We start from the raw sequence: 57671 nt of genomic DNA on the forward strand, positions 1-57671 counted from the left end.
ATGCGCCGCCCAGGGCTGCAAAGCCGCCCGAGCCGCGGCGTCCTCGCCCAGCTGGGCCAGCGCAAGCCCGGCGGCTAGCGGCTGCGTCCGCAGCGGGGCAGCAAGCGCTGCCGCATGGCGCAGCAGCCACTCCGGCCGATGCGCAGCCAACGCAACCGGGATCAGCGCTTGCCATGCCGCAGGTGGCAAGCTTACCCGAGCGGCTGCGCTGGCGATGGCTTGCGGCCGCCCGGTGGCTGCGACCAGCAACAACAGCCGCTGCCATGCAGGCAAGCTGCTTGGTTGCAGGCTCAGTGCCGCCGTGTACGCGGCTTCCGCCTCTGTCCAGTGGCCTGCCCGCTCATGTGCCATGCCTTCCAGCGTCAGGCTGCGATAGGTCCCAGCACCAGAGACTGATGTATATCTACTGGCTGTAGAAGCAGCCGATTTGGCCTGTTTTAACCAGTTCAGGGCCACATCCTCTCTCCCTTGATCCAGTTCAAGTACAGCACCAAGTTCCAACAAATCCGGAAAATCCTCATACACGGGCGCCCATGCTTCCACCACAGCAAGCGCCCTCTCCGGGCTACCACTCTCTCGCCATGCGTAAGCCGTTTTCAGCACCAGATCCGAGTGATATCCGCACTCCGGTGTAAGCTGTGCCAATAATGGCTGCAACAATCGGAGTGCTTCATCATACTTCGCTTGCTGAAACCATTCGGCAGCCAGAGCATATAACAACTCCGGTTGATCACCCTCCTGATTTAACGCGGAACGAATCAATTGCATATTCCGTGCACCTTTATTTTTGGTAGTAATCACCTGCTCCAGGTATCCGTAATGAATGATCTCAAGCCCAGAATGAAGTACACCTTGCGGAGCCAGTGCCATGATGGATGAAGCGATCTCTTCATGAATTCTGCCTTGAAAAGCAATTCGGGGATCATTTCGGAACAAACGACACACCGCATCTGTCACACGCTCTTCACCGGACACACCCAACAGACTCGTGACCTGTATCCAGTACCCCCATACATCATCTCTACTCGCGGCTAACAACTGCATGAGTTCTGCCTTCATCTGCGAGGTCTGTATCCATACTTCATCCGCATCAAGCACCAGAATCCACGGTTTCGTAGCAGCAGCCAGTGACAGATTACGGGCTTCACTGAAATCTCCGTTCCATTCTGTACGAATTACAATAGCACCATGGAGGCGGGCAATTTCAGTTGTATCGTCTACCGACCCAGTATCCACGACGATGATCTCATCCACAACATCTCTAACTGCATTCAGACACCGCTGGAGTGGGCCAGCTTCATCCTTCACGATTATGCACAAGCTAATCCCTGTGTCCACATTCATCACCACCCCTCACCAACGGAGTTTTGCCCCATCCAATAGCCCTCTGAATTAACTATACTCCCGCACCTGCTTAATATCGCTCAACTCTCGAACCCATCCGACCCTGGCAGTTCAAGCCGAATATGCTGAACAACAGGCCAACAACGGTGCCGTTGTCCATTCGTACGTTGGGCGAATACCTCCAGATGATGATCCACAGCACTAACCAATCCCTTCACCAACCAATCGGTTCCCGCGAGGGTATCCGAAGCCCCAGGGAATGACTCCATTCCATTCTCATTCAAGTTCTCTTTCTCTTCCACTCGAACGTTCTCCCCAACAGATAAATCATCTCCCACCAATTGCTGCCGACACATCTGAATCAGACTATGCAGTTCCTTCCATCTTCCTGACTGTATACATCCTTCCATCATCAGTCCGAGCGCCTGCCAGCCATCATACTCTGCTCCTGCAACCGTTCCGTCCATACCTGAGTCCGTGTCCTTCTTCTTTGTCGCTCTCAGACCAGCAATTCGCCCTGTCTGCACAGCAGGTTCCTCATTCGTTATTGCCCCAACCTGAGAACTACGCTTCAACCACAACGTCAATGGATCATCTCCGTTAATTTCCTTCCCCTCGATCCACTCCAAACGTTCGAGCCATCGGGCAGACGGCAGTGCGAGCAGCCCTTTTTTCCGCTTCACGGGTTCCAGCTTCAGACGCGCCTTGTTCCATCTTCCCTGCTGGATGTGGAGCATGGCTTCAGCCACGGACAAACGCTCTCTCATCTCTCCGGAAGGTTGTGAAAATACACCCGATAACAATTCCAGAGCCGCTTCATAACAACGACTTTGCTCCAGAATGCCCAATACTTTGTGTGTAGCCTCTTCCGATCCGAGCGCAAAACGCTCCGTCACCAACTCTGGAATCTGATGCTCCTGCCCGGAGACTCGCATAATTCGGAATATCCGATAGAGCGGCGGTAACAGACTGGATTTGGCACGTACCGCTTCCACGTAAGCATCCACCGCGCCTTCAAGATCAGCCTTTCCTTCCAGTAATCGGCCTAACGTATACCACGTCTGATAGGTGCCGATGCCTTCTTCCGTATGGTATATGGGTGGAGGTGGCCCCATGCGGACCGCTTCACGCAGCGATAATTCTGCCCGATCAGCATCCCCCAATGCGTCTGCACAGACTCCGCGATGATGCATCAGATCCGTGTACTCTGGAAAGAGTTCAAGCGCAGCATCGATTCGATCCAATGCCTCCTGCCAGCGATTCAGATGCTGTAGACAACGAACTTCATATTTGAACAGCAAATGTGCGTAACTGGTTACCGCTGGATCGATCCCCATCCGAGCCACAGCAAACGTCTCCAATGCCCGCTCCGCTTCCCCCACACGCAGATACTCAACGCCCAGATTATAGTGATGGAATGGCTGATCCGGCTCTTCCTCCACTGCCTGTTGCAGCAGGCGGACATTGCGGTTCACCTTATCTTTGCTCTCCACAATCGCCGTCTGATATCCGTAATGATGGATGACCATGTCCGTCACATGAAAAGCAGCCTCTGGATTCCCACGGCAGATCGCCACCGCAATCTGCTCATGAATTCGACCTTCGAACCGATGCTCCGGGGCATTACGGAAGAGACGCAAAACCGGATTCACGGTAACCCCCTGCTGACCCGTACCTGTATAGTTATGAATGTTTAAAAACAATCCGTCACATCCGCTGACCGTCGTCCAGCTTCTGATCTGCTCCCGCGCAGCCCTATCGAGCGCCTCGTCCGCATCAAGAAAGAGAATCCAGTCGCCGGAAGCCCGCTCCAGGCCAGCATTCCGTGCTGCGGCAAAATCATCGCACCACTCAAATGCCACAACCATCGCGCCATATTGCTGCGCAATCTTCGCGCTGCGGTCCGACGAACCGGTGTCCACCACAATCACTTCGTCTACCGCACCCTGGACACTGGCAAGGCAATGAGGCAGTAACTCTTCCTCATCCTTCACGATCATGCATAGGGAAATGCGTTCCGCTTGCAAGCTGATTCCTCCTTTCCTTCGCATGAAAAATCGTACGCCATGGAATGCCTTCGGCCGTGCGCAATCTTAGTTCCAGTGCAGCATGTTGTGCCGCGAGGGCCCCTGCCGACGGGGAGCGAACCACCTCCTGTCGAAGTACCTCAATTGCTATCCGCAAGTAACATACACCTGCTCCAGCTCTGGCCTGTTGCAGATCAGGTTCCCGCTCCAGAGCCTGCTCAAACAGAGACAGCGCCTGATCATAATATCCTTTGGCATACAGCGTTTCACCCAGCCAGAATAACCCTTCGGCATCAAGCTCACTCTCGGTCATGAACTGAATCAGGATGTTCGCGGCTATCAAGGTATACCCGTGACGATACAGCAGACTTGCAAACTCTCGCCGAACCGTGACTGCCTTTCCCCGATGCTCACGCATCATGATTGCCCGCAGTTCATGCAGTTGCTCAGCAAGCGTAAGCTGTCCAGTCTTCACGGCCTGCTGTACAACCTTTTCTGCAACCATCTGTGCCTGCGGACCCCACTCCATAAGCTTCTGTTCTTCTGACGCAGGTTCCATGCTTCGCGGCTCTTTGGTCAACTGGTCCAGCAGACGATCCATGACCTTCCAAATCGTCTTTTCCTGTGGATGGGTAGTTGCGAGGAATGTATCGGTTAATCGTAATCCATTAGCCCAATAAGCCAGTGCCCAATCCATTCTGTGCTCAGTCGGAAGACTGACTTCATGTCCACGCCCAACGTTCCAGTGTTCTTCTGCCAGTTGTAATGCCTCCGAAACCTTATTCGCACACAACATCCAATGTATTCGATCCGCTACATGGATACGAGCAATACGAGCATCTGTATCCAGCATTTTCAATGCCTGCCCATATGCTGCACAGCCTGCGAGAACATGAATGACTTGTGCAAAATGATCCTCATTCTGCACATCGTATGGATGGAACATTTCACCGTGGATCGACTCAACGTGACCCGATTCTTCGATCCGTTTGCACCTGGCGAGCAATGCTCCTGCCATGTTCTCATCCGTTTCTCCGGATTGTTGCAGTACATCTGCCAACCCCACCCATGCCGGAGCATATGCAAACATGCTGTCCAATGCCAGACCGTACAGATGTGCTGATTCATTCAGGAATCCCCGTTTCTGTGCAAGTCTTGCCATCGCGGTATAAGCTCTGTAACTGTCAGAACCTGCCTCCGTTACATATGGCGAGTCTAACGTGCTACCACCATCACTTTGCCCATCACTATCCGGCACCTCTAGGCACTCAGTCGCTCGGGCATAGGATTGATATGCACGTTCCTCCAAACCTTGCTGCTCTAACGTCTCCCCGTACAACAGGTGCAGATCCGCATAAGACGGATAACGCTGTCGTTCCACAGCCAGAACTGCATGCGCCTCGTCGTAACGTTCCAATCCCACAAGGGCCTTCGCATAATCCCTAACCAGTGTAGGGCGATATGGCGTGAGCAACTCTGTCAGGCGCAATGATTCATTGAACGCTTCAATTGCCTGTTCGATCTGACCAAGTTGGCAATACGTTACTGCCAGATTGTACAGGTGAAAAGGCTGTGCAGAATCATCCTGGAGTTCACGCTCAATCAACTTCAAATTACGTCTTGGTTTATGTTCATTCGCAATCGTGGAGGCCAGATATCCATCATGAATGAGACATAGTGGAGCTAGCGGTTCAGTCTCGATCAATACGTTTTCTTCGTCTATATAGTTCTCGTTCTTATCACTATCAGCAGCCTCATTCAGGACAAGCTTGCTCGGGCCGCTACGAACCAACTGCTCATGGATGCGTCCCACATATCGATATCCCTGATGTGCACGGAACAGTCTCACTGGCTGAGAGATAACGCTCTCCTCTACCCTATTACCGAAACGATTCTCTATAGTAATGCGTAATCTTGAAATGCTTTTATGGACTTTAGGCAAATAGTTCAGTAGTTCTTCCAACCCCTGTGTGACGTACTCATCCGCATCCAGACATAGGACCCATTCGGTGCCAGCCAAAGGCAAACTGATATTCCGCGCATGGGCAAAGTCATCCTCCCAGCGAGCGTGCAACACCGTTGCTCCGTATGTTCTGGCGATCTCGGTTGTGCGGTCAGACGAACCCGTATCGGTAATAAAGCATTCTGTGCCGATATGCTTCAAGCTGTCGAGACAGCGGGGCAGGTGATGCTCTTCATTTTGCACAATCATATGGATTCCAAGTAAACGGTTCTGCAAACATAACCACCTCCAATACAAAAAAAGTACATGAAGTCCACCAAAGGAACTCCATGTACCTATATGACAAATGAATGGGTTATGTGCCTTGTCCATTGAAGAACACATCAATCGTGCTTGGTGCGCCGAGTAGGCTGGAGCGGTAGGAAAGACGCGTATATTTGAGAAAACGCTGCGGAACCAATACATCCACTGATCCGGACAAAATACCCGTCACAGTAGCTACATCTGTGTACCAGTTCGTACCGTTGGCGCTGATCTCAACATGAGCATCTACCCGGTTTACACCCGGCCCCCGGTTGTATACAAAGAAAGAATACGTACCAAATACACTGGTTGTCACTGCTGGAAGCGGTGTAAAGGTGTTAGCAGTCGGGGTGCTAATGAGCTGTGACTCCTGAAAACTCTTCTGTGAAATGGACGTCACGCTGCTAAGCGTTCCCGCGGTAATTGTAGCGCCGAGCACGCTGGTGATCGTTCCGTTTAACAGGTTCGTCAAGGTTCCTGCGGTAATTGTTGCCCCGAGTACACTCGTGATCGTACCATTCAGCAGATTCGTCAAGGTTCCCGCTGTTACCGTTGCGCCAAGGACGCTTGTAATGGTTCCGTTCAACAAGTTCGTCAGCGTTCCTGCGGTGATTGTTGCTCCGAGTACACTCGTAATTGTACCATTCAGCAAGTTCGTCAACGTTCCCGCTGTTACCGTTGCGCCGAGTACACTGGTGATCGTTCCGTTTAATAAGTTCGTCAGCGTTCCTGCGGTGATGGTGGCTCCAAGTACACTGGTGATCGTACCTGCGGTAATTGTTGCTCCAAGCACGCTGGTGATCGTTCCAGCCGTAATCGTCGCTCCCAATACACTTGTGATTGTACCATTCAGCAAATTCGTGAGTGTTCCCGCTGTCACTGTAGCTCCGAGCACACTGGTGATGGTTCCGGCTGTGATCGTTGCTCCCAATACACTCGTAATCGTACCATTCAGCAAGTTGGTCAGCGTTCCCGCCGTTACCGTTGCTCCGAGCACACTGGTAATCGTTCCGGCTGTAATCGTCGCCCCAAGTACACTTGTGATCGTACCATTCAGTAAGTTCGTCAATGTTCCTGCAGTCACCGTGGCTCCAAGCACACTCGTGATGGTACCATTCAGCAAGTTCGTGAGTGTTCCTGCTGTTACCGTTGCCCCGAGTACACTTGTAATCGTTCCGGCCGTGATCGTCGCACCCAATACACTTGTGATCGTACCATTCAGCAAGTTCGTCAAGGTACCTGCGGTAACGGTGGCTCCAAGCACACTGTTGATTGTACCTGCCGTGATGGTCGCTCCAAGTACACTTGTGATCGTTCCGTTTAGAATGTTCGTAATGGTTCCGGCATTAATCGTAACGGTGGTCAGACCGGAGATGTTACTGATGGTTCCGTCCAAAATGATGCCAACCACGTTCCCGCTCGTATCGGTTCTGACAGGCTGGGCTGTGCCTGTACTATCCTGGCCGAAGATCAATGTCCTCAGATTATCCGGATTCGTATTAAACGTTGTAAAGTTAGGCATGTGCCTCGTCCTCCTCCCTGGTCAAATCTATGAGATCTTACTCCCTTACGGCATACGCTGTGCCTGAAAGTAAACATCGAGCCGGGTCGGTTGATCCGGTTCAACGGATCGAATTGCAAGCCGGGTATAATGCAAAAATCGCAAAGGTACCAGCGCTTTGGTCTGTCCTCCCGCGACCACCTCCTGGCTGTCCACAGCATAGTCTACGGCATTGGGGCTGATCTGAATCTGTACAAGAGCCGGATGTTTGCCCCGATTCACAACGCCATAGGTATACATGCTGAGTGATGAGGTGTCTTGTGCCGGGAGTGAGTGTATGCTGCTACTGGTCTCGGCTCCGACATACGTATGCTCTGTAAAACAATGAATAGCACCAGGGAGTTTCGTACGTGAGGAAGCACCCTGCTTGAACCGGGGACGAGTGATCCGGGAACAAGGGGGTTTCAGCAATTTAGCGCGGCAGGAATGACGGGAGCGACGACGGCTAACATATTTAGTTGGTTGCTTCGTTCTCTTCTTGCTTCGCTTCGCTGTTCGACTCATCTCGATTTCCCCTTAAAAAATGTGCTTACGCATCGTATGCCCGGTTTGGAAATACGGGCACGGCACATGCCGTTATTTCCAGATATACGGCTCAGTCCCCAATCCATTTTTCTTCTTTTCACATACACTGCAAGTACAATGACATGCGGATCTAACGGAGTTCCCTATAAGTGCGTGTTCAAAAAGGTCGGTTTTCAGTACCGAGAAGATGGGATAAAGCTAGAAATGGAGTAGCGGAGCGTAGATAAAGCTACGTGAGCAACCGCAATGTTTCCGAAGGAAACAACCTTCGTAAGCCCCTACTTATTTCGGCTGAATTCCATATTCGATGTTGATGATGCCGCTAGGTATCCTTCGTAATCAAAAGCGGACTTTTTGAACAACCTCTATAAGTTAATCTGGTCTATGGGAGGTGGATGAGATGACCAACTACAATATATTCAACCAATCGAATGGTCCCCTGTTTACTCAACTGACCAATACCTTCTCGGCCCCCGGCATTGAAGCGTCACCAGACAGTGGTGCAGCTGCTGCAGGCAGTTTTTTTGCCTTAACGACCAACAATACCGCAATTCCTGCCAGCCAAAACCTTCTTCTACAGATCCTGAATGGAGCCGGTAGTGGCAGAACATTACGCATATCCAGCCTCACAGGAGGCACAACAGCAGCAGCCACACTTGTGATCTATTCGGGAGGAACGGTGACTGCCGGGAGCACACCTGTGCCCGTCAATACGCTACTTGGAAACACCAACGCCAGTGTAGTCACAACGAGGCAAAACACCGGTACTCTTGGGGGAACTTTCACGAGCATCGCAAGTATTCCGCTTACCGCAGGTATGTATTCACTGGATTTGAACGGCTCGATTATTGTTCCACCGGGACAAACTTTATCCATTAGTGTAGGCACAGGAAGTCAGACGGGAGCCATTAACCTGTTCTGGTGGGAATTCTGAGTTGGATCATAGTAGAAGGTGGTGTATACAGTGCCAAATAATAATGTATTCAACCCGTTAAGCCAGCCCGTCTATACGTCGAATACCAACACATATACCTCTCCCGGCATTGTTGCCCCACCGGAGAACGATGCCGGCAACACAGGCAATCTGTACAATGCAGGTTCCACCAACTCCACAACACTGGGATTGCTGGGAGGAACGGTAATCGCCACCGTACAATTGGCCAATCCAGCGGGAAGCGGGAAAACGCTATACGTATCACGGCTCTCAGGCGGAATCACGGTTGCGCTCAACCTGTTGTCTTCCTTCAGCGGTTCCATGAGTCTGACTGCCAATGGAACGCTCACCTCTCCCAGTACACTTACACCGGTGAATAGCAACCTTTCCAGCAGCAATACCAGTGTAGCCACGGTTCGATTCTCTGCTGCTGCGCCTTCAAGTGCGACCCCATTGATGGCAATGCCCCTTCAAGCAGGACCGTTTCTATCCAATGAGTTCGGTCGTTATGTGATTCCTGCAGGTCAGGCCATTAACCTGTCTGTCAGCGGATCGCTTTCGGTTGGTGGACTGATGGCCTCAACTGCCTATTTCGCCTGGTGGGAAGTGTGATTCGCTTAATCATGCATAACAATGCAACATGCAAACAGCCGCCTTCGGATGAATACTGAAAGCGGCTGTTCGTTTTATTGTAGATGCAATGTTGATTAAAAATGTTGTCCGGGCAAAGGGCGTCAGGCCGATTCCTGCGGAAAGATCTCTTTTGCTTCAGTCACGAGAGGTTGCTTTCCCTGCCCAAACAAGTGATATTTACGAAGTAATCCGTGAATGGCCTCCTGCATTTCTGGGTCCTGAGCGGAGGGGCTAGCGGGTAGAACGGACTTGTTCTCGTGCACAGCAAGCCGATAACCGTAGCCGTGTTACCGTATATGTCCCTTCATCCAGTTGCAAAGACATGCCTGGTTCCTCCTACTATGTATAATTCACTAATCCGAAATCGTATAGATTCATTCCATTTTCTCTTCATCGTGTTCAACATACCACAAAAACCCTTTGCGAGAACGCAAAAGGTTTTTATGGTATATCTATTCTTTGAACAAGTATTACCTTGCCTTTTAACCCAGAACGACGCGATCGTCCGCCATTTTTTTGCCACTGATACGCTCGAATTCACCAAGCAACTCAGGTACAGTCAACGTACGCTTGCGCTCTTCGCTCACATCCAGAATAATTCGGCCTTTGTCCATCATGATCAAACGGTTACCCAGACGAATCGCCTGTTCCATATTATGCGTCACCATCAGTGTAGTAAGTCTCATCTCACGTACAAGTGTCTCCGTCAGTTCCGTGATCAGTTCGGCACGTGAAGGGTCAAGGGCTGCCGTATGCTCATCCAATAACAAAATCTGCGGCTGGGTAAAGGTCGCCATCAACAGACTGAGTGCCTGCCGCTCCCCGCCGGATAGGAGGCCAACCTTCGCATTCGGCCGCTTTTCCAATCCAATTCCCAGCTTCTCCAATTGTGTGTTGAAAATCTCACGTCTGGCACGGGTTACTCCAAAGCCTAGTCCGCGTCCTTTGCCACGTTTGTATGCCATCGCCATATTTTCTTCAATGGACATATGTGGCGCTGTTCCTGCCATTGGGTCCTGAAACACCCGACCAATCCAGCTGCTACGCTTATGCTCTGGCAGGTTTTTAATGGAACGGTCATTGATTAACACATCGCCCATATCCGGCTTCATCACACCCGAGATGATGTTCATCAGCGTGGATTTCCCGGCTCCGTTACTGCCAATCACCGTCACAAAATCTCCCGGATTCATCGTCAGATTCACACCAACCAGCGCAGTCTTCTCATCCGTTGTGCCTGGGTTGAACAGCTTGGTTACTTGCGTAATCTCCAGCATGATTACATACCTCCCTTCATCTGCTGACCCCCGGATCGCATCAACTCTTCCGTTCGTTTGCGAGCCAAACTACGCTGCTTCATGGAGCGTTGCATCGTTGGGAATACAAGGGCGATAATGACGATCACTGCGGTAATCAGCTTGAGATCCGACGTGTCGAACCACTCCACCTGAAGGGCAAGTGCGACTACAATCCGGTATATGATCGAACCAACAATCGCTGCGAGTGTAGCCCAGAATACCGTTCTTGCCCCAAGGATAGCTTCTCCGATAATGACCGAAGCCAAACCAATGACGATCATTCCAATGCCCATCGTGATGTCTGCAAAGCCTGATTGCTGGGCAATAAATGCACCAGATAGTGCAACCAATCCATTGGATAAGCTGACACCTACAATGGTAGTCACATCCGTATTCGCACCAAAGCTGCGAATCATGCGTTTGTTATCACCTGTGGCGCGAAGAGCCAGTCCAATATCTGTTTTCATGAACAGATCGAGCATAATTTTAAACACCAGCACCACGATAATAATAAGCACCATGACATGCTCACCCGAGAATGGATTATCCATGCCCATAATGGATTTATTCGGTGCGCCAAGAATACGCATATTAATGGAGTAGAGCGCAATCATCATCAAAATCCCGGATAACAATCCGTTGATTTTGCCTTTGGTATGAAGCAGACCTGTACAAGCCCCAGCCACCATGCCGCCAGCCATTGCCGCCAAACAGGCGAGCCAAGGAGAGAAGTCATTGGAGATCATCACCGCCGCGATTGCGCCTCCTGTTGTAAAACTTCCGTCTACGGTAAGGTCAGGGAAATCGAGTATGCGGAACGTAATATACACACCAAGTGCCATCAGTGCGTATAAAAGCCCCAGCTCGATCGCTCCTTCAATTGAATTCCAGCTTATACTCACGCTACTTCCTCCCTGTCTATCGAAAAGAATGAGGCGAACCCGTTGCATGTCCGCCTCGCATCCATCCTGCCGGATTATTCTCCGGTCAGATTATTCAATAATGTTGTTGTCCTGATCTTGCACTGCCGCCTTCATCTCATCCGTAACCGTGATACCTTGGGCTTCAGCCGCTTTCAGGTTCAGGATCAGATCCAGCTTGTCCGGAACGGTGACTTTCATATCACCAGGTTTCGTACCGTTTTTCAGAATGTCCGCAGCCATCTCCCCAACCTGATATCCATGGTCATAATATTTGAAGCCAACGGTTGCGAAAGCCCCTTTTTCAACGGTATCCCGATCACTGGAGAAGAACGGAATTTTGTTGTTGTTCGCCGTTTGAATAATCGTATCGACCGCACTCACGACAGAGTTATCGAGCGTAATGTACAAGGCGTCTACTTTGCCAACGAGGGAATCTGTTGCCTGTTTTACTTCCGATGTATTCGTAACTGGTGCTTTCACCAGCTTGATATTATGTGTCGCCAGCGCCTTTTCAGCATTATCTGCCATAACCACAGCATTCGGTTCGCCTTCGTTAATCACCAGACCTACCGTTTTCACATCCGGCAGATTTTTGGCGATAAAGTCAGCCAATTGTACGATCGCCTCCGGGTTCGTGTCCGATGCACCTGTAACGTTGCCGCCCGGCTTGTCCATATCAGTCACCAGTTTGGCACCCAGTGGGTCTGTCACTGCTGCGAACAACAATGGCTTGTCCTTCACTTGTTGAGCCAGAGCCAGCGCAGATGGGGTCGCAATTCCGAGTACAAGATCGTTTTTGGAATCACCCGAGATTTTCTGTGCAATGGACAGGTTGTTCGTCGAATCACCTTGCGCATTATTGTAATCAATTTTGAGGTTCTTGTTCTCTTCAATACCTGCGTCCTTCAGAGCTGCGATAAATCCTTCGCGTGTAGCATCCAGGGATGGATGTTCAACAATCTGGGAGATGGCAATCTGGTATGATTTTTCCTCGCTGCCTCCACCTGTTGTACTTCCCGATCCTTCGGATTCCGAGCCTGTACCGCTGTTATTTCCGCAACCTGCCGCAACGATCATTGAAGCAACCATCATCAGTGACATCCAAAATTTCTTTTTCATGTGTGAGAACCCCTCTCCATCTAATAAAATGTGGTTACCCTTATCAATCGAAATTCCATTGACACGATAGGGCGGGACAAAACAAACGCTTCAACGCATTGTTGCTTTGATCGACAAAAGCAGACAAATATAGACTTTTCTCATGCGACTGAAGTCCATGACCCGTGTTGTGTTTTTGTGTTTCCCTAATATTAAGGGCCGTCCCGATATACGTCAATGGTTGAACCGCTTCCAATTTACTTTCATCGGTTGGTTGTGATAGAAAACATTACATAAAACATAAAAACCACCCACAATGTTTCGTAGATGGTAGCCATTAGTACAGCTATAACGTAAGGTTCTACTTATAAATAAGGAGTATGGAGTCTTCTTCTAATCTCGTCCATAAGCATTTTTTTCTCCACATCGGATATGGCATCTGCAATCAGTTTGCGTGCTGCAACAGGCGCAATCCAGGGTTCGACATCTGCATAACGGATACCGGACAACTTCTCATACTCCTCCATAAAGATGCGAATGCTGGCCTCTCTGGTAGCATCAAGAACAACCGTCGCTTCATGTGGCAGATGCGAAGGCAGTATGGCGTATCGAATCATAATGATGTATTCGGCCAAGTCGGCCTCCGGATTTCCGGTAGAGGCATTGTTCCAGTCAATAATAATGGCATCATTGTCCCTGATCAGTATGTTACCGGGATTCGGATCACCGTGACATAGTTGCTGCTTCATCGGTAATCGATCCAATTGGGCAATCACAGCAGCTTTCTCCGCTTCTGCCAAGTATTGAGCTGCAACAATATTATGCTTGATATTTTCCCGCTGACTCGGCATATGGGCCACTGAATGCGAATGAATCTGGTGAATAAGCTGTGCTGTAATCCGGGCATTCACGAAATCTTCGCTGATATCCAACGGTTGCTGCATTCTGGACTGCTCTACCGCTCTGTCTACAAAACGCTTCATGATCGTCTCGCCATCAATCCGTTCGAATACAATCCCTGATCGCCCCTCGACAGTCACCAGATCATACGGCTTGGGAACCGGCAGCCCACACGCCGAAGCAATGTGGCAATGATGAAGTTCGGCCTCCAAAGCAGACGTAATGGTGTTCGGTTTAGCCAGTTTAACGATCTTGCTCCCATCTTCCCATTCAAATACTTCCGCACATCCACCTTCTCCAATTTTGTTGCCAAGCCTATGGACCATGATGCTCACTCCTTCAATGGATTTAATAAGTGAGACCTTCCTTGTGTAACAACATCTCGTACATTTCCCGGATCATTTCAATCGCTTCATTCATGTCCAGTTCCAGGGTATGAGAGTTCAGAAGTGTTCCAATGCCAATCAAATATATCGTCAGTTTAAGAAAAATGCGTTTGAGTTGCTCCACCGATACATCCTGCAACCGCTTGCTATACCGCATATAAGACGTAGTTAATTCTTCACCCAGAAACTGATCGGTGTAGGGATTATATTGTCGGTAACCCGAGAGATACAACGTTCGATATAGATGCTTCTCGTTCTGTGCAAAGTACAGGAATCCAATCGTCAGGTTCAAAGCAGGGGAATTGTCATCGTCCTTATACTCCAACATGCTGTAACGGGCGAATTCAGCTGCCTTGTCATACACGTTTGATTTCAGCTCTTCAATGTTGTTATAGAGACTATAGATCGGTTGGGTGGAGCAATGGAGCGTCTGAGCAACATTTCGCGCAGTTAGCGCCTCCAAGCCTTGAGCCCGTACAAGCTCAAAGGCAGCGGATAACACCTTTTCTTGCGTAATCTCGGATTTGGGTGGCATATGATTCTCCTTCCTTTGTTAATAACATATGTTATATAACGTATGTTATTATTAGTGTATTTATGTGTCAAGTGTATTTATGGGAAGAGATTTTTCATATTTAAAATTTCCAAAAAAAAGAGGCATCCCTCCCAATGTACTTTGGGTATGGTCGCCTTATATCAATCAAAGGATAGCTCCAGAGTGCTTATTCCTTTTCTTTTTGCAGTTCCTCTAATTCAGATGGTGTTAGCCCGGTAGCTTTAATAATAGTAGCCTGATCAAGACCTAAATTGAGCATATTCATTGCGATTTTCCGCTTGCTCTCAGCTTCACCTTCTTTGATTCCTTCTTCGATTCCTTTTTGAATTCCTTCCTGCATGCCTTTCTTGAGACCCTCTTCTCGTGCGCCCTCAATCATGGAAGCTTCGTCCCATAGAAATTTCTGACGGTCGATATATCGTTGACGTGCTTGCTCATCCTGGCTCAGAAACTCCAATACACTCATGGCTTTTTTCAAAGCCGGTTCCGGTTCGTGCATCATTAACGCCTCCCAGCTTGATCTAGTCATTCCTTTCAGAAATAACAGCCAACGCACCAATCCATCCTTTATTTGAATATTTTCATCATTCAGCTTTGGTATTTCCATAAAATGAATCTCTATAACATCCGTCAACGGAATATCAGTATGGTCTTCTCTTAAATGAAATACGTTGTGATACTGGTCATTAGCGAGCATTTTGAAATTAACAATGTTGATCGCAACGCATTTTTTGAGTTGACTATATCTCTGTCCTTCAAGTAATTGTCCAGAGTATTGTTTACCCCAATAGAACAAAGTCCTCTTCTCTAAATCATACTGATTAAACAACTGCATTTCAACATTAATTAGCTCACCTTGATCTGTTTTGGCCCGTATGTCCAGAATGGACTGTTTATCTCTCGGTGTATCTTTGTCCAGATAAGGGTTGATTAACACAATCTCGGTCAGTAAGGATTCACCTGCATTTTTGAAGGTGTGATTCAGAAAAGCCAGAAGAACATCCTTATTCTCTTCACTTCCAAAGATTCGTTTGAACACATAGTCGTTCTTGGGATCAAGCAACTCTGTCATCATTATTCACTCCTACGCACAAAATGAACAGAATATATCTGCTGAAATTTCAGCAAACATAAGGATGCGAACATGCACTCGATGTTAGCTCTATTATATCACGCATCGCCATACGAAAATAGCGTTTATACGTAATACATTATCAAAAAAAGAGACTATCTCGACGAATCGAAACAATCTCTTCTGTATAAACCAGTTAATTTCCCGACGCCTCGCGAATCTCATACTTGCACCTTTTGCCGCCATCGGCGTAACATTCGGTACGCTCCACTTCAGCTTGAAGAAGCGAGCGGAACAGATCCAGTTCACAGCGGCAAGCCTGCTTGTAGACACTCGCGACTTGTACAATCGGGCAGTTCATTTCCGTAATGACGTAAGTTCCATCGTCTTCTCTGGACGCATCCGCCATATATCCGTTGGCATTCTGGATTCGCGCGAGTTCCTCCACCCGTCCGGCCAGATCCTGGCCCTCCATCTGTGGCAATCCGCTGCGAAGCAGTTTGTCCCGGCGACTCTCGAACAATGCATCTACCACACCGCTCCCGGCTGAGTCAGACAATTCTTCAAGCAGTTCCAGCGTAAGGGACGAATATGATTTTGGAAAAAAGCTGTCCCCGCGTACCGTCAATTGGTACACCGAGGACGGACGTCCGGCCGTAGCCCGGGCCTCCCGAACCTCAATCCATCCGTCCTGCTCCAGTGCCGTCAGATGACGACGAATGGCCATGCCGGTCAGACCCAGATCAGCTGTCATTTCCCTCGCGGTCAATGTACCTTGCTGCTTCAGCATGAACAAAATCCGTTCACGCGTCGTTCGTTCCTCTTCGCGCTTCACGATCAGCACCTGCTCTCCTGCTTATGCGTGTACCGGTGCTGCCTCCCGGCAGGCATCCGAGCAAAAGCGGTTATGCGTCTCTTCGCAATCCTCACAGCTTACGTGCTGCAGGTTGCAGGTTGGACAATTAATATATCGGTCATGTGTCGTTCCACAGTGATAACAGCTGGCAATGACGATATCCTCTTCTGTCCGGTTGATCGGTACAGAGATTCGCTCGTCAAACACGTAACATTTACCATCGAACAGATGACCCTGTACTTCCGGATCTTTACCGTACGTGACAATACCACCGTCCAATTGAGCTACGTCCTGGAATCCTTCATTGATCATGAACCCCGTCAGCTTCTCGCAGCGAATGCCGCCAGTGCAATAGGTTATAATCGTTTTGTCCTTCATGTCACCCAGGTTCTCCCGAATCCACTCCGGAAACTCACGGAACGACTCGACATCTGGACGAATGGCCCCGCGGAAGTGACCAATTTCGTATTCATAATCATTGCGACCATCGATAACGATGACGTCATCACGTTGCAAATGCTCATGGAACTCCTTCGGTGAAAGGCGTTTGCCGCTAGTCACATTCGGATCAAGATCTTCGTCCACGCGGAACGTAACCAGTTCTGCTTTGTGACGAACAAAGATTTTTTTGAACGCATGCTCTTCCACGTCATCAATCTTGAACACCATATCGCTAAAGAGCGGATTAGCCAGCATATCTTTCATGTACTGTTCCGTCTGTTCGGGCGTTCCGGATACCGTACCGTTAATGCCTTCAGATGCGATCAGAATACGGCCTTTCACACCAAGGTCCTTACAGTATTGCAGATGCTCTTGTGTAAACGTCTCAGGGTCTTCAATCTTCACGAACTTATAATATAAAAGCACGCGATACGCGCTGTTACACATGTATATCACCTGTTCCTATTCCATGTTGTTATTAGCCGGATCATCCGGCAAGACGACTACGTTGCACCCTTACTGTTAAAAAGAAAATAAACAGCCGCCCGAAACATCGTCTCGAACTGCTGCCTGACATTCGACTTTTATTCCTGCATTCTAGTTTATCGGAAGCGGAACAGCTTAGTCAATATAAATGTATAGAAAGGGATGAAAGATATGGAACATATCTATCTGCACCATTCACCCTATTCGGAGATCGTAATGACCGAAGTTACAAAGTGATAGGATTCATTCTCCAATATCGCCTGTGATAACAGAATCTTATTGCCTGCCGGGCTCCAAGCGAGTGGGTCAGAAGCGTTGTCCATGTCCGCCGAAATCTGGAACTGTTCTGCCGACTCCGTGTTGGAGACGAACAGTCCTTTCTCATTGTCATTCTCGGAATTGATCGTATACGCAATCTTGGAATCATCACCCGACCAGCTGGTGCCGAAGATTTGCGTGCCTCTGGCGAGCGTGGCCTTCTCATTGCCTTCCAGATCGGTGAGCACCAGCGCCCGTTTGGTATCCGCTGTTCTTTTCACAATCGCGAGCCTTGTTCCATCATTAGAAGGAATGACCCACTCCACACTTTTCAGCACCTGTTTCTCTTCACCGGTCTTCGTGTCGTATGCGTTCAGCTGGCCGTCTTCACCCGTAATATAATAGAGCATTCCGTTCGAAACCTCGATGCTCCGTACATTGAAATTACCTGTCTCTACCAGCACTTTCGTTGTACCATCCACACTTGCCGAGATCAGATCACCCTTCATATTGGGAAAAACGACATGTTCATTATCCAGCCATGCGCCCTCTTGGATAAATCCATCCTCCTTGCCAGCAGGGGTTGTCTCCCCATTATGCAGGTTCAGGAAGTAGCCTTTACCCGTATTTTCCTCCGGCTCCCGATAGAATAAGTACTGACCATCCGGTGACACTAGCGGTGCACCCAGACTCGCTTCACCTTCTTTGAGCGGCGTATCTGTGCCTTTGGTCAGATCATACATATATAAGTTATGCGGGTATCTTTCCTGACCTTCAACGGTGACGGGTTTCAAGGACTTGTTCTCCTTGTCAGATACAATCCAATCATCACTAAGCCATGCAATCCCGCGCATATTTGGCAATTTATCAATCTTCTCCAGCTTGAAGCTCTGGTACACAGACGTATTGGTATTATCTTTCACCGTAATATCGGTGCCCGTTTTCCCACCTTGTGCGTTGCCCCCCGGCTCCGTTGTTCCCCCGCATGCTGCTGTCGTTAACAGGGCAATGGCCCCGAACGTGCCCAAAGCTGCTTGTTTCCAATTCATGATGGTCCCCCCTGGTTTCTCTTGCTATAGACCAAGCATACACATCGCATACTTCCAAAGTTATTCAGACTTGTTTCGAACTTGTAAACTTGCATCTGCCAAAGGGAAAATAAGCTGGAAAGTCACACCTTCCCCATCCTCTAGATCGCCTGTCAGCAGGGTGATTGTACCGCCCTGTTTTTCAACGAACTGCTTCACGAGAGATAGTCCCAGTCCGGTTCCGCCGGTTTTTCTGGCTCTGTCTTTGTTCACGGTGTAAAAGGGTTCAAAAATCTTCTCCCGCGCCTCTGCCGGAATCGGCGTACCCGAGTTATAGATGCGAATGACCGCTTGACGCTCCTGCGTCCGCAGTTCGTTCTTCACCCGGATCACACCATCCGGAACGTTATATTTAATCGCATTATCCAGCAAGTTGATGAAAATATGCATAAGACTTTCTCGATCGCTACGGATCACCGCCGGTTCAAGATCCAGTTCCATGTTCAGCGCGAACTTCTCCGCTTTTCCACGCATCCGGCCACAGGCATCATCAAGCAGAGCACTGACCTCTACATCTTCGGCCTGATTCTCGAAGTCGTACTTCTCCAAGGCAGATAAATGTAGTACTTTCTCGACCATCTCGTACAGCCGCTCCGTTTCTTTGCCAATATTATTCGTGGCATCATCAAGCAGTTGCGGATCATCCTTATACATGTCGAGCAGCTCCACATAAGCTTTGATCGACGTTAGTGGCGTCTTGAACTCATGGCTGATGTTACCGATATATTGTTTCTGCTGCTGTTCCAGCGCCTGCAGCTTCTCTATCGCCAGTTGCAGCTTCTGCTGCTCCGCATGCATAGCTGTGATGTTCTGCTGAATTGACGTGCTCATATAATAGATGCCTTGCCCCAGCTCGCCCAATTCATCCTTGCGCCTTACAGGAGACTCCGTAATATAGTCGCCTTCGCGAATGGAATCTGCGGACTTCTTCAGCCGGGTAATGGCGACAGCAAATCGATTGTAGAACAGGTACCCCAGAATGAAGCTCAGCGCCACAACGGCAATGCCCGCCCATATGAACAGTTGAAGGATGCGAGCATAGAATTCATGATAGCTCTGGACTGGATACTGCATCCATACGGCACCCATCTGTCCATCCGGACCATCCAACGGTGCCGCATAGAGCAAGGTATCCCCTTGCTCATGGTAGGCTATTTTATTTTGTAGCGCATAGTTCAGCGTATCCTGAACAATCGCACTCTCCCCAGAGCTGATCGATGAACCGACTTGTTGGCCCTTCATATCATAGAGAGCTATCGGCAATCCGGTAGAGTTGGCCAGTTCCTGTGCCAGTCTGCGACCGTTTCGCTGTAAAAAAACGTCCTGTTCGAGATGAACGGACTCGGTGTAGTAGGCCTGTCTCACATTCAAATTCACCAGACGTGTCTGCTGTGACAGAATTCCCTCGATCTGTGACTGCTGATTGCGTTCAATACCTCGCAGCACCAGTGAACTGAGCACCACCACCGTCAGGATGAGCAAAGCTGCCAGAAAAACACTGAATTTCAGCTTGATGCTGACTCTCATACCGCCCCGCCCGTTTCAGATGCAGATGCTTTGTAGCCAATTCCGTATACGGTCTGCAATTTTTGCTGATCCGTATCCCCGATTTTTTTACGCAAACGCTGGATGTGAATGTCCACGGTTCTTGTGCCACCCGCATATTCCATACCCCACACCCGATCCAGCAGATCGTCTCGTGTGTACACACGCTCGGGATTGGACATCAGAATAGTCAGCAGGTCGAACTCTTTCGGTGTCAGATCTAGCTTCTCTTCATTTACAGTAACCGTACGGTGAGCGACATGAATACGCAGTTCGCCATTCACAATGGCCTGATTCTTCGAATCGTCAGGTGGTGGACTGCTTTTCTCGACACGGCGCATCAATGCTTTTACCCTTGCGAGCAGTTCGCGGATCTCGAACGGTTTGGTCATGTAATCATCGGCTCCCATTTCCAGGCCGACGATTTTGTCTACGATATCATTTTTGACGGTCAGCAAAATAATGCCGATATCCTCGCGGTCCTCCAGCCTGCGGCATACGCCGTATCCATCAAGCCTGGGCATCATGACGTCCAGAATCATGACCTGTGGGTGAAACAATGCGACCTTGACCAAGGCCTCTTCACCGTCACTCGCAGTCTCTACTTCATATCCTTCGCGCCGCAGCGCGTAAGCAATGGCACTCACAATACTTGATTCGTCATCTACCACGAGCACTTTTTTATTCATGGGATTCATCCTCTTTATCTATGTCATGAGTTAGTTTATGGGTCTATGTTAGCAAGGTCCGTGGGAATTAGCTATGGATGAGTTTGCAATTTGTATGAGAGACTTGCATCTTCTCAGCTTGGACTTGGCTCTACTTTCTTTATACCCTAAAGGCAACAAAAAGAGCCAACCCATGTTTGGATCAGCCCTTAATCTATAGATTCTCAATTCATGTTACTGTTTAGGCAACAACTTCTTAATTTCATCTTCGGAGAGTCCAGATGCTTTAACTATAGCAGAGAGATCTACGCCAAGTGTAAGTAATTCACGGGCCATTTCTCTCTTGCCTTCCAACTTACCCTTGGCTGCACCTTCAGCTCGTGCGCCTTCGAGCATCGTAGGCCATTCTGGTGGACGCATCCTGACTCAGAAATTCCAGCGTATCCATCGCCTTTTCAGTCACTCAGCATCAGCTCCATTCTCACCAGCATTATATCATAATTCCCATATAGCCTCAGCTTGATAATGGATCTGCGCATAAATTGCATCTACTCCTCAAATGACAGATTGATCGGCTCGTCCGACATCTCGTACTCTGTCTCCATATGTGTCAGTGGTGTGTTCAGATCAACCTCCTCGAAGCGGAAGCTGTCGACCCACACTTTTCCTTTACCGTTCAAAATCACCCCGAATGAAATGACCGCGCTGTCCTCCGGTACATCAAGCACAATGTTGTACTGATTCCATGGCTGCGTACCCGTGATCGGCCGATCATGCATGTTATCGAACTGAAGTACATCATGGACGTTATTATCCACCCGCATCCATAATCCGCAGAACGCATCCACACGCTCGGTCTTCACGAATCCCGATAACTTCATCCGCTTACCCACATACTTGTCCGCTCTGAACTGTTGCATCATCGTTGCGAACTCGTTAGGCTCCATTGGCGTAACTGCTTTCAAATATCCTGAAGCTTTCCCCTGATGTACTTCGGCAGGATCAATACCCATCTCATAATTTTGGGGATGACTCCCGGTTAACATCCAACCTGTAATCGTTGACGTCTGATTCATCTGTAACTCTCCTCCTCTGGTTCTTCCTTCGAATAATGTCAGATCGAACAGTTTGCGAAAACGTCCTGGTGGCATGCCATAACATTTGCGGAATGCGCGGGTGAAGGCTTCCTGACTCTCAAATCCACAAGCCAGGGAGATTTCCAGAATGCCTGCATCTGTAGTTCGCAGGGCCGTAGATGCCAGACTCATCCGGCGATTGCGGATATAATCCACGATGGTCATGCCCACCTCATTACGGAAAATTCGGTGGTAGTGATACGGCGATAATAACGCCTCAGACGCCACTTCTTCCAGCCCGATCTGCTCATGAAGATGGGTCTCAATATAGAACAAACTTTGCTGAATCATTGCACGGTAACGGCTCAACTGAAGTAAAGCCCCCTTCCATATCCTTACTATACGTGAATGATGTAATCGCCGTTTTGATCATTTTTGCTATCTTTACCTCGGTTGCCCTCTGCCGAAAACGCAAAAAAGAGCCAACCACGGATTGAATCCTTTCCGTAATTGACTCTCCTTTTATCTATTTGCACAACATTCTTCGTCAGACAGCCGGTACCGGCTGTGTGCCAACCTCTTCTTCATCATGCTCCACCAGTTCATGTTTCTCCCAGGCTCTGCTCTTCCAACGGAAGAACATAATGACCGCACGGGTCCACTCATCCGCCGCAATGGCAAGCCACACACCAGCAAGCCCCAGATGAAGCTGGAATATAAGCAGGTACCCGAGTGGCAGACTCATGCAGACCATGGAAATCAGCCCCATGTATACTGGGAACTTTGCATCCCCTGCCGCACGCAGGGAACCAATAATAACAATATTGCAGGTACGTCCGGTTTCGAGCAAAAGACTGAGCAAAATCACTTGAGAGCCCAGCTTGATAATTTCCGGATTTTCCGTAAATATGCTCATCAGCGGCACGCGGAACAGAATGATGATTACATCGATGATGACTGTTGCCAGAAGCGCCCATTTTACACTGTCAAAAACACGTTTGTACGCATCGTCTTTGCGCCGTGCACCCACAAGCCGACCTACAATGATCGATGTCCCCATACCAATCGCCATGCTGAACAAGTAGATGTAGCTGGAGATATTACCCGCATACTGTTTGGTTGCCATGGCTTCTGCGCCCAGATAGGTCACATACAGCGTGAACACGAGCTGGCAGGAATGATATACCATGGATTCCATCGCAGACGGAATACCAATCCGCAGAATTTTGCCAATGAATTTCTTGGACAATTTAATGTAGTATTCGAAATCCACTCGTACCTCGCTCACACGATACAACAACCAGAAGAAGATCAGCAGGCAGATAAAGCGACTTCCCACCGTAGAGATGGCTGCCCCTTCCACCCCAAGCTTGGGCAGGCCGAAGTGACCAAAGATCAATGCATAGTTACCAACAACGTGAATCACGTTCATGAATACAGCGACATACATCGTTTCTTTGGTATAACCATGTGTACGAATCGTTGCAGCAAGCGCATTAATGAGCGCCTGAAGGAAGATACCGCCACCGACGATATTTATATACGAACGGGCAAAATCATAAATTTCGCCTTGAATGTTCAGAAGTGATAACAAATGTCCTCCGAACAGAAGAAAAATTCCGCTCAGGACCAACCCCACAATAAGGTTCAGTGTAATTGCGTTACCTGTAACTTGTGCTGCTTCACTTAGCTTTTTCGATCCGATATATTGTGCCACTACAATCGCAGCACCATGTCCAATGACTTCCAATACAAGTATAGCAATAGAGATAATCTGATTGGCTGCTCCAACGCCGGAGACCGCATTATCGGATACCGAGCTGAGCATGAGCGTATCCACGCTCCCCATCAACATAAATAAGAAGAGTTCCAGGAAAATAGGCCATGTCAGTCGAATCAGATTCAGATCCTTGGCATCAGACCGGAGGGACTCTTTGGTTGAGGATATTGCTGTCATTTTCTCACCTTTCCCATGTGGGCTTTAATTCTTAGGGTATGTTAGCACAGGTGGTTTGAAAATGCAGTAGTTTTGCGAAAATAGTTGAAAGTTTTTTGCAATTCCATAAATAGGTATTTTCAGCGTTTTCATCAAGCCCATCTTCCGTACACTTGCCAGAGGCTTCAGAAGACATAACAGGCCCTTCCAACTCGCCTTTTAAGCAAGTAATGGAAGGGCCCTAACCCTCAACCTTTTAACCTTTGACCGAACCCGCAGCGATTCCCTCTACGATTCGATTACTCAGAATGAGAAAAGCAATCAGGATTGGCATAATACTAATCATCAACGTCGCACCAATGGCTCCCCAATCCGTTGTATATTGACCGATAAAGTTCTGCACCCCAACGGTCAGGGTCTTATACGCATCTGTACTGATGAACGTATTGACGAAGATAAATTCATTCCAGTTATAGATCATGTTAATAATCGCCGTTGTAGAGATGACGGAAGACGTCATCGGTAGCACAATCCGGAAGAAAATTCGATGCACGGAGCAACCATCCATCACGGCGGCTTCTTCCACTTCCCGAGGAAGCGCGTAGTAGAATCCAAGTAGAATCATAATGGTAATTGGCATATTAAAGGCAATATAAGACAGGATGACTGACAAAGGATGATCAGTGAGATGAAGCTTCAGGAACAAGCTGAACAGCGGGATCAAGGTGGAGTGCACAGGAATCATCAGACCCACCATGAACAGCCCCAGCACCAACGAACGCCCCTTCCAGCGCATACGCGTGATGGCAAAGGTCACCAGACTGGCAAACAGCACGGTAAACACAACCGAGATCACCGTAATCCATACACTGTTGAAGAAGTATAAGCTGATATTTCCCTCTGTCCATACCTTGACATAGTTTTCCCAACGCGGGGTAGCAGGAAGGGAAAAAGGCGCCATGTCGAATACTTCCTGATTATTTTTGAGCGAGAATAACAGCAGCCACACCAAGGGCAAAATTTGCAGCAAAGCTACCAGGGACAAGAGGAAATACAGCAGAACATAGCCAAATCTCCTTAACCATGCCGAACCTCGGCCTGTCCCCGGGTACGCTGGCAATCTAACGGCCGTATCCGTCTTCACCGGGATGGACCTCCTTTCATTTCACTTACGTCAGGAATACTGGATAGTATCTTTGGATGCTGTCGCTTTTCGAAGCAGCCAGGTAACCAGCAGACAGATCAAGAGCAGGAAGAAACCTACAGCACTGCCGTAACCAAAGTCGAAGCTACGGAACGCCTGACGATACATATAGGAGGCCATCACTTCGCTGGAGCCATTCGGTCCGCCATCGGTCATCACGTAGATGAGATCGAAATACTTGAGCGAGCCCACCACGGCCAGCACCACGGTCACCTTAATGACTTCTGTAATAAGGGGCAGCTTGATTCGAAAAGCGATCTGCCAAGGGCTTGCCCCATCAATCCGTGCTGCTTCCACCAGAGATTCCGGAATATTTTTGAGGGCCGCATAATAGATCAAAATATAAAAGCCTGCATATTGCCACAGAATTGGCACGAACAGTGCATACAGCACCAGAGATGGTTCCGCCAGCCAGGCTGGTGGATTGCTGAATCCGATTGCTTCCAGGAATGTATTCAGCACCCCGTTGCTGGGATGATAGATCTTCAGCCATAGCTGGGCGATGGCTACGGAAGACAACAGCATCGGGATTAGGTATATTTTTCGAAACAAGTTCGCGCCCTTGATCTTGCCCGACAGCACCAAAGCGATCATGAGATAACCGATGAGGCTCAGTGCAGAGAACAAAGCAAGCAAAAAGGTATGATTCGCACTCTGCCAGAATGTTCCGTCCTGAAGCAATCTAGTGTAATTATCCAATCCAATAAAGGTCATTGCACCGATCCCATCCCATTGCATCAGTCCATAATATCCGGTGAGCACGATTGGGATGTAGACCAAAACCAGCAGCAGAAGTAGTGCAGGAAGCACGTACACCGCAGCAACGAGACGATTGGACATGACTTTGTCCATCACATTATCCTCCCTTCAAGCGTTCAAACGTGTGTACGTCAATTGCCTTTATCAATCGCAGCCTGATGATTCTTCACAAAATCCTCTGGTGTTACCGCTTTGCCAAACAATGCTTGAATCATGTCCAGATGTGCCTGAGCAGCTGCCGGTTTCATCTGCACGTCTGCAAAGAGTGTGAGACTGCTGGCCTGATTCAATTCGTTCAGTAGGTCAATATACAGCTGTGGAAGCTGTACTGCAGCCGTATCCACTTTGGTTGCCGGGATGACGCCTGCTTCAGTCACCGAACTCTCACCCCATTTTTCCACAAAGTATTGCACAAACTTCTGCGCTTCTTCCTTCACTTTGGAGTTCTGGGCCACGAACAGTCCTACACCTGGACCACCTACCCAGCTGTTAATATCGCTCTTGCCATCTTCCATCGTTGGGAATTTGAAAAATCCGATCTTGTCCTTGAATTCCTGCGGAATATCAGGATTGGTCGTGAAGTTTGGCAGTTCCCAGGTACCCATCAGGTACATGGCAGCTTTTTCGTTCATGAACTCCGATTTGCCCTCATCGTTAGACAACCCGTTGAAGCCTTTGTTGAAGGCATTCATATCCACCAGTTTTTGTACCTCGGCAGCAGCTTGAGTAAGCGCAGGATCGTCAAACTTGCCAGAGCCATTGATGGCCTTTTCCAGTGCATCTCCACCTAACCGATTCGCCAGATACATATACCAGAGTGAGCCGGTCCAACGGTCTTTATTTCCGAGTGCGATCGGCACCTCACCGTTCTCTGTCAGTGTCTTCAGCACACTCAGGAATTCATCGTACGTTGCTGGCGGCTGCAAGTTATATTTCGCAAAAATGGCTTTGTTATAATAAATGGGGGAGATATTCAACTCGATTGGTAGCGCATATGTTTTGCCGTCTATCGCATAAGCTTCTGTTGTTCCGGCTATGAATTTCTCGCCCAGCGAGTCGCTCAGCAGATCATCGACCGGTGCGAACAGATTGCCCTTCACATAAGGTTCCAGAAATCCAGCAGCCCAAGTTACACCAACATCGGGAAGTTCATTGGATGCCGACAGGATTTTCAATTTGTTCTTATATTGTTCATTCTCCAGCACTTCCTGCTTAATGGTTACATTCGGATGATCCGTTTGATACTGCTTGATGATATCGTTGACCAATTTGTTTTGCTGTGCGGAGCTGCCTGCTGGCCAGAGGTGCATGAATTTGAGGGTTACTTTCCCATCTGTGCCGTTGCTGCCCGTTTCACCCTCTTGATCCGAACTTGAACTGTTACATCCGGATAAAATTACGGCGAGAACCAGCGTCCATGACAGAAGAATGGCCATCGTCTTTTTGCTCATTATTCCAACCCCCTTGGTTTTTTCGGTTAATGTAACCGCTTTAACCAAATTGTAGCACGGGCCTATCACACCCATAATACCAGAGTGATTTGGAAAAACTCCACTTTTTTGAGGTTATTTGTTATTTCGTTCAGATAGGGAATGCCGATATTTGCTTGGACTTAGCCCCTCAAGACTTTTAAATACCGTGATAAAATACTTATCCGTCTGATAACCCACCTGTTCCGCAATCTCCGAGATTGGCATCGTTGTCTGCACAAGCAACTCCTTCGCGCGCTGAATGCGTTTGCGGGTCAGGTATTCACTAAAATTGATGCCGATCTGTTCCTTAAATAATACACTGAAGTAACTGGAGTTGAGATGGAGTAAATCAGCGATTTCACGCATGGTCACATGTTCACCCAGATGAGTATCCACATAGGCCAAAGCTTCACTGATCTGGCTATTGAGCCTTTGTTCCCCGCGCTCTTTAAAATCCAGCAACTTGGGATCAACCAGTTCCTTCATCGTTTGAATACGTCGCTGTTGTTCACTGAACTTCAAGGCTTTTTCGACGGTCTGCACCAACTGTTCCTTATCAATCGGTTTCAACATATACTCCACGACACCCAACTTAATGGCCTGCTGGGCGTACTGAAAATCGGCATGCCCCGACATAATCAGGACAACAGGCTTGTTCGAAAAATGTTGAATGGCTTCGATCAGAGACAAGCCAGAGAATTCCGGCATGCGAACATCCGTTATTAACAGATCTGCCGGCTTTTTCTTGAGCCATTCCACGGCCTCGACGCCACTTTCTGCAGTCTGAATGTGATTTCGTCCTGCCGACCATCCTTCCAGTGTCTTGCGAATACCCTCTCTTGTACGCGGCTCATCATCCACGATAAGAATCGTTTTGTCATGAATCATATGCACCCTCCGTTCCCTTGGGAATCTCAAAGCAAATGACGGTCCCTTCCCCAACCTTGCTTGTAATGGAAAGCCTGCACCGTTCGCCAAGTTGGCTGCCAAAGTAAAGCTTCAGCCGCCGATGTACGTTAATCAGACCTACACCTGTCCCCTTGTTGGATACAGATGGGCCGCCATGTAATGCGTGAATGACAGATTGAAGCCGTGATTCATCCATACCTGGACCATCATCCCGAACCTCAATGTGAACCAGATTTTTCTCAGTCGAAGCCTCCACATGGACGCTTATCTTTCCCGGGCCCAGTTTACTTTCAATGCCATGAAGAATCGCATTTTCCACCAAGGGCTGTATGAGCAGTTTCGGAATTGGGACCTTACGAACCGCATCGCTCAGCTGAATCTCCCATTGCATTCTATCTCCCAGACGCATCTGCATAATTCGAAGATAACGCTCGGCGTGTTCCAGCTCGTCGGCAATCGTAACCCATTCATCCTGCTGCGAACTGGAGATAATGTAGAGAAATAATCGGGACATCGCCACGACCATACGTGCTATCTCCTCGTCTCCCTTTTCTTCAAGGGACCAATAGAACGCCTCCAGCGTGTTGAATAGAAAATGGGGATTAATCTGAGACTGCAACGCCTTCAGCTCGGCCCGGGACTGCATGATTTCCTTCTCATGAACCACACGGGTCAATTCGTTCTGCCTGTAGACCATCTGGTTATATACATCGTTAAGTTCATTGATCTCCATCGTAGAGCTGACCATCAGATTCGGCCTCATTGCTCCCGGCTCCGCACTGCGCATGGCCCGCATCAGGCGGATGAGCGGACGTGTAATCATTGTGGATAGAAAGAACGACATAATAAGGAACAGAACAACACCAATGATTCCCGAGACGAGAAGCGCTGTCCTCAGAATGGACACACCTTCCGTTGTCTCCTGCAGCGGGGTCAGGACAGCAAGTGTCCATCCCGTTATTTCAGACTTTTGCCGGACGACGATATAGGATTTCTCCCCGTTCTGGACAACTGATCCGCTGTCCAATATGGCCTTTGGATCGAGATTAATTTCCAGGTTGGAAGTCACCACTTCTCCTCCCCTGTCCAAGAGAATGATGGAGTCCTGCGAACCATCTGACCCATTCGAATCATTGAGTTGAAAAAAACTGCGTTGCATCCGCACTACCACATAGCCTCCATGTTCGAAAGAATGCTCCAGCAGGTTAATCCGCCGAATAGCCAGAAGCACACCCGGATCTTCAGGGTCAGCGCCTGCCCATACCAGTCTGCCTTTTCCTTCATCCGCCAGGCTGATCCAGTTGCGCTCCACTCTGAGATCGAGGGATCGGTCATCCATCGGAAAGATGCGGTTATAACCCGTAGTGTATATCTCCATACTTTGCGCGCCATTGATGAAAGACTGATAACTGCCTGCAATCTGCAAAAGAGCTTGGCGCTGATTAAAGGTGGCCGGGTTGCCTTGCTTCTCATCGCTAAGCAGACGCTGCACATATGCATCATCCGCCACCTGAGCTGTCAGGGAGTTCACTTGTGCAATGAGTGCATCCAATCTGCCGCTGGCTTGGACGGCAGTTTGATGAATATGTTTCTCCGCATTGCTTTTCAGCAGAGCAGCTACCCGATCATAAGCCGTTATGCCTGCGAGCAGCAGAACAACAAGCATCACCATAACAAAACCAATAAATATCTGATTGCGAAGTGAGTTGAAATGCCCTTTTTTCCCGTGCAACTTCCCCAATCTCCTCTCTTTTTTTGCATGTAAAAGGACCCACCACCTTACGCCCGTGCTCTTGAAGACTGGGTACAAACGATGCCGGATTTATCTACGTATTCAGTTTCTCTCGTTAAAGCGCTTGCAAAATTGAACCTTAATCTTCTTTTCACTATCTTTGTTTACCGATTAAACTAACGACTAAAAAATAGCATAGTTTTACAGCTTAATCAATCCTCTTAAGAGTTCCCAAACGTTAAATGACAAGGATCAAAAAAAAGAGAGGGGACTCTTGCAGTCCACCTCTCTTTGTTCATACCCCTTCACACCTATTCTTTTCTGTAGCACATCTTCAGTTATTTCACAGACCCTTGTGTAACCCCGTTGATAATCCACTTCTGTGCGAACAGGTAGATGATAATCATCGGCAGCAACGCGAGCAGGTAGGATGCGAATGCAAGGTTAAACTCGGTATTAAACTGTCCTTGGAATACATACTGTACCAGCGGCAACGTGTACTGTCCCGGATCACTGATAATAATGAGTGGCAGCAAGAAGTCGTTGTACGTGGACAGACAGGTAAGAATACCAACCGTGGCACTGATGGGTGCCATGAGCGGGAAAATGATTTTCCAGAACGTGCCCCAAGTTGTCGCCCCATCCACAAATGCCGCTTCCTCCAGTGCTACCGGAATGGACCGGATGTATCCAACGTACACAAATACGTTAAATGCCAGACCATAGACCGTGTGCAGCAGGATCAGACCTACCAGATTCGTCATCTCTAGCGATGCAGTCAGCTTAACAATCGGCAGCATGATGATTGGGAACGGAATGAACATCGCGCTGACGAAGTAATAATACAATCCTTTGAAAAACTTGCGTTTCTCCATATTCCGCGCAATCGCATAGGCCACCATCGAGTTACTGAGCAACGTCAAAAGCACGGTGGATGCAGTCACAATCGCACTGTTACGAAACGACTGGAAGAAGTTCGTCATGTCGATGGCCCTCGCGAAATTCTCCCAGTGAAGCGTTGTCGGAAAGGCAAAGACCGATTGGGCCATCTGCTCCGGATTTTTCAAAGCAATCGTAACGGTCATATACAATGGGAACAGGATAAACAGGGTACCCAGCACAACGAGCAGCATAACGAGCCAATTGATTCGTGTACGGCTTCTCATTACAGATCCATCTCCCTTCTTTGCAGGAACCGGATTTGCAGAATTGAAATCACCGCAATAACGATGAAGTAAATAACCGAGTTCGCAGATTGATACGCATATTCGCCGCCTTCAAATCCTCCGGTGTAGATCAGATGGGAGATGGACTGCGTCGCCCGTCCGGGACCACCGTTGGTCAAGGCTACGATTTGGTCAAAGACCATAAGTGAATTTTTCATCGCCAGCACCATATTAATGGTGAAGAAAGGTGCAATCAGCGGGAATGTAATGCTCCAGAATTCACGCCATTTGCCTGCACCATCGAGATTGGATGCCTCGTATAGTGTCGTTGGTATCGTTTGCAGACCAGCCAAATACAGAATCGTATTCAGGGCCACCGATTGCCACACTGCAACAATGACGATACCGATCCAAGCCAGACTTTCGCTACCGAGTATGTTCGTGGAGAGCGCATTGATGCCCAGATTTTGTCCCCAGATCGGGAAGACATTGGAGAACAGGTAGTTAAATATGTAACCTACAATCAATACACTCAGAATATTGGGCAGGAAATAGATGCCGCGGAAAAAGTTACGGAACTTGATCTTGGCATTCAACCCGAGTGCAATGAGCAGGCTCAGAATATTGGTCAGGATCGTCACCACGATCGCAAATTTGAACGTAAACCAGTAGGCGTTGCCTACATTGTCATCCTGGAACAAGTTGAAATAGTTTTTGAAACCAACAAAATCATACTCTTTCCCGAATCCGTTATAATTCGTAAATGAATAATAGATGCCCTGGAGGGCCGGCAGCGTCATAAATACGAAGAACAATACTACCGCCGGAACCGTCATACAGTAATAAGGTGCGATACGCTTGTTCATATTCCATCCTCCTTCAGACAAGGCTTAGCGCCGATTGGCAACCTTGTCCCATTCTTTGTCGAGTGTATCTAAATAGTTGTCGATGTTTTGGTTCTGCAAAAAGGACTGTACGATGGAATTCAACTGCACGGCAGCCGGAATATAGTGATCGGCAAAGTCAACAACCTTGCCCTGCTCAATATAAGGCATCAATTCCTGTACGGCAGGATCATCCTGCTTCACATCTTCTACCGCAGAGAACAGCGTCTGTTCATCAATGTACCTTCCGATATTTTCAGGCTTTAACAGGAACGCAATAAACGTCTCTGCCTGCTCGCGATTAGGCGTGTCCGCCGCAATGGTAAACAGGGAGTCGATCCCGTTCACCAGCTTGATCTCGCTCGCATCATTGCCCGTAGGGAATGGGAAGAAACCGATGTCTACATTCGGGTTCGCTTTGCGAATCTCCGAGATGGCCCAGGTTCCCTGGATGTACATAAAGGCTTCACCGTTAGCAAAAGCACGGTTACCGTCCGAATAAGCTTTACCAAAGTTATCGCCATGACCGTACTTCATGAGTTCAAGCTGCTTCTCAGCTACCTCGCGGTACTTCTCCTTGAACGTCACTTTGTCATCGCGCCGCTCTTGGTAGAAATCAATACCGACCAGATTGGAGCCGAGTGCATTGAAGGGAAGGCTCGTCTGCCAGTCATCCTTGTATGTGAAGTAAAATGGAATCTCACCTGCATCTTTAATCTTTTGGGCGGTCGCAATGAGTTCATCCCACGTCTTGGGCACGTCCAATCCCATTTCCTTAAACAACGTTTTGTTGTACATGATGCCGTTTGCATTTGTTGCGTAAGGAATACCTGTCACTTCGTCCATGCCTGTGAGATCCTTGAGCATTTGTATGTAGTTCGGATCAATCGTCTGGAGTAATGAGCTGTCCGTCAGATCGGTGAAAATATCACTCTGGGCCAAAATGGAATAGGTATCGGTTGCACCCATGGCCATAATATCCGGTATATCATTTTTGACGACACGCGTCTTTAGGACGGTCTCCGCATCTGGTGGATTCACCTGAGTGACCTGAATATCGTCATGCTCCGCATTGAACGTTTTAATTAATTCATCAAAGGTTGTTTTGGCTTCAGGCTTGTTCTGGAAAAACTCAATCTGCACTTTGCCATTCGCGCTATCCCCACTGGTACAGGAAGATAGAAGTACAGCCATCATTCCACACAGCAACATTGTCCCGAGAGCCTTGGTAAGCGTTGTTCTCATGTTGTACCTCCCTCAGCTTTATAAATTGAACTAATATGATTTACACGGTGTCACTCCGATTGCAGTACCATCTTCCGATCGTTGTTATCCCCAGATTTTTTTGATTCCCTTCCTCAAAGGGAAAATCCGGTTTTTAGCGTATGCTTTCGAAGTAGCTTTCTTTCAGAAAGCTTTTAGCTGCGCTTCTTCAGATTGGTTCTGCACTCTCCGTGTTCGTGTATATCTTAGTTTCACTTTATATACGTAGAAATTTACCCATTCAAATGGTGAAATAACCATATGGTTAATACTTCCAAACCGACTTCAATCTGAATGAATGATATAAGTCTTTATTATTTCTAAAACGGTTTCGGTAAAAATGAATCACGGCAGTTCTTCCCATGACCCGAATCGGACATAACTAAAAGGACACTGGATGATATCCAATGTCCTTCATTTATTAAGCTTATATTCAGCAACTGTGCAGCTTTTATCTAACCTATTACGAACGCTCAACCTTCGGCAGTGCATTGCGTAAACGCTTGGCCCGATAACTCTGAAATGCACGAATCAACATGCCGATGATGATCATGACCACACCGATGTTAATTGCGACATCAGCGAGATTCAAAATCCCGCGTCCGGACGGAAACACGAGGAAATCCGTTACCCGAGCATAGATAAATCGATCAAGTGCATTTCCTAAAGCCCCGCCGACCATAAAGCCCGCGCCAGCTTGCATCCAGAAACCGCGAATCTCACCCTTACTCCGGTAATACAGCATGCCTGCTATAAACAGAACGGCGATCACACCGAACAGACGCGCATTTCCCTGAAACAGACTGCCCGCCATTCCACTGTTCTCGTAATGCTGCAATTGCATGCCAGAGTCACCCAGTCTCATCACGTCGCCAACTTCCATATACATTCTCACTGCAATCTTGGTTCCCTGGTCCACCAAAGTCACCAGCAGTGCTACAAAATAAAACAACATCGTGCTTCTCCTCCTGCCTACTGAGCGATAACTTATTTTAACTTTAAGAGTTTTGTATATTAGGTTCCCTTCACTTTAACACAGCCGATGTACGGTCTCCAAATGAGCCATCTTCAGCCACGCTTATAACATCCACTAACATCGTCCAGTCCGCACTCGGAAGGTACTGCACCAACCCATGTCGAATGTAGACATCAATCATATATGTAAAGGGGCTGCCTGTAATTTGAACCTGACCATGACAGAGAAATTAAAGGAAATGCAGCAGGAAGAAAAAGACTTGGTATTTGGCACATTTGATTCTGAAACAGCACTCCAACTTGGCTTGTATCTGGTTGAAGAAGCGAAGCGTCGTTCCCAAGCCGTGACCATCGACATCACTCTGAAGGAACATCGTCTCTTTTTGCATGCGATGGAAGGCACTCATCCCGACAATGAAGACTGGATTCGCCGCAAGAACAACGTAGTGAATCATTTCTCATCCAGCTCTTGGCACACAGCCCTGCGGTTGAGAAGTGAAAACCAGACACTTGAGCAGGATTTCAACCTGCCTTCATCGAACTATGTCCTGGCCGGTGGCGCTTTCCCGCTAATTATGGAAAATGAGGGACAGATCGGCACCATTACGGTATCGGGTTTGCCTGATGAGGAAGACCATGATCTGGTCACGACAGGCATTCGCTCGTTTTTGTTGCAGCAGGGTTAGATTAAAATAGGCAATAAAAAATCCGTACCTGGGATAGGCACGGATTTTCTTCTTTTTCCTGTAGTTAAATTCCTACGTTTATTGGATCGCTGAGAGAACGTCCAGCAGCATGGATTTGAACTTGGGCCGATCAATGGCCTCACAGACACGTACATTTGGCTCTTTGCCAAAACGTCCGTTGATATCAACCACACTGTATCCACGTGTCAGTTCTCCTGCCGCTTCCACATCCACATAATATTGACCCGACTTGGTCATGATGGATTCATCTGCCGCAACAGCCATCAGCAACGTATCGGGATGAGTGGTGCCATTGAGTTTATGTACCGACTTGTTGAACTGCATAACCACTTTGTTGATTGCGGTGAAGAAATCAGCACCCGATGTACCCAGAGCCGCAATCTCTGCATGATCGTCATCGTCCATGACCGAATATTGTGTGCACATCTCCCAGCCAACCATCGTGATCGGAATGCCTGCATGCAGTACAATTTTCGCCGCTTCCGGATCCACGTAGAAGTTATACTCCGCCGCCGGTGTAATGTTGCCCAGTGCGTTATTCGTTCCGCCCATGATGTACAGGTGAGCAATCTCCGGAATAATGGTTGGGTCCTTCTGGATCGCCATTGCAATATTGGTCAGCGGGGCAATCGCCAGAAGTTCAATTTCGCCCGGATGTGCATGCACCTTCTCAATGATAAAATCAACCGCATGCCCGCTCTCGGGACGCTGATCCGCCTTCGGGAAATGCGCGCCGCCCATGCCGTCATCGCCATGCACATCTTCCACTGTGCGGTGCTGAGCCTTTCCGTAGGCCATTAGCGGACGCTCGCAACCTTTATACACAGGCACCCTGCCGCCATGTCCAGCAACCTGTACCGTGTACAGGGCATTTTCAACCTCCTGGTCGAATTGTACGTTACCGCCCGTAATGGTGATGCCTTCCACCTGAAAGTGATGCAATGCCGTCAGGATCGCAATCGTATCGTCTCCTGCTGTATCTGTATCGATGATGACTCTTCTCATGATGCCGCGCTCCTTCTTCCGTTTGATATTCATTTAGAACAAAAATACAACATTACACTTAATAACTCTGCGTACAGAACAATCTTAAGATCGCTGTTACCCTCAGATTTTTTGTATACCTTCTTTCAAAGGTAAAAATCCGATGATAAAGGCGAACGCTTCGCTTCTCCAGATTTTTTCTATCCTCTTCGTTTTCGTGTAAACACTATATTCATTCTAAATTATCGTTTATCTCTAGGCCTATTTTACATCAAAAATGTACCGATGACGATGGAAACGCCGATGATAATCGAACGCAGCAGCTGGGCTACCGCCATATTACCTCGTGCAATTTCGTCACATACCCGCATTTTGGGAATCAGGAAATCAAATATAATATAGACCAGGCACAGCACAATAATTCCAAACGCCGACCACAGCAGCATATCCAACCACGAATGCGTCGAGAAAGATACCATGCCCACAATAATACACAGTCCCAGCAATTTGCTACCCATATACATGCCTGCCGCCTCGTTACCTTTGGCGATCTCCTCACTATCGTTATACCGGGTCAATTTGCTAAAAGCGAAATATCCACATACCAATACCACCAACAGAATGCCTACACCCACCGCCACATTCACGAGGTTTAATCCCAAGTTTTCCATTCCTTCTCCTCCTCATCATTCATCCGTTCACGAACCGTAGCCGCGCAATAATAGGCCATATCTCCAGTTACTTTCTCCCCGACCCGTGGTAACAACCCAGCCAAACGCCCACCGATAACAAACACCCCTGTAAGCAGATAACCGCTGTACGCTCCATCTTCCGTCTCGATCACGGCCTGTTCCATCGGCACCAGCTGCTGATAGATTTTGGGCTGATTTTCGTAATAAGCTGTAATCTCTTCATCCTCGTCTGTTGCCGCACTTGCAAGATTGGATTCCAGCGTCTCGTTAAGAGGATGCTCCATATCCTTCTTTCCAGGGACATTGTTCGTTCCTCCATCCAGCAAAAGAGTACCTCTGCCCTCGCGTCCCCAATAACTTTTGGATACATACGGTATGGCATTCAGCTCGAAAGGCTCAGCCGAAAAATAGGTGGGCAGCAGATATCGGGAAATCACGTCCATTTCTGCTCCATCAAAGAGGGTAAATCCGCAATATTCCGGGGTTTGCTCGTTACGCTCGTAGAGCGACCAGATCGCCGCCATGAAGGCTTTGCTCTGCATCAGTACATGCTGAACCGGATTCATCAGGCCTAGTCGTCCTTCACGTACAAGTTCAAGCAGCGCAGCCCCAATCTCCACCCCTGTCGTCTCATCCCGATCATCGATCAGATACTCCAGTGGATAAAGGCGATACAGCAGGTTAATCTCCCGACCCTGATGGTAAAGCGCCTCCCCAGGAACAATCTCCAGTTCCTCAAGTGGAGCATAGAAAACTTCGTATCCAGCTTCCTGACAACGTCTCATCAGGTATTCCGTATTCGTTCGATCTTCGACATGTTCGCCAAAAGAAGTAAACGTCACCGGACCCTGCAATCCTTGGTTTGTATAGAATTCCAGCCATATCCTGAAACACTCCCGAATACGTGTATCCATCTCGGCAGATGGTGCAGTCAACGCGGCATCCTCAGCAAGACCGACCAGGATATTTTCTAATGCAGCAGCCTCCGGTATGCCTGTTGGAGTGTCCGTATTATTTTCAATACACTTGGGCCCAGCCTCTCCAATAATCCAGTCCTGACGGGTAATGCCTCCAGTTACCATCTCCATACGTGCCGCCGAAATAAGCCCCGGATGGATACCCAACTGATGCTGCAAAAAAGAATCCGGCATGTATTGCTGGATAAATCGCATCACTTTACAGTAAATGCCGTCTACCGCCTCAGCTGCAATACGCAGCTCCTGTACCTCCGAGGGAGAATAGACCGTCAAAGCAGGCACACAATATTGCTTCCCGTACATTCGATGGTATGGAATCTGTTGTCCCGTTTCACCCTGAAATACCTCTTCGTGACTAAACGGCAGTTGAATCACTTGCCTCATCCGGTTATCCTCCCGAACTGCGGAAGAAGCTACCAAAGCCGCTTGATTTGGACTTGGATTTGCTATAAGAGCTGTTACTGTCCTTATTGCTTCGATACGACGACCCACCGTAGTAATAGTGCCCACTGCTGGAATCATATTCACATCCGGTATCATACTCCGGGTCACATTCATCATTGTTGCTGCCACAACCGGATAACACGGCAGGTACCGCCAGCATCAGGGAGAACGCAACCAGCTTTGCTTTTGAACCGGGTTTCGATGCTTGCCCCCGCTCTTGGTCACTCATTACAGATCCACCTCTTTCATATAAAACAACACTTTCTTGCGATCCGCATCCAGCACGGAATACAGGAATTCATACGTCTTGCCATCGCGAACCATGTAATGGTCCAGCAGTTGCTCGGCAAGCTCCATCGTATAGGTGGATGACGCTGTGAGTTCCAACTCCTGAAATGAACGTCCATTCCACAACATATACTCTGCACTGTACATGGAAGACATTTTGCACATCGCCAGCGCAGCATCCGCAATGGCTGCACCGTACTCATCCGGCATCTGTTGGTCATACGCCGTTACATATACTGCATGTTCCAGCCCATCCTGGCATTCATTGGACAGATGCGCCCAGAGTTTATTTTTCACCAGGGTGGCATCCACCAGTTTGCGCATGAACAGTTCATCTCGCGTGACTGAAGCCTGTTCCAGCACCCCCGTCTCCGCCTGTCGATCATCCGACCAACTCCGATACGTCAATGAATAATAGATCCCGATAACCTCCCTTTTTGTGAGCTCTTAGGTGAGCCGTTTCAATTCATACAAACGTATTTAACGCATGGGGAGGTAAAAAGTTACACTAGTGAATCAATTTCACAATACCTTCAGCTGCTTCAATCAAGGCTAGATATAGATCAAAATGGTTTACTTTGTTTATGTCTAGTTACAAAACTCCATTTTAGTGAGATATGAAATTGATTCTATTCCCCATGACATGTAAAAAAAGCTACTGTTCGAGGTGCTATTGATGATGCTACATTATGTGGTTTAACTAAAATAGAGCAGGTTTTCACGCCCGTTTCTCGATTAACGAAGCAGGAAATAACAAGTAAATTCCGCGTTTGGTATGTAACTCCGGTCCAAAAAGGCCGGAGAAAATTCTCCGACCTCGTTTGTTCAATCTTATGCTCATGCCATTCGGACTTATAACTCAGCCCACTGGGCCAATACATCATTATATTCAGCGGACAATTGCTCCCGATCATTCCAGATTTGTTCCAGTTCAAGCGGATTGTTTTGCACAACTTCCAACTGTTGGTCCAGCACCTGAATCTGTGCCTCAAGACGAGCCAACGTCTGTTCCAGCTTCTCCGCAGACGGTTTGTTGCCATTGCCACTTCTATGTTTCGATGCAGCTGCTGCCGAAGAGGCCATCGCCTTACCTGATTCAGTAGAAGCTTCATAATCACGACTTCCTTCGGTAGCCGCAACAGTGGAACCGTTCATTGTCGAGTTTGTTTCTGGTTTCTTCCCTGATCTGGTAGTCCCGCCGGGCGCAGACGTTATGCCCGACTTCATCTCTGACTTGGCGTTCCCACGAGAAGAAACTCCCACTCCTGCTGTAGCCTGAGTTGTCGCCGCCGCACGAGCTTGCAAATCAAGCTTCTTCTCACGATACGCCTCATAGTCTCCCAGATAAGCGGTCATCTGACCGTCCTCCAGTTCCCAGACACGGGAAGCGAGGCGATTGACGAAGTACCGATCATGCGAGATGGCAAGTACGGTTCCTTCAAAATCAACCAGTGACTCTTCCAGCGCTTCTCGGGATGCGATATCCAGATGGTTCGTTGGCTCATCGAGCAGCAGTACATTGGGTTTACGTTGCACCAGCAGAGCTAGCCGCAGACGCGTCCATTCCCCGCCAGATAATTGCCCGACAGAGCGGAATACATCCGCTCCATAGAACAGATATCGGGCCAGAATTCCGCGAGCCTCTCCCTCTTCCACGCCTGCCTCCAAACGGAAGTATTCGAGTACGTTCAGCTTCGGATTCGTAGGTTCCTCCTGTTGAGCCAGATAACCCACATCCACACGCGCCCCCCACTCCAGCTTGCCCGCATTGGGCTGCTCGTCACCAAGCAACAGCTTAAACAAGGTGGTCTTGCCGGAGCCGTTTCGACCAATGAGAGCAATCTTGTCGCCATATTCCAGCAGACCCGAGATTCCGCGCAGGATTTCACGCTCGCCATAGCTCTTCTCGACCTGTTCCAATACCGCTACCCGTTTACCCGTTCGATCCGTAGGACGCACATCGAACTCGGCATTGCGGCGCTCCAGCACAGGACGCTTCACCTGTTCCATCCGTTCCAGCGCCTTGCGCATGGAAGCAGCCCGCCTGAAGAACTTTTCATTACCACCAACTCGGCCCCACTCCTCTAACTGGCGGATTGTTTCCTTCATTTTCTTGATAACCTTCTGCTGCTCTTTAAACTCCTCGAATTGCTGCAACAGCCGTTGTTCCTTCACTTTCATATATTCCGTATAACCGCCAGCAGATGTTTCTGCTTCTCCATCCTCCAGCTCCAGTGTTCGATTCACCACCCGATCCAGAAAATAACGATCATGCGAGATCAGGACAATGGTGCCGGGATATTCTCGTAAAAATCCTTCCAGCCACTCGACCCGCTCCAGATCAAGATGATTCGTCGGCTCATCCAGCAATAACAGGTCGGGTCTTACGATTAGCTGTGAAGCCAGCACCACCCGAGTCTGCTCCCCACCGGACAGGGAACCAAAGCGCCAACCATAATGCGCCTTGGCGATATCCAAACCGTCCGCCACCTGATCGATCCGGGCATCCATTTCGTATCCACCCTCACGCTCGAACTGTTCTTGCAGTGCCGCGTAGCGTTTCAGCAGGCGCTCCAATTGATTAGCGTCTGCTGCACATGCCGGATCGGACATCTGCTGCTCCATTTCCTTCATTTGCGTGCGACACGCCATGAGTTCTTTGAATCCAAGGCTCAGCACATCCAGGACGGTATGGTCATCCAATCCTTCTGGAACCTGAGCCACATATCCCATTCGTGTATCTTTCTTGATCATTAATTGCCCTTCATCCGGCTTGTTCAGTCTTGCCATCAGGCGCATAAGTGTGGTCTTGCCGCTTCCGTTGCGGCCGATCAGGGCGACCTTGTCACCTTCCATTATTTCAAACGTAATGCCGTCCAGCACCAGATGTGCTCCGTGGTATTGAGTCAGTTGTTGCGCACTAATAATCATCATAATAAGGTTCCTCCTATGGTATGGAAGATCCTGACCGCAACACAAAAAGAGCCGCAGGAGGTTAGCTCCGCGGCCCTTCAGAATTCAAGCAATATCGCTTATCGTCCGAATGAGGTCAAGGCAGGCATCTTCTCGCAAATGTTAACTTCCGTATATTCAAAATTGGACAGACTTCTCCCGTTGGTCAGAAAAGTATGAACAATGCCAGCCATAGCAATCGGCAGCTGGCTAATACGGTTGTTAAGCATCTCGTGATTCACCTGTCTTCACCTCCCTTGTCATAATTAATGTCAATATATCACAGACGAATGCGTTTCCGCAACCATCCCTTCGCCCAATTCAATCTTACTGTACAGTAGTTTCATTCTTACGCTTAATTCCTGCCCCGTCCCCGAAGCATTACATCCCTGATCGCCACCGTAATAAGTGTTAACATTCCCGAGGTACCCAGTGATGCGCCAAGCAGGGCATATCCGATGCCATTCCACCCGCCAATATCGATGCTGATCATGATTACAACGGCACCGCCGAGCAAGGCCACACATGGCAATATATATTGAACCCACGTCATTCGACGTCCTTGCAAACGATAGATAAGCCATTCAATCAGCAGCTGCACCGCCCACATTCCCAATGTCCACAAGATCAGTACTTCCATAAGGTTCCCCTCCTGTTGCTGGATGGATCAAGCTTTTTGTTACAGACCTTACGCTACTTCAACCAATCTGAGAAAAAGTTCCGGTACCCTTCTTTCATCTTTGTGCGCGAAAAAGCACCAAAGGCATACTCACGGTTATCTTCTGACACACTGCGCGGCGCGGCCGCAGCCATGTTCACCAGTTCAAACCAATTATCCTCGTTGCCTGCAAAGGCATGCGTGGATCGAATGTGACCGTAGCAGGCATGCTCCGGCTTCACAACCATTTTGCCCATCGCCATCGCTTCTGTCAGTGGCATCGCAAACGTATCAAAGGCCGAACAGCTCCAATATACCTTGGATGAGTTCATCAACGTAAATATCTCATCCTGCGTGAGCGCAAACTTCAGCTTCACATTGGCAGGGATGTCGTACTTCTTCATGGTTTCCTTATAGCGCACACCACCGAACACCATATATACTTCCTTGTCCGGGTTCTGCCGCGCATATTCCAGCACCAGATCCGGTCGACGATTCGCTTCATCCCTACCGATCCAGAGCACCCGATTATGCACAACCTGACTCGGGTCGTAGTGCCGGTTCGCCAGCTCTTCGCTAAAACCAATCGGGATGACGTTCACGTCATGTACGCCGAAATTGCGGCCCAGTTCTGTTTTTAGAAACTCGGTCTGTACAATCGCTTTATCCACCATCGTATAAAATGGCTTCATCATCTCATATCCCGTTAGTGCGGGATCGGGGAAACTGTGCGGGAACAATACGCTTTTCGGTAAGAACATCTTCAAAAACGTAAACCCGGATACGGTGTAGATGACATGCTCTATATTTTGACTATGAATCTGGTCCAGCACGATATCGTAGTTCACCAGGTCACCTTTCTCATGCTCATACCCTGGCAACCAGTCGTATCCGCTGACATGACGCTCCGGCGAGATGAACACAATATCCACACCCAGCTCCAGACCAATCTGCTTCAGTCGATCCGCAAATACGCGTGGCCCCTGTGCCTCTGTGAATTGAATTTTACGCATAACAAGTCCGACTTTACGCAAGCTTCTCACCCCTCATTTCTATTCCTCACCCATATGCTTCATGCACTGCTCCAGCGTTGCTGCCGTCTCATGCCATTGGTTCCGCAGCTGTTCCCTCGGCCACACACATGCCTCACTCCTCAGGTCACTATCAATCAAACGCAGCATCCAGAGTGAGAATACAATAGCATAAGCATCGTACCATCCTGCAAAAGAAACCCGTTCAATCTGCACGCCCAGGCTCCCCAGCTTGTCCAAATACACATCTATAACTCGCTCTCGCAAAGCAGGCGTAACCGTTCTGGGAAACAGCGGATGTGAGAGATCCACTAGATGATATATATCCCACAGTGGCGTATTCAAATGCGCATGCTCCCAGTCCAAGATGACCAGTCTGCCGTCCACATCCGCCATATTTCCGGGATGCAGGTCTCCGTGACACAGAACAGTTGGAAGTTGCTCCTCAGCTGTGAGAATCAACGTGGCAATCTTGTCCCAATCGGATGCGGATAGCTGCATATCCAGTCTGGATAACAGTTCATCGGTAGATTGCCTATGCATTTGCAACTCTTCCAACATTGTGCGAATGGACGGCTTCTGGCCCACGCTAGGCAGCTCACTCCAATCCGTAACAGGCAATGCATGCCACGCTGCCATATATACCGCTGCACCGAGCATCGTCGCTTCTTGTGAATCATGCACCAGTTGACCCAGATCCTCATAGATCATCCAGCTCTGTGCCGTTGCAATGGTAAGATCCGACGCTGCAATGAGTTGCGGATAGATTGGTGGTAAGCCAGACATCACACGCTCGTACATCCATCGTTCCCGTCCATGCTGTGCAGGATTCGTCAGTGGTTTGAAAATATAACTGCCACCGGTAGGAACAGTGAATCGCTCCACATATCGTCCGTTCATTCCTTTATACAATTGTTCGCGGCTTGTTATATAATGAACATTCAGCATTCCTTCGAGCGTCACCCAGCTGTATGCATCCAACTCTTCATTCACGCTACTCACCATCCATTTCGTTCTCGCTACCGCTCCGATTATGATTTCTATTCATCATACGTTGCCGCTCACAAGCCTGCAAGCTTTGGTCGTAAGCGCTTATTCAGGATCTCAAGTCATAGGTTCTAAAGTGCTTGTTGCATTTTGGTTAGTAATCACTTACTATAAAATCATGAAGAACAAATCTCATGTGGATAGTAAAAAGAAAGATATCCTACAAGCGGCGATGCGCTTGTTCGCAACCAAAGGCGTTGACGGCATATCCGTCAAAGAGATCGGTGACGCCGCCGGAGTAACCGATGCGGCGATCTACAAACATTTTAAAAACAAAGATGCCGTTGCCCTGGAAGCCTTCACCCAATACTGTGTCGACTATACTGCACTAATTGATGGGTATGTTCGACAGGAAGGTCCGGTGCTGGAACGCTTCAAGCAACTGGTTACCGAGGTTCTCCATCTGCATGATGAAGATCCCTACGGACTGCTGCTGATTTCACAGAATCACGAAATATTTATTGAAGCCGGAAGCAGCGAGGATTACCGTCAGCCATTGGATGCGTTAATGGATCTAATCGATCAGGGTATAATGCGAGGTGAGCTGCCTCAGCAGGATTCACGGCTCACAGCCGTTCTGGTGATCGGTGCAATTACGCGTATGGCGGTCTCCAGTATGCAGGGTGAACTGCCAGAGTTGTTGGTCCCCTACACCGGGGAGACGGTTCACCGACTTACATCGATGTTGGGGCAGGTACCCCAAGAGTAGCGAGGCAGAGTGGTAGCCATTTGACCTCGCAGAACACCAAGTAATGTTTGGGGCTACACGTTATAAAAAGAGAATCGTCAGCATACCATCAGGATATACAGATGGATTACCGGGTCATACGTGACCTTTTCTTTTTGCACATGAGGTTAGTGTTCATTAACTAAAATAGTCAGGACGTGTCATCTTCCATGAAAAAAATATTAATTATTCAAGGCAATCCCGTCTCACCCAGTTATAACGGCGCAATCGCCGAGGCTTACCGCAAAGGTGCGGTTCAAGCCGGCGCCGACGTTCGCATGATCACCCTGAACGAGTTGGCATTCAACATGAATCTGGAAGGCGGATATCGTAATAAACTTCCGCTTGAACCCGATTTGTTACAAGCCCAAGAAGCGATCAAGTGGGCCGAGCATCTTGTATGGGTATTCCCAATCTGGTGGGGAGGACCACCTGCCCTACTGAAAGGTTTCATTGACCGAATCTTCATGCCAGGTTACGCCTTCAAGTATCAAAAAGGAAAACCTTTCCCGGATCAACTGCTCAAAGGCCGCACCGCCCGCATGATCACCACCATGGATGGTCCGAGTTGGTACTTCAAGTGGTTCCAGGGTGAGCCCGCACACAAAATGATGAAAATCTCCACATTTGGACTCACTGGCATCAAACCTGTTCGGATAACAACTGTAGATCAAGTTGGTAAAAAGTCCGAAGAACAGAGAAAGAATTGGCTGGATAAGATCGAACATCTTGGGCGGAAGATGGGGTAAGAAAGAAAACCTCCTATTTCTAAACAAAAAGGGATGTCCCTACGTCATGTTTAAGACGGGACACCCCTTTGTTGCGTTCGTTATGGTCTAACGAACCTTGCACACGCTATTAGCTTCAAATCCTACAGATCTGCAATGTAATGAATCGTGAACGCGTTATTTACACGATCCCGCAATAATACAAGCAACGCATTACCCAAACGAAATACGACCCGATGGATGCTCAGGCAAAATAGATGTAACCAACTGCTGTACAGCTGGATGATCCGACTGCATGACCGAATCCCCGGCATCACCGCTATAGACAATCCTGCCCTGATCCATTACGGCAATGCGGTCACAGATCGTCATGGCGGCACGAATGTCATGCGTGATAAAGAGATATGACAATCCGTATGATGCTCTGAGCTCCGCCAATAAGGATAGGATTTGCGTCTGATGCACCATATCCAGACTGCTGATCGATTCGTCCAGTACGATTAACTTTGGCTTGAGCGCGATAGCTCGTGCGATGTTGACCCTCTGTAATTGCCCGCCGCTGAACTGGTGCGGAAGCTTATTTGCATCCTCAGGTGTAAGTCCAACCTGCTCAAGCAGTTGTCCAACCACACGAAATTGTTCTTTGGCTGACAAACGCTCGTAGTTATCCAGCGGCTCCCCAATGATCTGCGCGGCAGTCATAAGCGGATTCACAGCCGAATAACAGTCCTGGAACACGACCTGCAGATCACGTCGTAATTCCTTGAGTACTGGTTTGCTAGATCGGTAGATATCCTGTCCTTGAAACAAAACCTGACCCTGGCTGGGCTTCTCCAGACCAAGAATGATTTTGCCCAAAGTACTTTTACCTGCTCCACTCGTACCCAGCAGCCCCAGACATACACCCTTTTCAATTGTAAGTGAGATATCTGCCAGCACAGGAGGACGCGCTCCCGAACGATCCAGCCAATTGCGTTTGCCATAACTATGGCTTACTTCACGTACATGAAGCATCAGGTCATCCTCCTCTCTTCTACTTGGCAGAAGCAATCTCCGAAGAAGACGAAATTACACATCACCATGTCCATTCCACCTCTACGACTACCCACTCAAAATACAGTTCATACCCGCTCTACATATACTCTCATTGAACGATCCATCCCACATGTCATTCGCTATCGTCTCAAAGACACACTGGGTCTGGCATTTAACAACATCCGTGTATACTCATGCTGCGGGTGATCGAACAGTTGATACACATCCGCCTGCTCCACAATTCGACCCTTCTGCATGACCGCGACTTCATCCGCCATTTGTGAGATCACGCCCAGATCATGGGAGATGAGCAAAATGGATGTGCCATATTCCGTACGTAGCCGATCCAATTCCTGAAGCACCTTGAACTGATTTACGACATCCAGTGCCGTCGTTGGTTCATCAGCAATAACCAAGGCGGGTCGCAGGCACATCGATATGGCGATCATCACCCGCTGCAACATACCGCCACTCAGTTGGAAGGGGTATCGTTTCATCAGCTTGGCCGGCTCGGGCAGGTTCATGTCTGCCAAGGCAGCCATAGCCCGCTCTCGGGCAGCTGCTTTCGAAATCCCCGTGTGCGTACGCAAGGTTTCTATGAATTGAGATCCAATCGTATATACGGGTGTAAAAGCATTCATCGGATTCTGCATAATAAATCCGATTTCCTTGCCTCGGATGCGCCGCATCTCCTCACCTGACAACGAGCCAAGCTCCCGTCCATTCAGACGGATGCTACCCGTTACCTCCATCCTGCGCGGATCAAGCAGGTGAAGCAGCGCGTTACACGTAACAGTCTTGCCGCTGCCACTCTCGCCGACAAGGCCGAAGACACGACCTTTTTTCAATTCAAAATCAATGGGCTCCAGTAACGGGACTAAACCCTCTGTTGTTCTAAGATTCACTTGCAGACCACGAACTTCAAGTACCTTCGCTGCATCATCCATCGTTACGTTCACCCCTCGTATGCCTTCGATTCCGACTCATTACCTTTTTGCAATGCCATAACGCTCGGATAACGCTTCACCCAAGATGTTGAACGTAATGACTACCAGTAGAATCAATGCACCTGGATAGATCATCAATTCCGGATGACTGCGGATATAACTCGTTCCTTCATGAATCATGGCGCCCCACTCTGCATTCGGTGGTTGGATGCCAAGCCCCAAGAATGAAAGTGCCGATATATCCATAATCGCCCATCCCATCTCCAACGTACCCATCACAACAATCGGACGCTGCACGTTGGGGATGATATGTTTGCGAATAATTGCCCACGAAGAAGAGCCGCTAATCCGCGCCGCCGCGATGAAGTTCCGTTCCTTCAGACTAACGACCATGTTCCGACAGATACGTGCATAGTACACCCACTGCACCATCATGAGTGCCAGAAGCACCTGCATCAGACCTGGACCAAAAATCCCCACAATACCGAGCACCAGCACCAGATTCGGAAACGCCATAATGCCTTCGCACAAGCGCATCAGCAGACTGTCCACCCAGCCACCAAGGTAACCGGAGATTGAACCTACAATGACACCTATCAGCAAAGAAGAAAGAAAGATCAGGGTGGCGAATCCGAGCGACACCCGCGCTCCATACATCAGCCTAGTGAGATTGTCGCGTCCCAGATGATCCGTTCCGAGCCAATGCTCAAGCGATGGACCCGCCAGCTTCTGCAACAGATTCACCTTCACAGGGTCATGAGGAGCAATCCATGGAGCTAATAACGCGATCACGAAGAAAAGCAATATAATCACCGAGCAGATCTGGATGGCTCTCTGTCCTTTAAATACCGCACGCCATTTGTTTATCAATGCTCCGCACGTCCTTTCGCTGAGATCCGTGGGTCCATAACGAGCTGCACCAGATCAACGAGCAGATTGCATACGATGAACAAGCATGCCGCCAGGAAGACATAACATTGAATAACGGGAATATCCCGGTTAAATATCGCATCGACAAAGTATCGTCCGAACCCAGGCCAGGAAAACACTTGCTCCACAATAATGGTTCCTGTGAGCAGCTTGCCCATACTCATCCCCATCCCCGTAATGAGGGGCGATATGGCGATTTTCAGCACATGTTTCAGCATAATGACTCGTTCGCGAATTCCGCGTGTTCTCGCGTACTGTACATATGTCTCCTGTAATTGCTCCAGTACGCTGGAACGCAACAATCGGGTGTAGACCGCAATAAGAATCAAGGAAAGTGTAATCGTAGGCAGAACCAGATTCTCCCACGATCCACGCCCCTCCACAGGTAGCCAGTCCAATTTCACTGCGAAAAAGAAGATCAGCAGATAACCTAACCAGAATTGCGGAATAGATGCTCCAAAATAGGAAATTGCCCGGCTGACCATGTCAATCCAGCTATTCTTGTACACCGCCGCCAGTATTCCCAATGGAATACTCACCAAAACCGATAACAACATGCTCCAGAAGGCGAGTTCAGCCGTAGCCGGAAGCCTTAATTTCACTTCATCCCATACAGGTTTATTGGTGAGATACGAAGTGCCAAAGTCGAGCTTGGCAATCTTCTGAATTGTATGTGCATATTGGGTTAACAAAGGCTGATCCAGGCCAAACTCATGCCGTTTTTGCGCAAGCAACTCCGGTGTTGGATAGATATGAGCGGCTGTCAGATAAGCCTCGGCTGGATCAACCGGTGAAATATGAATAAGCGCAAAGGTAACAAGTGTAGCGATAAAAACGATAGGAATGATCGCGATCATTCGTTTACCGATATAACTGATCACCAAACGTTCCTCCCTTTTATCAAGCTACATGAAATTACTACTTTATTGATTGCCCAATTCAATTCCTACAAACGGATTTTCGTCACGGTTCGCCGGGAAAATAAAGTTGGAGATTTTCTTCTGATACACAGCCGTTTTCTTAATATAAGAGATCGGTACGATCGCCGATTGCTCCTGAAGTGTCTTCAGGATAGAGCCATATAACTCCTGGCGTTTCGTCTCGTCTGTAGATGACAGTGCTGCATGCACCTGATCGTCCAGTTCCTTTTTCATCGGCAACGCACTCAGGGTCTCGGAAATCCCAAATCCAGGGCTCGCCACAACGTTAATGAAGGAATGTGGATCATATGGAGCGCCATAGTTATACCAGAAATACAGGTCAAAATCATTGGCTTTCAAACGTTTGATCTGAACCGTCAGTTCCAGTCCAGTGAGGTTTACCTTAACCCCAAGCTCGCTCCATTCCGCCTGAATGGTCTCAGCCATCGCTTTCTGAATCGGGTCTGTCTTGTCAAAAATCATCTCAAAATCAAGCTGCTGCCCGTCTTTCTCACGAACCGTGCCACCTGCAGGCAACTTCCAGCCCGCTTCATCCAGTAAAGCTTTGGATTTCTCCACGTCATACGTGATCGGTTCCAGGTCTACATTGGTGTACGGATAGTTTCTGGACAATACGGTATCGGCTGGTTCTTCCAATCCGGAAGTCACGCCTTCCACCATCGCCTGTTTGTTAAACCCTTGCTGAAGCGCCATCCGTACTCTGACATCGGACAGCTTCGGATTGGAAGAGTTCAGCAGCAAGCTGCGAGTACCCACCGGATCAGACAATTGAGTCACATATTCATCATTGTCACGCAGCTGTTGGAACGCATCCAGACTGATCACACCTTCACCATAGATCAAGTCGAGATCACCTTTTTCAAAAGCGAGTACACGGGTTTCACCATCAGGAATGATTTTGACCGTAATCTGATCTACCTTCGGTGCTGTTCCCCAATAGTTCGGGTTACGCTTGAAGACGGCATATTCGTCCTGCTTGTATTCAGCCAGCATCCACGGGCCAGTTCCAACCGGCTCTTTGATGCCTTGTGATGTATCTCCGTCATCCGGGAATCCGGCTTCACCAAGGAAGCGGAAAGGACGAACCACCGACAAGTCCTGAAGAACAGGATAATACGGCTCTGTGAGTGTCAACCGGAAGGTCTGATCGTCCACAACCTCGGTCTTGTCGAGCACACCTACAATGCCCAGCCAGCTATGTGTATCTTTATTTTTCATTACAGCATCAAAATTCTTTTTCACAATCTCAGCATTAAATGGCGTACCATCTGAGAATTTCACACCTTGGCGAAGCTTGAATGTATATACTTTGCCGTCATCGGAGATGGTCCATGATTCTGCTAACGCAGGTTCCAGTTTTCCGTCCTTCTGGTAACTGATTAGCGGCTCATAGAGCATGGATTGGGCAAATAATTGCGAAGGATTGTACGTATGCGGATTCATTGTACCGATATCACGTGGCCATGACATCGTAATCGACTTCGTTGATGTCTGATCCGAAGAAGCAGATGAGGATTCATCTCCGCTTCCTGTATTGCTGCAACCCACGATAACGAATAGCAACAAGAGCATAGTTGCCAGCGTGAGGGCCGAAGATTTGCGATGTTGTACAGACATGGATGTTGAACCCCTTTTCTCTATTTTATGATAATGATTATCATATTCATCCATTAAGAATAGGCAGGAGCCCTCCTTTTGTCAACAAAATTCGACATTGTATGTATCACTACTAAATATGCCAAAAAAGCCCTTCCTGCGGGAGGAAGAGCCACTTGGCCTGAATATCCGCACATATACACTAACAAGCTTGTCGTTACGTTCTATTTCTTGCTCACAGCCCGAATATCATCGAAGTATAACGTGCCCGAAACAGGCTTGCTCACATCCACCGCATTGATATAGATGGAGAACTCCTGAATGTTCTTCGCTCTGTTTGCATCAAAGGTTGCATTCGCATTGGCCGTATCCCAAGGTGCAGGTTTGAACGCGCTGAATGGAATCTCAATCCACCCGGCTTCCGTCACGGCAAGTGAAGGATAGGCCTCGAACGACACACCGTTTGCCTTCACTTGCAGCACCAGCTTCTGTCCTTTGCCATCTGGTGCAAGCCACAGCTTAAGCGTATCCTGATCAGACCAGTCTACCCCATTCATACTGCGGGTTACACCGCCATACCCGGAACTACCCAGCGCATAATCATATTGCAGACCATACTCTCCTGCACCTTTCTGATCCTGGGTTAGTTTGATCGTAATTTTATCTCCCTGAGCATTAGGGGTGTAGATATTGCCAAGCGTGGTGTCATTACCGGCATACCCCTCGAAGTCATCCACCAGATCTTTATCCACCACAGGTTCCGGCTTCACGTGAATCAACTGGATATTATCCACATAGATTGGGCCCGTATACTGCAAACCACTGCCCACAACGGACAGCATCATGGATGTAGCTTCGGCTGACTTCTCAGGATCGTCCAGTACAATCTCACCCGTGTATTTTCCGTACGTTATCCCATCCGCAGTAACCTTCTCCAGATCGCTAAATTTAACCGCATTGCTCAGGTTGTACTTTGTCTCCCAATCATCCGGCAACGTGGCTACTGCATAGATCGATGGTGTGTCACTCACACCTGCGCTTAGGGGAACGTACATATCCAGCTTCACCTTGCTCACGTCCGCCAGGTTCACTTTCTGTGTTATGGCATCCAACGTCAGCTTCAGTTCTTGCCATGTGTGCGTCCCATCTTCAAAATTGGCGTTGATCTTCAACATGCCGCTCCCATTGAACTCAGCCTGTTCGAGTGAAGTAATCCCGGCCTGCCATCCACCACCATTAGACACACCACTGGTATCACTATCGAATGTGTACGTGTACAACCGGCTGGAATCGAAATTAAAGTTCACCGTAACCTCGTCCTGCATAACCACTTCATCGTTCACATAAGCCTTCACGTGCAGCTTCACGTTTTGTTGATCTAATTCTGTACCTGGCTGCCATATAGCTGTGTAATAATTGTCTTTTGCCGCCAATGTCATCTCATGTTCTTCCGCCTCTTGCCCTACCGTATAGACCACACGATCAGCCAGCTGTCCAAGCACTCTGGCCCGAATCGTAACATCCGTTTCCTTGATCTGCTGCTGGTTTAGCGGGGTTACAATGTTGAGCTTCGGTGCATTGGGTTGAGTAGATACATTCAGGCTGTATACCCCTTGCAGACGATCGTTGAATGCCGTATATGGCGCATTGTATAGCCTCACAAAATCGTCAAGCAATTCGTGGTTCCCCAGTCCCCCTGGAGCGTTGCGATAAGGTAAAAATATCTGTTCTGTTCCAAAGTTCGCCCATGTCTGCATATACGCCATGCGTTTCGCATCCGGATCGGATTCCAGTGCTTTGAGCAGGTCAGTGAACCAGGTTTCCGCTTTATTTCCGGTAATTTTCAACCCTTTGGTGCTGTACCCGAACTCGCTGAATGTAGCCACTTTCCCCTTGCTGTCAGCAAGCCGGGAGATCATTGCTGCATCCTGAACCAATTTCGCAAACCATCCCTGAGAGCCTTCCGTTGAATCATACACATCAAATCCAAGAATATCGACATAATCGTCACCCGGATACGTTTTCAGGTATTCGCTCTCGCTGCCGCTGAAGAAACCGTTTGGTGAGAATACATACAGGAAGTTATCCACGCCTTTGGTATCTCTCAGATACTCCACCGTATAGCGATACAACTGAACATATTGCTCTTTCGAGGTAAAAGCAGCTCCCCACCAGAACCAGTTACCATTGTTCTCATGGAATGGACGGAAGATGACTGGAATGTCATTCCCTTCGCCATCGGACAGCTGATGAGCCAGATCAGCGATCTGATCGAGGTACGTATTGAATTCGGCGTTCTTATCCCCACCCGGCAAAATGTGAGACACGACCGAACCACTTGTATCATAGAAATCATTCCCTGTCGCAAAGTTCTTCATATGCGCACTCAGCGTCACAATGCCGCCACGCTCATAAGCCTTCTTCATCACAGCCGCTAGACGGGCTGTATTTTCTTCCGGGCTAACCTGCTTCGAACCCGGCTTTTCGTTCCCTTCCAGACTCAGCGTATCCCAGCCGTATACGGCAGGAAATGCACCCACATTGTTAAACACATCGGATTGTGTGCCATCATTTGCTGTAATGGTCACCCCTTCGGTTGTAGCATGCTGCTGTCCGAACAGAATGGCTTTGCCTCGGACGTTGTTTAAGTAAGTGAATAAAGATTTGGTTGCCGTAGAAGCCTGATCATCCACAAGTTTTACTGCACTCAGATCAAAATGGGACGTATCAATCTTGGTTTGATTATGGTCTGGAGTAACGCCTGAACCTGGATTAGAAGGATTGGTCGGTGTTGTTGTCCCTCCGCCCGGATTACCTCCAGCATTGCCGCCAGAGCTGCTGCCACTATCTGAATTACCGTTATTACTCACGCCACTATTACTGTTGGTATTGTTGCTGTTATTGTTTGTCGTCCCAGAAGTCATTTCTATACTCTCTCCCTCCTGAATCGACCATGTACCTCGTGTAACAGCTTTACCGTTAAGGAGTACGCCATCCGAGGTAATCGTCGCCTTCGTAATGTCACCTGTTCCGTTAACGGTGGAGCCTTTGGATTCCTTATTCAGTTCCAGCGTATGTATTGTGGAACCACGATCCATTTTTATAGTGGTTGCCGCCGATATAATTGCCGATTGTACAACCGTCCCCTGACCCAGTTCAATAGAAGCAGAACGCTCTACTCTTAATTTCTCCATCGTTGTTTCCCCTTTTGCAAACAAACGAACGTCACCTTCATGGCGGTCTACGATCACTTCGCCCAGAATGGAATCCGTTGCGGTTACTGTGTGTGTCCCGCCCCCATGAACATACGTTATACCTTTGACCGTAACTTGAGACAAATCCACATCCCCTTCGCGAACTCCCGGAGCTATGTACAGATTACCAGTGATGGTTACATCCCCGAGTTTCGTTCCGCTTCGGTTAATGACAACATTGCCATCCACTATTTTGCCCGCCATTGGTTCCACAGCGTTCATTGCTGGCGCGAGCTTATCCATCCAGGACAACATCTCCGCTCTGGATAAAGCAGCTTCCGGTTTGAATGACCCATCGGGATACCCTTCAATGATGCCAGACAATGTTCGAACCGCCTCACGAGCATATGAACGAACTTCCGAGTCATCCGAGAATACTTTAGACGCGTCTATTTCTTCTGAGGTCTGCGCCAAGCCAAAAGCACGAACCAGCAACACCGCGGCATCCTCACGTGTAACTTTTCCATCCGGATTCGCCAAATTATTCGGATACCCCTCATAAAATCCGGCCTCACGAGCAATGGATAACTCGGAAGCATACCAGTTGCTTGCTTTCACATCTGCAAAAGTCTCTTTCTCATCCCATATATAAAATCCAAATATTTTATTGATAGCGGTTACAATTTCACTTCTGGAGACAGCCTGATCCGGGCGAAAAGAACCATCCGGGTAACCGTTAATAATTCCGGCAGATATCCACTTGTGAACCACTTTCTCCGACCAGTGACCGGAAAGATCCGATATCTGTGCAGTAGATACGTCGGTACCAATGGATACCGCATTGTCTATATTAGCATCTGCGAATGCCGGCATAGCCGCTGTCCCAATCAACACAGCGCTTAGCGCTGTGCTCATAACTACCCGAACTTTCTTCATCCTGTATCTCCTCCTGATATATGTGATGAACCCTGTGATACCGCCATTATCCTAAGAAAGCAAGTACGTTCTACATTTTCAAAAAAGCCTCTAACGTTCGATCTGACAAACGAGGGATATACTCATGTCCGTACTCGTGATAGACCACCAATTCTTTGTCCGACTGAATTTGGTTGTACACCGCAAACTGGGTAGAAGGTGGGCAGATTGTGTCCGCAAGTCCGGTAACAAAAATGACTTTGCCTTGGATGCGGTCAGCCAGGTTGGAGATATCGATGTATCCCAGCTTGTTGAAGATGGCATCCTCCCGCTCATGATTCGGGTCAAATAATCGGAAGTAATACACCAGTTCCTCGTATGCTGACGTTGAGGCCCCCAATTCCCAGGAGTGTCTGTAGTCCGATAAAAAAGGATAGACCGGCACCGCCAGCTTCACGCGCGGTTCAAGTGAAGCACACGCCGCGGCTAACGCCCCACCCTGTGAACAACCATATACGCCCACCCGCTCTGCACCGACGTGTGACATTGACATCAGAATGCGTACGGTCTGCACGGTATCAAGGAAAACGTTGCGGAAATATAACTTATCGGGATCAGGGTCATCGATGCCCCGAATGATATGTCCGCGAATGGTCGTTCCCTGCACCTGCAGGTTATCCTCGGAGAGACCACCCTGCCCACGGCAATCCAGCGCCAGCACCGTAATGCCATGAGCGGCATAGCCGATCTTGTCAAACCAGTCTCCGCTATCGCTGGAGTACCCGTGAAACATCGCCATGGCTGGCCCCTTCACATGAGAACCCCCCGCTTTGGGCCGAACCAGCTTACCATGTATTTTTGCTCCCCCGACACCTGTGAAGTACAGGTGGAAACACTCCGCAAGCGGTGATGTGAAGGCCGCGGGTATCAATTCATACTCAAGTGACTGGGCATCCAGCTCTAAGAGAGCCCGCTCCCAATAGCCATCGAAATCATCTGGTTTCGGACTGCTCCCGTTATATGTTTTCAACTGTTCCAAAGGCATATCGCCCATTCTGCTCACTCCTGTCATCAACTCACATCATGATTAACTTGGTTGAATAGTGAAATACATAAATAAAAGAGACGCATATGAGGATAACCCTAGGATTCATCTTCACATACGCCTTTTACCTTGCGCTCTCTCGTTATATATCCGCACTTTGATCCTTCAACGATCCATTTGGATCAATCCAAACATTCAAACTTCCACCGCAATGCCTTCATAGAAACGACGAATGACCTCCTCTGCCGGCTTGCCGTACACCCCGTATCCGTCATCGGTCAGGGCATCCTTCTCGTCATGCAGATGTGCGCTCCAATCCCACAGACCGAATCCGCGTACCCAATGACGCTGACTGACATGCCGGAACATCGCCTCATAGAAACGCTCTTGTTCCTCCGCACTTACTTCGCCTTCCAGTCCCCAATCGTTTGGTACCTGGGCTGATCCATTGCGGCTGGGGCAACCGGCTTCTGCGAAGAAAAAAGGTTTGCCATAGGGAGCAATCTCCTGTTCAATACGGTCCAGTTGCCCCTCCCAATCTCCGATGGGATAGTAACCACTGGAAGAGATGACATCCACGGCATCCCACCATTTCACATGACCTTCCTGATATTTGTCCGTATTGTATGACACCAGTCCCGTGTACACTTCACGCACACCGGCGATTACCTCGCGCCACTCTTGATCCCGACGCTCGGATTGCACCATCTCACAGCCCACGATGAACATCTCACACTTTTCCTGCTCTGCTATCGCTGCATAATGTGTCTGAAATGCCGTGTAGCTGCGGAACCAATCCTTCCACTTCGGCTCACACGGCACATCGATATCAAAAAAGTTAATGTGTGCACGCCATGTGCCATCGGTACAGTTGACGGTTGGTTTCAGAATGACACGCAGCCCGAGTGTACGGGCATATCGCACCATGTCCACCAGTTCATCATCCTCCACCAGATGTGCACCCCGATACTTGACCTCTACCGCCTGTGGATGATCCTGATGTGCCGCCAGAGCAAAAATAACATGAGAACTGCCTGTACGTTCAGCCATCAGACGCAAGGATTCTTTGGCTTCCGGCTTACGGAAGTCTCCCCTGCCACTCATCCAGCCAAATGTAAATCCCTTGATATAATCCATATGCATTACAGCTTGCCTTCCTCGTGATCACCAGCGATGACTTCGTCCGTCTCGATCACATAGTTCACGATTTCTTCGATGGTCGTGTAAGCCACTCCAACATACGTGTCGGCAGCGCCGTAATAGATGGCGATACGCCCAGTTTCTGCATCATGCAACGTTGCGCATGGGAAGATGACGTTATCAACGAAGCCTTGCTCCTCGTACCATTTTTCTGGTGTCAGCACAAAGTTAGAGGAACGATACTTCACTTTAGACGGCTCATCCAGATCCAGAATAACTGCTCCCATGCTATATACCAAACCGTTACAGGTTCCCGTTACGCCGTGGTAGAACATCAGCCAGCCTTCGGACGTTTCGATCGGAGCGGGCCCGCCGCCAATTTTGACCGATTGCCACCAGCCTTGTCCGCCTTTGCTCATCACATGACGGTGCTTGCCCCAGTACACGAGATC

Annotated in this window: 52 protein-coding genes (1 of these 52 running past the window's edge); 5 read left to right on the forward strand and 47 right to left on the reverse strand. The window is 48.7% G+C overall.

Annotated features, from left to right (window positions below; translation table 11 throughout):
* The 5 genes from OM416_RS15395 to OM416_RS15415 all read right to left on the reverse strand — a co-directional run.
* On the reverse strand, positions 1 to 1344 hold a 1344-nt coding region (locus tag OM416_RS15395), incomplete at its 3' end, for a glycosyltransferase family 2 protein (protein WP_264930797.1).
* 80 nt (positions 1345 to 1424) lie between these two features.
* Positions 1425 to 3371 carry a glycosyltransferase gene (locus OM416_RS15400; RefSeq protein ID WP_264930799.1) on the reverse strand — a complete coding sequence of 649 codons (1947 nt, stop codon included), beginning with the start codon at positions 3369 to 3371 and terminating at the stop codon, positions 1425 to 1427.
* Positions 3328 to 5610: a glycosyltransferase gene (locus tag OM416_RS15405; RefSeq protein WP_264930801.1), complete on the reverse strand. Its 2283-nt coding sequence runs from the start codon at positions 5608 to 5610 to the stop codon at positions 3328 to 3330. The genes OM416_RS15400 and OM416_RS15405 overlap by 44 nt, the downstream gene beginning before the upstream one ends.
* A 79-nt stretch (positions 5611 to 5689) precedes the next feature.
* Positions 5690 to 7159, reverse strand: coding sequence for a DUF6385 domain-containing protein (locus tag OM416_RS15410; RefSeq protein WP_264930803.1), 1470 nt, complete (start codon positions 7157 to 7159; stop codon positions 5690 to 5692).
* Positions 7160 to 7204: 45 nt separating this feature from the next.
* A complete protein-coding gene (locus OM416_RS15415; RefSeq protein ID WP_169479932.1) occupies positions 7205 to 7702 on the reverse strand; it encodes a DUF6385 domain-containing protein in 498 nt (165 codons plus the stop codon).
* A 421-nt stretch (positions 7703 to 8123) separates the two neighbouring features.
* Between OM416_RS15415 and OM416_RS15420 the strand changes: the two genes are divergently transcribed.
* On the forward strand, positions 8124 to 8657 hold the full coding sequence (locus OM416_RS15420; protein ID WP_211084708.1) for a hypothetical protein: 534 nt from the start codon (positions 8124 to 8126) through the stop codon (positions 8655 to 8657).
* 30 nt (positions 8658 to 8687) lie between these two features.
* Positions 8688 to 9269, forward strand: coding sequence for a hypothetical protein (locus tag OM416_RS15425; protein ID WP_264930808.1), 582 nt, complete (start codon positions 8688 to 8690; stop codon positions 9267 to 9269).
* Positions 9270 to 9772: 503 nt separating this feature from the next.
* Here OM416_RS15425 and OM416_RS15430 read toward each other — a convergent pair.
* From OM416_RS15430 to lspA, 23 genes are all read right to left on the reverse strand, one after another.
* Positions 9773 to 10567: an ABC transporter ATP-binding protein gene (locus tag OM416_RS15430; RefSeq protein ID WP_036606660.1), complete on the reverse strand. Its 795-nt coding sequence runs from the start codon at positions 10565 to 10567 to the stop codon at positions 9773 to 9775.
* 2 nt (positions 10568 to 10569) lie between these two features.
* Complete coding sequence (locus OM416_RS15435) at positions 10570 to 11430, reverse strand: ABC transporter permease (RefSeq protein WP_413775798.1); 861 nt, start codon at positions 11428 to 11430, stop codon at positions 10570 to 10572.
* 150 nt (positions 11431 to 11580) lie between these two features.
* Positions 11581 to 12630, reverse strand: coding sequence for an ABC transporter substrate-binding protein (locus tag OM416_RS15440; RefSeq protein ID WP_264930821.1), 1050 nt, complete (start codon positions 12628 to 12630; stop codon positions 11581 to 11583).
* 344 nt (positions 12631 to 12974) lie between these two features.
* Positions 12975 to 13835, reverse strand: a complete 861-nt coding sequence (locus tag OM416_RS15445) for an aminoglycoside phosphotransferase family protein (RefSeq protein ID WP_264930823.1) — start codon at positions 13833 to 13835, stop codon at positions 12975 to 12977.
* 22 nt (positions 13836 to 13857) lie between these two features.
* Positions 13858 to 14430, reverse strand: coding sequence for a TetR/AcrR family transcriptional regulator (locus OM416_RS15450; protein ID WP_264930825.1), 573 nt, complete (start codon positions 14428 to 14430; stop codon positions 13858 to 13860).
* Between the two features lie 187 nt (positions 14431 to 14617).
* Complete coding sequence (locus tag OM416_RS15455; RefSeq protein ID WP_264931481.1) at positions 14618 to 15523, reverse strand: Rpn family recombination-promoting nuclease/putative transposase; 906 nt, start codon at positions 15521 to 15523, stop codon at positions 14618 to 14620.
* 196 nt (positions 15524 to 15719) lie between these two features.
* On the reverse strand, positions 15720 to 16367 hold the full coding sequence (locus tag OM416_RS15460) for a helix-turn-helix transcriptional regulator (RefSeq protein WP_253504030.1): 648 nt from the start codon (positions 16365 to 16367) through the stop codon (positions 15720 to 15722).
* A 12-nt stretch (positions 16368 to 16379) separates the two neighbouring features.
* Complete coding sequence (locus OM416_RS15465) at positions 16380 to 17267, reverse strand: rhodanese-related sulfurtransferase (RefSeq protein ID WP_169479940.1); 888 nt, start codon at positions 17265 to 17267, stop codon at positions 16380 to 16382.
* A 239-nt stretch (positions 17268 to 17506) separates the two neighbouring features.
* Positions 17507 to 18613 carry a hypothetical protein gene (locus OM416_RS15470; protein ID WP_264930831.1) on the reverse strand — a complete coding sequence of 369 codons (1107 nt, stop codon included), beginning with the start codon at positions 18611 to 18613 and terminating at the stop codon, positions 17507 to 17509.
* A gap of 60 nt (positions 18614 to 18673) precedes the next feature.
* Positions 18674 to 20179 (reverse strand): sensor histidine kinase, encoded by a 1506-nt coding sequence (locus OM416_RS15475; protein ID WP_264930833.1) that lies wholly within the window; start codon positions 20177 to 20179, stop codon positions 18674 to 18676.
* Positions 20176 to 20886: a response regulator transcription factor gene (locus tag OM416_RS15480; RefSeq protein ID WP_264930835.1), complete on the reverse strand. Its 711-nt coding sequence runs from the start codon at positions 20884 to 20886 to the stop codon at positions 20176 to 20178. The genes OM416_RS15475 and OM416_RS15480 overlap by 4 nt, the downstream gene beginning before the upstream one ends.
* A 213-nt stretch (positions 20887 to 21099) precedes the next feature.
* Positions 21100 to 21285 carry a hypothetical protein gene (locus OM416_RS15485; protein ID WP_264930837.1) on the reverse strand — a complete coding sequence of 62 codons (186 nt, stop codon included), beginning with the start codon at positions 21283 to 21285 and terminating at the stop codon, positions 21100 to 21102.
* 128 nt (positions 21286 to 21413) lie between these two features.
* A complete protein-coding gene (locus tag OM416_RS15490) occupies positions 21414 to 22292 on the reverse strand; it encodes a helix-turn-helix transcriptional regulator (protein ID WP_413775799.1) in 879 nt (292 codons plus the stop codon).
* Positions 22293 to 22488: 196 nt separating this feature from the next.
* Entirely contained in the window at positions 22489 to 23898 is a 1410-nt protein-coding gene (locus OM416_RS15495; protein ID WP_264930841.1) for an MATE family efflux transporter, read from the reverse strand.
* Between the two features lie 235 nt (positions 23899 to 24133).
* Positions 24134 to 24997 carry a carbohydrate ABC transporter permease gene (locus tag OM416_RS15500; protein WP_264931483.1) on the reverse strand — a complete coding sequence of 288 codons (864 nt, stop codon included), beginning with the start codon at positions 24995 to 24997 and terminating at the stop codon, positions 24134 to 24136.
* Between the two features lie 54 nt (positions 24998 to 25051).
* Complete coding sequence (locus tag OM416_RS15505) at positions 25052 to 25933, reverse strand: carbohydrate ABC transporter permease (RefSeq protein WP_264930843.1); 882 nt, start codon at positions 25931 to 25933, stop codon at positions 25052 to 25054.
* A 38-nt stretch (positions 25934 to 25971) separates the two neighbouring features.
* Positions 25972 to 27291 (reverse strand): extracellular solute-binding protein, encoded by a 1320-nt coding sequence (locus OM416_RS15510; protein ID WP_264930845.1) that lies wholly within the window; start codon positions 27289 to 27291, stop codon positions 25972 to 25974.
* 114 nt (positions 27292 to 27405) lie between these two features.
* Positions 27406 to 28200 (reverse strand): response regulator, encoded by a 795-nt coding sequence (locus OM416_RS15515; RefSeq protein ID WP_264930847.1) that lies wholly within the window; start codon positions 28198 to 28200, stop codon positions 27406 to 27408.
* A complete protein-coding gene (locus OM416_RS15520) occupies positions 28190 to 29953 on the reverse strand; it encodes a sensor histidine kinase (protein WP_264930849.1) in 1764 nt (587 codons plus the stop codon). The genes OM416_RS15515 and OM416_RS15520 overlap by 11 nt, the downstream gene beginning before the upstream one ends.
* Before the next feature lie 338 nt (positions 29954 to 30291).
* Positions 30292 to 31119, reverse strand: coding sequence for a carbohydrate ABC transporter permease (locus OM416_RS15525; protein WP_264930851.1), 828 nt, complete (start codon positions 31117 to 31119; stop codon positions 30292 to 30294).
* On the reverse strand, positions 31119 to 31985 hold the full coding sequence (locus OM416_RS15530) for a carbohydrate ABC transporter permease (RefSeq protein ID WP_264930853.1): 867 nt from the start codon (positions 31983 to 31985) through the stop codon (positions 31119 to 31121). Before OM416_RS15530 ends, OM416_RS15525 begins: the two co-directional genes overlap by 1 nt.
* 24 nt (positions 31986 to 32009) lie before the next feature.
* Positions 32010 to 33200 (reverse strand): ABC transporter substrate-binding protein, encoded by a 1191-nt coding sequence (locus OM416_RS15535; protein WP_413775800.1) that lies wholly within the window; start codon positions 33198 to 33200, stop codon positions 32010 to 32012.
* Between the two features lie 529 nt (positions 33201 to 33729).
* A complete protein-coding gene (lspA, locus tag OM416_RS15540) occupies positions 33730 to 34221 on the reverse strand; it encodes a signal peptidase II (RefSeq protein ID WP_264930857.1) in 492 nt (163 codons plus the stop codon).
* Between the two features lie 226 nt (positions 34222 to 34447).
* Here lspA and OM416_RS15545 point away from each other — a divergent pair, with 226 nt between their 5' ends.
* The gene (locus OM416_RS15545) at positions 34448 to 34927 is read left to right on the forward strand and encodes a heme-degrading domain-containing protein (protein WP_264930859.1); all 480 of its coding nucleotides are present in this window, start codon (positions 34448 to 34450) and stop codon (positions 34925 to 34927) included.
* A 78-nt stretch (positions 34928 to 35005) separates the two neighbouring features.
* Here the strand turns inward: OM416_RS15545 and OM416_RS15550 are convergent, their stop codons facing one another.
* The 10 genes from OM416_RS15550 to OM416_RS15595 form a co-directional block, all read right to left on the reverse strand.
* A complete protein-coding gene (locus OM416_RS15550) occupies positions 35006 to 35953 on the reverse strand; it encodes a nucleoside hydrolase (RefSeq protein WP_264930861.1) in 948 nt (315 codons plus the stop codon).
* 245 nt (positions 35954 to 36198) lie between these two features.
* A complete protein-coding gene (locus OM416_RS15555; protein ID WP_017691702.1) occupies positions 36199 to 36603 on the reverse strand; it encodes a DUF350 domain-containing protein in 405 nt (134 codons plus the stop codon).
* Entirely contained in the window at positions 36585 to 37985 is a 1401-nt protein-coding gene (locus OM416_RS15560) for a glutathionylspermidine synthase family protein (protein ID WP_264930867.1), read from the reverse strand. Before OM416_RS15560 ends, OM416_RS15555 begins: the two co-directional genes overlap by 19 nt.
* A gap of 4 nt (positions 37986 to 37989) precedes the next feature.
* Positions 37990 to 38274 carry a hypothetical protein gene (locus OM416_RS15565; RefSeq protein WP_036671603.1) on the reverse strand — a complete coding sequence of 95 codons (285 nt, stop codon included), beginning with the start codon at positions 38272 to 38274 and terminating at the stop codon, positions 37990 to 37992.
* A complete protein-coding gene (locus OM416_RS15570) occupies positions 38274 to 38741 on the reverse strand; it encodes a hypothetical protein (protein WP_264930875.1) in 468 nt (155 codons plus the stop codon). Before OM416_RS15570 ends, OM416_RS15565 begins: the two co-directional genes overlap by 1 nt.
* 444 nt (positions 38742 to 39185) lie before the next feature.
* Positions 39186 to 41267: a ribosomal protection-like ABC-F family protein gene (gene abc-f, locus OM416_RS15575; RefSeq protein ID WP_264930877.1), complete on the reverse strand. Its 2082-nt coding sequence runs from the start codon at positions 41265 to 41267 to the stop codon at positions 39186 to 39188.
* Between the two features lie 98 nt (positions 41268 to 41365).
* On the reverse strand, positions 41366 to 41527 hold the full coding sequence (locus tag OM416_RS15580) for a hypothetical protein (RefSeq protein ID WP_017691697.1): 162 nt from the start codon (positions 41525 to 41527) through the stop codon (positions 41366 to 41368).
* A gap of 113 nt (positions 41528 to 41640) precedes the next feature.
* Positions 41641 to 41925, reverse strand: a complete 285-nt coding sequence (locus OM416_RS15585) for a hypothetical protein (RefSeq protein WP_264930881.1) — start codon at positions 41923 to 41925, stop codon at positions 41641 to 41643.
* A gap of 53 nt (positions 41926 to 41978) precedes the next feature.
* Positions 41979 to 42977, reverse strand: coding sequence for a glycosyltransferase (locus OM416_RS15590; RefSeq protein WP_062836756.1), 999 nt, complete (start codon positions 42975 to 42977; stop codon positions 41979 to 41981).
* A gap of 18 nt (positions 42978 to 42995) precedes the next feature.
* The gene (locus OM416_RS15595; protein WP_264930885.1) at positions 42996 to 43967 is read right to left on the reverse strand and encodes a phosphotransferase family protein; all 972 of its coding nucleotides are present in this window, start codon (positions 43965 to 43967) and stop codon (positions 42996 to 42998) included.
* 172 nt (positions 43968 to 44139) lie between these two features.
* Between OM416_RS15595 and OM416_RS15600 the strand changes: the two genes are divergently transcribed.
* Together OM416_RS15600 and OM416_RS15605 are read left to right on the forward strand one after the other, a co-directional pair.
* Positions 44140 to 44730, forward strand: a complete 591-nt coding sequence (locus OM416_RS15600; RefSeq protein ID WP_264931485.1) for a TetR/AcrR family transcriptional regulator — start codon at positions 44140 to 44142, stop codon at positions 44728 to 44730.
* Between the two features lie 188 nt (positions 44731 to 44918).
* Entirely contained in the window at positions 44919 to 45497 is a 579-nt protein-coding gene (locus OM416_RS15605) for an NAD(P)H-dependent oxidoreductase (protein WP_264930887.1), read from the forward strand.
* A 192-nt stretch (positions 45498 to 45689) separates the two neighbouring features.
* On the opposite strand, the gene nikE is transcribed toward OM416_RS15605, so the two are convergent.
* The 9 genes from nikE to OM416_RS15650 form a co-directional block, all read right to left on the reverse strand.
* Complete coding sequence (nikE, locus tag OM416_RS15610) at positions 45690 to 46490, reverse strand: nickel import ATP-binding protein NikE (protein WP_264930889.1); 801 nt, start codon at positions 46488 to 46490, stop codon at positions 45690 to 45692.
* Between the two features lie 161 nt (positions 46491 to 46651).
* A complete protein-coding gene (gene nikD, locus OM416_RS15615; protein WP_264930890.1) occupies positions 46652 to 47458 on the reverse strand; it encodes a nickel import ATP-binding protein NikD in 807 nt (268 codons plus the stop codon).
* A gap of 39 nt (positions 47459 to 47497) precedes the next feature.
* Complete coding sequence (gene nikC / locus OM416_RS15620) at positions 47498 to 48328, reverse strand: nickel ABC transporter permease subunit NikC (RefSeq protein ID WP_264930892.1); 831 nt, start codon at positions 48326 to 48328, stop codon at positions 47498 to 47500.
* Entirely contained in the window at positions 48325 to 49269 is a 945-nt protein-coding gene (gene nikB, locus OM416_RS15625; protein ID WP_076333801.1) for a nickel ABC transporter permease subunit NikB, read from the reverse strand. Before nikB ends, nikC begins: the two co-directional genes overlap by 4 nt.
* Before the next feature lie 42 nt (positions 49270 to 49311).
* Positions 49312 to 50946 (reverse strand): nickel ABC transporter substrate-binding protein, encoded by a 1635-nt coding sequence (gene nikA, locus OM416_RS15630; RefSeq protein WP_264930893.1) that lies wholly within the window; start codon positions 50944 to 50946, stop codon positions 49312 to 49314.
* 203 nt (positions 50947 to 51149) lie between these two features.
* Positions 51150 to 55055: a glycosyl hydrolase gene (locus tag OM416_RS15635; protein ID WP_264930894.1), complete on the reverse strand. Its 3906-nt coding sequence runs from the start codon at positions 55053 to 55055 to the stop codon at positions 51150 to 51152.
* Positions 55056 to 55125: 70 nt separating this feature from the next.
* Positions 55126 to 56088 (reverse strand): acetylxylan esterase, encoded by a 963-nt coding sequence (locus OM416_RS15640; RefSeq protein WP_264930895.1) that lies wholly within the window; start codon positions 56086 to 56088, stop codon positions 55126 to 55128.
* A gap of 186 nt (positions 56089 to 56274) precedes the next feature.
* Complete coding sequence (locus OM416_RS15645) at positions 56275 to 57216, reverse strand: glycoside hydrolase family 113 (protein WP_264931487.1); 942 nt, start codon at positions 57214 to 57216, stop codon at positions 56275 to 56277.
* A 5-nt stretch (positions 57217 to 57221) separates the two neighbouring features.
* On the reverse strand, positions 57222 to 57671 hold the 3' end of the coding sequence (locus tag OM416_RS15650) for a glycoside hydrolase family 130 protein (protein WP_264930896.1). 588 nt of this gene lie beyond the right edge of the window; the window shows 450 of its 1038 coding nt (coding positions 589-1038); its start codon lies beyond the right edge, outside the window; it ends in the stop codon at positions 57222 to 57224.

The sequence above is a fragment of the Paenibacillus sp. LS1 genome (genome assembly GCF_026013365.1).
Taxonomy (GTDB): Bacteria; Bacillota; Bacilli; order Paenibacillales; family Paenibacillaceae; genus Paenibacillus.

What these genes read in the sequence shown, in the direction of transcription:
- OM416_RS15410 (WP_264930803.1), bottom strand. Translation starts at nt 7,159, where the DNA reads ATGCCTAACTTTACAACGTTTAATACGAATCCGGATAATCTGAGGACA.
- OM416_RS15415 (WP_169479932.1), bottom strand. Translation starts at nt 7,702, where the DNA reads ATGAGTCGAACAGCGAAGCGAAGCAAGAAGAGAACGAAGCAACCAACT.
- OM416_RS15420 (WP_211084708.1), top strand. Translation starts at nt 8,124, where the DNA reads ATGACCAACTACAATATATTCAACCAATCGAATGGTCCCCTGTTTACT.
- OM416_RS15430 (WP_036606660.1), bottom strand. Translation starts at nt 10,567, where the DNA reads ATGCTGGAGATTACGCAAGTAACCAAGCTGTTCAACCCAGGCACAACG.
- OM416_RS15435 (WP_413775798.1), bottom strand. Translation starts at nt 11,430, where the DNA reads ATGGCACTTGGTGTGTATATTACGTTCCGCATACTCGATTTCCCTGAC.
- OM416_RS15440 (WP_264930821.1), bottom strand. Translation starts at nt 12,630, where the DNA reads ATGAAAAAGAAATTTTGGATGTCACTGATGATGGTTGCTTCAATGATC.
- OM416_RS15445 (WP_264930823.1), bottom strand. Translation starts at nt 13,835, where the DNA reads ATGGTCCATAGGCTTGGCAACAAAATTGGAGAAGGTGGATGTGCGGAA.
- OM416_RS15450 (WP_264930825.1), bottom strand. Translation starts at nt 14,430, where the DNA reads ATGCCACCCAAATCCGAGATTACGCAAGAAAAGGTGTTATCCGCTGCC.
- OM416_RS15455 (WP_264931481.1), bottom strand. Translation starts at nt 15,523, where the DNA reads ATGACAGAGTTGCTTGATCCCAAGAACGACTATGTGTTCAAACGAATC.
- OM416_RS15465 (WP_169479940.1), bottom strand. Translation starts at nt 17,267, where the DNA reads ATGTGTAACAGCGCGTATCGCGTGCTTTTATATTATAAGTTCGTGAAG.
- OM416_RS15470 (WP_264930831.1), bottom strand. Translation starts at nt 18,613, where the DNA reads ATGAATTGGAAACAAGCAGCTTTGGGCACGTTCGGGGCCATTGCCCTG.
- OM416_RS15475 (WP_264930833.1), bottom strand. Translation starts at nt 20,179, where the DNA reads ATGAGAGTCAGCATCAAGCTGAAATTCAGTGTTTTTCTGGCAGCTTTG.
- OM416_RS15480 (WP_264930835.1), bottom strand. Translation starts at nt 20,886, where the DNA reads ATGAATAAAAAAGTGCTCGTGGTAGATGACGAATCAAGTATTGTGAGT.
- OM416_RS15485 (WP_264930837.1), bottom strand. Translation starts at nt 21,285, where the DNA reads ATGCGTCCACCAGAATGGCCTACGATGCTCGAAGGCGCACGAGCTGAA.
- OM416_RS15490 (WP_413775799.1), bottom strand. Translation starts at nt 22,292, where the DNA reads ATGATTCAGCAAAGTTTGTTCTATATTGAGACCCATCTTCATGAGCAG.
- OM416_RS15495 (WP_264930841.1), bottom strand. Translation starts at nt 23,898, where the DNA reads ATGACAGCAATATCCTCAACCAAAGAGTCCCTCCGGTCTGATGCCAAG.
- OM416_RS15505 (WP_264930843.1), bottom strand. Translation starts at nt 25,933, where the DNA reads ATGGACAAAGTCATGTCCAATCGTCTCGTTGCTGCGGTGTACGTGCTT.
- OM416_RS15510 (WP_264930845.1), bottom strand. Translation starts at nt 27,291, where the DNA reads ATGAGCAAAAAGACGATGGCCATTCTTCTGTCATGGACGCTGGTTCTC.
- OM416_RS15515 (WP_264930847.1), bottom strand. Translation starts at nt 28,200, where the DNA reads ATGATTCATGACAAAACGATTCTTATCGTGGATGATGAGCCGCGTACA.
- OM416_RS15525 (WP_264930851.1), bottom strand. Translation starts at nt 31,119, where the DNA reads ATGAGAAGCCGTACACGAATCAATTGGCTCGTTATGCTGCTCGTTGTG.
- OM416_RS15530 (WP_264930853.1), bottom strand. Translation starts at nt 31,985, where the DNA reads ATGAACAAGCGTATCGCACCTTATTACTGTATGACGGTTCCGGCGGTA.
- OM416_RS15535 (WP_413775800.1), bottom strand. Translation starts at nt 33,200, where the DNA reads ATGATGGCTGTACTTCTATCTTCCTGTACCAGTGGGGATAGCGCGAAT.
- lspA (WP_264930857.1), bottom strand. Translation starts at nt 34,221, where the DNA reads ATGTTGTTTTATTTTGTAGCACTGCTGGTGACTTTGGTGGACCAGGGA.
- OM416_RS15550 (WP_264930861.1), bottom strand. Translation starts at nt 35,953, where the DNA reads ATGAGAAGAGTCATCATCGATACAGATACAGCAGGAGACGATACGATT.
- OM416_RS15555 (WP_017691702.1), bottom strand. Translation starts at nt 36,603, where the DNA reads ATGGAAAACTTGGGATTAAACCTCGTGAATGTGGCGGTGGGTGTAGGC.
- OM416_RS15560 (WP_264930867.1), bottom strand. Translation starts at nt 37,985, where the DNA reads ATGAGGCAAGTGATTCAACTGCCGTTTAGTCACGAAGAGGTATTTCAG.
- OM416_RS15565 (WP_036671603.1), bottom strand. Translation starts at nt 38,274, where the DNA reads ATGAGTGACCAAGAGCGGGGGCAAGCATCGAAACCCGGTTCAAAAGCA.
- abc-f (WP_264930877.1), bottom strand. Translation starts at nt 41,267, where the DNA reads ATGATGATTATTAGTGCGCAACAACTGACTCAATACCACGGAGCACAT.
- OM416_RS15585 (WP_264930881.1), bottom strand. Translation starts at nt 41,925, where the DNA reads ATGGAAGTACTGATCTTGTGGACATTGGGAATGTGGGCGGTGCAGCTG.
- OM416_RS15600 (WP_264931485.1), top strand. Translation starts at nt 44,140, where the DNA reads ATGAAGAACAAATCTCATGTGGATAGTAAAAAGAAAGATATCCTACAA.
- OM416_RS15605 (WP_264930887.1), top strand. Translation starts at nt 44,919, where the DNA reads ATGAAAAAAATATTAATTATTCAAGGCAATCCCGTCTCACCCAGTTAT.
- nikE (WP_264930889.1), bottom strand. Translation starts at nt 46,490, where the DNA reads ATGCTTCATGTACGTGAAGTAAGCCATAGTTATGGCAAACGCAATTGG.
- nikD (WP_264930890.1), bottom strand. Translation starts at nt 47,458, where the DNA reads ATGGATGATGCAGCGAAGGTACTTGAAGTTCGTGGTCTGCAAGTGAAT.
- nikA (WP_264930893.1), bottom strand. Translation starts at nt 50,946, where the DNA reads ATGTCTGTACAACATCGCAAATCTTCGGCCCTCACGCTGGCAACTATG.
- OM416_RS15635 (WP_264930894.1), bottom strand. Translation starts at nt 55,055, where the DNA reads ATGAAGAAAGTTCGGGTAGTTATGAGCACAGCGCTAAGCGCTGTGTTG.
- OM416_RS15640 (WP_264930895.1), bottom strand. Translation starts at nt 56,088, where the DNA reads ATGGGCGATATGCCTTTGGAACAGTTGAAAACATATAACGGGAGCAGT.
- OM416_RS15645 (WP_264931487.1), bottom strand. Translation starts at nt 57,216, where the DNA reads ATGGATTATATCAAGGGATTTACATTTGGCTGGATGAGTGGCAGGGGA.